This is a genomic window from Bacillus sp. V59.32b (genome assembly GCF_003429085.1).
Lineage (GTDB): Bacteria > Bacillota > Bacilli > Bacillales > DSM-1321 > Peribacillus.
On record NZ_QVTC01000034.1, the window covers coordinates 1 to 57,671 of the forward strand.

Consider the following 57,671-nt stretch of genomic DNA (forward strand, 5'->3'; position numbering starts at 1 on the left):
TTTCCGCGGACGAACTGGCAAGCCTCCTCACTCGTACCTCACTGCGGGGTCTTGCCAGCTCGTTTTTCCTCAGGAGTCTCGCAGATTCCCTTCCCAAAAACAACATTATCGTTTAACAGAGCCTTTTATTAAAAGGATTTTGAAACTTTTTAACCGTAAGTACGATTAGCTTTTTAAGATGAAGGTGACTTTATCAATGGCTTTTTGTAGTTTTTCACTATTTTTTTCATACATTTCCTTTGCTTTCTCATTATCAGTCGCAAGCGCAAACGACTCTAAATCCGCTTGGCATTGTTTCATAGTCGCAAGGATCAAAGGCCTTTCCTGAGGGGACGGTATCTGGATTTTATCATCATAAACATCGATCGTTAATTCACCATAGGAATTCACTTGGCCGAGAAAAACGTTTTCAAGGGTGACACCCATTTTCCCTACCTCGGTTAACAGCCATTTTCTGCTTCGGCCGATCGTAGAAAGCGGTTCATCCATAATTTTTCCATCCATTATAACGGTCTGCGGCTCTTTGACTGAAGCAATCCTCAGGTCCAAATCCTTTGCCGTTAAAGGTTGGTTCTCTTTCTTTAACATGACGGACAAATCTCCATTTGGCTCTAAAACCGCAAATTCCACATCAGAAAATTGATAAACATCCTTCCTTCTAAGTAATTCTAACAGTTCATCCGTTGTGTATCTTTCCTTCTTTAAATTATCTTCCATGATTTTTCCGTCTTTAATGAAGACAGATCCTTTCCCTTCTACAAAGTCGCGAAAGGGTTTGCTTTTTAATGATATGAAACCAACAATGAAAGGGGCTGCCGCAAAGGTTACAATCCCCAATATCCCATTGACAATACTTTTTTCAAGCCCCATTACCACTTCAGAAGCTATGCTGCCAATGGTAATTCCTGTGACATATTCAAAAAAGGAAAGCTGAGATATTTGTTTTTTTCCTAACCACTTTGTTATTAAAAAAAGGGCAACTAAAAATATAACTGACCGCATTACGATATGTAACCATTCAGGCATTGCTACCACCTCCTGTTATTTAAAAGCCTATGTACTGGAATTCTTCCCGTTTCAATTATCCTACCGGTGTTTTCAAGTCTGTCACTATTTCGCCCACTACCATCATTGTTTCATGTAATGTACGTTTCGAATCATCGTCTTGAGGCCGCCGTGCTTAAGCTGGAAAGGCTTGCTTCTATCCCTTTAAGATTCGCAAGGCACTGTTTTACTTTCGAAAAAACTGTCATATTTCTACTTCCTTATCCTTTTGGGTTAATAAACAAGGTTCCTATCCCCCGAAAATAATAGCAGCTTAAATTCCAGCCCTTGTTTCCTCGGACATCCCTGTAATGACTCCGATTAACCCAAGTTAGTAATAGGCACTGTATCTCCTGCTCCTGCAAAATCATCAATGGGTTATATAAACCGAACCCATCTAGACCACACCAACCACTACAAGGGTACTCAGTGTAAGTGCCGGTATAAGTTTAAACACACTAAACATTATTTGCCAAATCACACAAATTAAACCACCCATGACGAAAGTAAGCTGGCCTGCGCACTTTTTCAATCCTGCAAGAGTTGTCTTAACTTCATTTATTACTGTCCTAAGATTCCATCTTTAAAACTTTTCTGGACTATATTTTTTCTCTCCATTGCATTACATCTTACTTATACTTGTAAAGCCTTACCTTTGTTTCCACCTAAAAGCGATATCAGTTACCGAATGAATTATTGGATATTATACCTAATTCTTGTCATTATGAACTTTCGGAGAAAAATTAGTTGTCCGGCCTTAACTCACTCTTGGTGTAATTTTGAAAATTTAATGTGCTGGTTGACTTCGATATCTGTTTGCACGTTGGAAGATTTTTTAAAAACACAATAACAGAGAATTATTTCACAACTAGTGTTAATTCGTTTGAAGTAAGCTAAAACCATACGGCAAAATGCTGTTTACCAAAAGATGTCCTTAGGTCCAGAAACATTACCTTCAGACTGTTTTGTACCTGTGTTCATAATTATTATGGAAATGGTTCACTTACATATTATTAGTTCCTATATCAAAAATTAAAAGGGCATTAAACGTTAATATAAGGTGGTGAGTAATATTGCAACAACAACAACAGCAAATATGGTTTCCATTACTAGCATCTGCCGGTATCGGTGCGGCTGCGTTTTATAGTATGACCAGAGGGCAAGGTATGGGACAAACTCTTCAACAATTTTTACCATTAGCAACAGGAATGGGTGGCAAAGGTCAGATGCAACAACAGCAAAATACGCAAAACACTCAACAAAATTCAAATAACTAAGTATAATAAAAATTCTTTTAATTCTTATCCTTTTTTTAAACAAGGAAGATTTTATGCCATAGGAAAGAACTATCCATTGTTAAAAAAAAGCGACCAGTTTTCTTAAAAATTGGTCGTTTTATAATTGCTTATACTTATTTTATATAGTGACGATATTAATAAACAGGAAGCATTAACGTCCTGTTGCCATGTTCAAATACTTATTGCGGCAGGAAAGGCATAATTGGCATATACTCTGTTTTGCGTTTCCTATACAAGCGACGAGTATTTCCAGTATTGATGGAGCGCTTTCTCCGTACATCAGCCTTTGAGCGGATCCACTCGCCGTTACCCGATGGTAGGATGCCGGAACCAACTCCGAATGCATCTCCACATTTCCTTTTAAATTTTGCGTTTCCGGAATACGAAAATTCTCTGCCGTCTTAAAAAATCTTCCTCTCTGCTAAAATGCTCCCGCTTTGGCGTGCCTTCCCTCAAAGCTAAGATTGAAAAACCTGCCTTTGTCAGTGCTGTGAAGTATTGTTCAATAGTTCGATGGTACTTCACTACTACTTTATTAAACCAGGGTTCCTTTCGTTCCCCTTCAAGATAATAATCATCTACTATCCAGTTCCCTCGCCTATCCCCTGTTTGCTTACTCGCAAAAGAAGACGTCGTAAGTGGATGCTGGACACTGAAGATAAAGTTGCCATTTTCTTTTAATGATTTATACACGTTGAGAAACAGTTGATCGATATCTGAGACATAATGTATAGCAAAACGGGAGGTTACAATTTCAAATTTGTTCGTTGGGTAAGGTATACGACTCCATTGTATCGTTATGTATCGTCCCATTCTTTCCGAATAGATTAGTTTCTGCATTGACTGCCATTTGTTTAGAACCTTCAACCCCGGTGTGGTGCCTGGCACCTTGATTTAGTATTTCTTTCCCAAATGATACATCGCCGCAACCTAAGTCTAAAATATTTTTATCGTGAAAATCACCGATTAATTCATAAATAATCGGCGCTTCAATAGCATTGTTGGGACTATCTTGTCTGCTCCTTCTCTTTAGATAAAAAAACTGTTTGGTCGTAAGCGCTCGCTCCTCTAAATTCCATACAAAACATCTCCTAATGATATGCATTACTTGTCGCTTTACGTACTATGATCGATTATAAAAACAACTCTTTAATTCGTGACTATTATTTTAATAAATTAGTCCTTTGTAATCTAAATATCATGAGTTCTTAAATTTCGTAATTTACAAAATTAACAAACAGATTATTTTCTTAACAATTCCTGATTTTCTGTTTTTTCTCAAACCTAACGGGTACTTGCATTATGTGTCGTATTTTGACACAAATCTTACAACAAGGAGTGCTGAAAATGAAAGCAACGAAGCTTAAGAAGTTTACTGCAGGAATCGCCATGGCTACTTTGATTGGATCCTCTGTACCTACCTTGGCAGGTGCACATTGGGACTCTCCTAATGAAGAGGGTAAACACCACTCTCAACACAAATCTTGGAAACATGACGAGAGTGACAAACCACGTTATAACCATTGGAACAACAAGTACAGCTTTGTCAATCGGCTGGAACAAGGTGATAAACTGGGCCCATTAACAGTCGAAACTATAGAAAAAGGTGATAAATCAACTACTGTTTCCTTTTCAGGTGAGTTGAATACGAAAGGCTCCTATGATCTTGAATCGGGACAATTCTCCTTTAAACAATATGGCCAAAAACACTTTGGCAAGTCTATTCTCGTAAACAATCAAGCTGATGTTAACCAACTGCTGCAAGGGCAAGATCAATTCAGTAAGTTAACCGGTACTCTGTCTAACATTCAATTGGTAGTTTCAGGTAATGATTTCACGGTTAAAGCGGATTTAAATAACGTTCAACCAGCTACTCAGTAGGTGTAAAATTAGTACCCATTATGAAAGCCAGGAGATTTAATTCCTGGCTTTTTTTCGATTGCTCGATCAGCATACAATTAGACAAAAAAAGAGATCCCAACTTTGTTTCAGTTGATATACTCCATACAACCTGTCGCGTTAGTTAAGTAAGTAACCGCCCGTAAAACGGGCGGTTTTAATTTCGCCCTAGAAGGGCACTTTACCAACAAACCCCTAAAGGGGCCTCTGAATTGACCGTCAACCGTTTACTCTCTTACTTATCTTTAAATGGGTCTACGTATTCACGTTTACTCATGTTGTCTCGCAAGCGATCTTCTTCTTCTTGTTCTCGAATGTATTTGGCTACTGTTTTTTCGTTTAGCCCAACCGTACTTACGTAATAGCTTTTTGCCCAAAATGTACGATTGCCATGATTGTATTTCAAGTTTGCATCTCTATCGTGGATCATTAAAGAACTTTTCCCCTTTAACTATCCCATAAAATACGAGACTGACATCTTGGGTGGTATTTTGACTAACATATGAATATGATCCGGCGTGGCATGTGCTTCTATAATTTCTACATCTTTCATTTCACAAAGCCTTCTCAAAATGACTTCAATATCTCATCTTAACTTTCCATAAACGATCTTTCTTCTGTACTTTGGAATGAAGACGATGTGATACTTACAATTCCATCTGGTGTGTGACAAACTATTGTCACTCATGAGTACAATCTCCTTTCGTTATTTGAAGTTGGTTTGACGGCCATCTTCTATTATAACGAATGGAGTTTTTTTTCTGTTACAACTCTACAAGTTTCGTTTGCACACAGGCATAGCCTGTGGTTTAAAAACATTAATAAGGACATCAGAACACGCCCGGTAATATTCCAGGCGTGTTCTGATTCTACATTTCTTCTCTTACAACCTGCTTTAACTTGCCTTTTCTCATTAAAGGCACCAATGTCAATATCCCGATCAACATGAGAAAAGCAGCAGCCTCATAGATCGCCACAAGCGAAAATGTTTTCTTCAGCAAGCCGGTGATGGTCATCGTGATGACCATCGACCCCATAAAGAGAGGATTTAAAATGCCGTTTACCCTGCCTATAAATGCTTCCTCGGTATTTTGCAAAATCATCGTATTGATTCCGATATGAATGCACGGCATGAAAAGTCCAGAGAAAAATTGAGCCGCAAGTGTCACCCAGAACACGTTTGATAGTCCCATTCCCAGAAAGCCTACCACACTGGCTCCAAACCCGAGTGCGAGCAGCACCTGCGGCAGTGCTTTTTTCGCCAACGCCATCGTAAGCCCTCCACCGAGAATCATGCCGATTCCAAACGCAGCCATCAGCCATTGAAGGTTCTCTTTCGGTAATCCGAGCCTTTCCGTTATAATAAATACGCCAAGCGGCTGTGTGAGACCGATGGCAAGGCCGGCTGCTGTAAAACAACCTCCTAGCAGAGACAATGGCCTGCTATTCCACACATAACGAAAGCCATCCTTCATTTCCTTAACGAGTGTAGTATTAACTTTATCTGCAGCAATCTTCCGGTCTGGCGGGAGCAACAATAACACCGCCGCAGAACATAAGAATGCGATGCCCATCGTTCCGATCGCTGCATTGATTCCAAAATGCTGAAACACAAAGGTTCCAATGATCGGTCCAGCTATCATGAAAAGTGCGAACATCGTTTGATACATGGACATCCCGAGCTGAATCAGTTCTTCAGCAACATGCAGTTTAAACAGCTTCATGCCGGACGGCTGCGAGAACTGAGAAAGAATCGAAGAAACCAGTGTCGCAAAGAAAATGACCTTCCAGCTTCCAAACATGAGAGCCATCAGCACAACAAAAATCGACACGGCACTTAAGAGATCGCACCAAATCATCGTCCGCTTTGGTCGCCAACGATCCGCAAAGGTTCCTCCGATAAAAGAAAACAAGAAAATGGGTGCAAATTCCGCAACAGAAATTAAGGAAACAGCTAATGGATCGGCGTTGGTCTGTTCAATCACATACAATAGTATCGAATAGTTCCTCACCCATATGCCAATCTGGAGGAAAAACACAGAGAGCAGGATGGTCCGAATAACACGGTTTCGGAACAGCGCTCTCATTGATACGTTTGATTGTGTACCGCTATTTTCAGTCATAAAAAAGCCTCCTTATCCTACTTTCTGGACAGGAGGCTTGGTAATCACAAAAAGACAGGGCATACCTGAGGTGCCATCACACTTCTTTTCGTTTACCCAAAAGGCCACATTAATCCTATCCAGAAAAATATCGTACTTATACGAATGGTTTTCTAAGAAATAGGATTAATAAATCATCGCCTTTTGGTCACCCTTCCGCTAATTGATGCTTTCATATTAACCTATTATACAGATAAATATCAAGATTTATTCCATTTTTTCCCGGATAAGTGTCACGATTAATTTATACAACACGCTGTTGTGAAGGATTCCAATAAACATCGACTTTATTGGGAAGTTTAAAATGTCCCTAAAGCCGCTATATCATCAATATTTCCCGAATATCCTCTTCGGTTAAGCTAGAAGAAGCTTTCTCCTTAGAATCGATGATTTCTTCAATCAGATGCCGCTTTTTCTCTTGTAATTCATTTATTTTTTCTTCAATGGTGCCACGGGTAACAAGCTTGATGACCTGTACAGCATTTGTCTGGCCAATCCGATGGGCACGGTCGGCCGCTTGTTCCTCGACTGCAGGATTCCACCAGGTGTCATATAGGATGACGGTATCGGCACCCGTCAAATTGAGGCCTGTACCGCCTGCTTTTAAAGAAATCAGGAATAAATCGCGTTCACCTGCATTAAATCGATTGCAGATTTCCAAACGTTCCTCTGATGGAGTTTGTCCATCCAGGTAGAAAAAGGGCAGCCCTTTAACCGCCAGATCTTTGCCTATGAGCTGAAGCATTTTCGTGAACTGTGAGAAAATCAACACTCTTCTTCCTGAAAGCTTTGCTTCCTCTATAATCTGCATTAGCTGTTCAAATTTCGCTGAGCTTCCTTTATATCCATCCACAAACAAGGCCGGGTGACAACAAATCTGCCGCAAACGTGTCAAGCCGGCAAGGATTTTGATGCGATTTTTTCGTAATGTATCCTGGTCCAAATGCTTGAATGTATCGTGCCGCAGCTTCGCCAAATAGGCGGCGTACAGCTTCTTCTGATCAGGCAGCAACTCCACTGCTTCCATTGACTCTGTTTTTTCTGGTAGCTCTGAGAGTACATCCTCTTTTAACCTGCGAAGCAAAAATGGACGGATTCTTCTAGCTATCCTTTTCCTTGAGAGGTTACTATATTCCTCTAACCCGAGGAACAGCTCAGGAAAAACAACGTGAAAAATCGACCACAGCTCCAACAGTGAATTCTCTACCGGTGTACCGGTGAGGGCGAAGCGGTGATTTGCCTGAATCTTCTTCACCGCACGTGCAGTTAGAGTCGAAGGATTTTTGAAGGCTTGCGCTTCATCAAAAAATACTGAGTGAAAGGTTTGTTTCTCAAACCACTTTATATCCTTGCGTAACAGCGGATAAGAAGTAATGATAACATCCAAATCGGAAAGATTCTTCTGGATGTTAACCCGCTCTTCTTTTGTGCCATCATTCACAGCGGTTCGTATATCCGGAGCGAATTTGATCATTTCACTAAGCCAGTTATATGTCAAAGATGATGGGCAGACAATAAGGACCGGGAGCTTCTTTCTGCGGATATTAGGAAGCTCTGATAGAATGAACGCAATGCTTTGCAGCGTTTTGCCCAGTCCCATATCATCTGCAAGAATCCCTCCGAAGCCATAGTTTGCGAGTGTTTTCATCCAATGGTAACCGCGCTTTTGATAATCTCGCAATATCGGTTCTAATCTTTTCGGCACCTCGAACTCCAGTCTTTTAGGATTGCGGATGTTTTCCAGGAACTGACGGAACGATTCCTCTAACTTGAATGCATTATTATCATCAACAGAATCCAAAAGCTGAAGTCCCCGTACGATTGGAACGTTGAATCCGCTTTCCAAATCCTGATCCTGGATCGGAACTGTCTTCAGGAACCGATTGATTTCTTCCCATTCCCTCGTTTCGAGTGAAAATAACGATCCGTTTCGCAAACGATGATACTTCCGTTTCTCCTCAAGAGCCAATAGGATCTCACGAATATCCTTTTGCGGAATGCCATCCATTTCAAATTTGAAATCCAGCCAATTGGTTCGTTCCTTATTGACCTTCACCCTGATCATAGGGCGGGCATTCTCTCTGAAAATCCTGTTTCTCACGGCCGTAGTCGCATAGACTTGCACAAGCTTCTCGAGTTTTGGAACGACATGGTATAAAAACTCATATTCCAACTCTTCATTATGCAAAACATATCCGCCGTCCGTTCTGGCAAACAGGCTTTCCTCCATCAGCTGCAGGATCAAGTCCTCCTTCTCGACATCCCGGAACAGCATGGAACCTGACGGGAGTTCCCGGTTTTCCAAAGGATTGATCACTATATTTTCATAGTGGAACTCCAGCCCGGCAAGCAGCCGATTTTTCACACGATCCAAGTATAGCTTGGCAATCAAAGGCGTCTTTGAAAACTGGCCGGTGATTGCTCCGGATAGTTGGAGATCGCCTAACTTTTTTAAACCTGGAACCACTTTTTCTAGGAAAAAACCTACTTGTCCATGAGGAATCGGAATTTGATTTGTCCCTGAAACATCCAGCATCTGTTTTAAGTCTGCGAGGCGTTTGCAGTCCTCGCTTTTCAGCTGGGCCAGTTTACCGTCAATTAATACAGTTCTACATGAATCCATTACAATCAGATCACTCAACCCTTTGACCTTCAGTACAAACTTTTTTGCCTCAGTTTCTGAAAAATCAAACTGTAAAGGAAGTGGCCCGTCATATAAGTGAAGTCCGTCAAATATTTTCCCGTCATATGCAAGCTTTACAGATGGTGCTCTTGAAAGAACTGGTACAAGCTGTTCCCAAGAAGATGGTGGAATGAGCAATATATGATTGCTGATCGGATAGTCGGATTTGTCCGGCAATGCGTCGACATACATTTTTTCATCATAGGTCACTTGGATTAGCTGCTGAATAACAGGATCTGATTCTTTTTGAAAGCAATGAAGGCTGGGGTCGTATATGAATGAATTGGAAAGCCTACTTCGATTGCCATCCTTTACTTGCTCAAAAAAATCCCGGATATTTTGTACATTAGTCGGACCAATCTTAACTTCAATTCCGAAGATATGTCGTCCCTTACCTATGGTGAGAGGTTTACAGGTGAATTCTGCCTCAAGCACTTGCCTGTTTTCAAAATGAAGCTGTTGGCCGCTTGATCGTATCGGCTGCTCATTGAAAAGATTCAGCAAACCTTCTGTAAGCACCTGATTTACTGAAGATTCAATTTGAAATTCATTGGCAGCAAGAGGAGTTGTTCCTTGTCGCTGATGTTCATTGATCGCCAGTAAAACGGCTGCAATATGCTGGCAATCGCTTTGAAAGGAAGTAAGAGCAGGGCAACTGCATATCGAGCGAAAGCCTCCGCCTGCCTCCTTTTCAATGGTTACATGAAAATTTTCCGTGCCTGCAACTGTTGCTTCACAATGATTGGGATAATAATTTTCAAATGTTACTTTGTTAGCGCGATAAAAAGCTTCTCCTCTTTTGAAGGAGACTGTACCGCACTGTTCTTTAATGATTTTTTGAGTTAATTTTATATTCAATGTGCTAGCTCCTTCCTAAGGATAGTTCGTTTATGTTACGTAAGAATGGTTTATGTATGGAAATTGGTGATTACATAATGGTGGGGCTATATTAAGAATTTTGTGTGCGCCTTAAAAAAAATAATATCACTGAAACAGTATAGCAAAAGGTGTAAGTTTAATCTAAATTGATGTTCACAAAGAACCTCCTCTTTTCATTATAAGATTATTTAACGAGCCTAACCCTCTAGGTTATCTTCCTCAAGCGAGCCACAATACTCAGGCTAACCATTTACTGATGTTCATTGGCGAAAAAAGGAGCAAAAGTTCCCTACCTATAAGGAAACCAAATATTTATAAATAACCCATAAGTTTGTCCTTTCAAGCATCTATCTTGCATATAATGTAATGAATCTGCCACTGGGAGGACCAATATGTTTGTTTTACTTGAAAAAGCTGTCATTGGAATGGCTCTATTGCGAATTTTATCAGGCAGCATTGAAATTTTTGCTGCTTGCTTAATGATTCGTTTTAATGAAATTGAAAAAGCGCTTATCATCAATAGTTCTCTTGCGTTGATTGGACCAATTATTTTAATAGTGTCCACGGCAGTAGGTCTGTTTGGAATGGCTGACAGCATCTCCTTTGGTAAATTTATTTGGATTTTTATCGGGGTAGCATGCATCCTTTATGGGGTAAGAAGCGGCTGAATAATATAAAAAGCATGTAAAAGCCCTTAAAAGGGGAACTTAAAAGGCAGCCTGAAACTCAGGCTGCCTTTCCATCTATTTACTCTCATTTGATTTGTTCAAAGCTTCACGACTTGCACGAGCATTTTCTAAGCCAGCTATGCTAAATGCATTATCGGTATCGATATGATTGTTTATCTGACCGCCACTCGTATCCAGATCATCGGCCAGTCTTGGGCCATCTACTTGATTCGGAGTACGGATGGATTTTGTGTTGTTCCGCTCTGCCATGGACTTCCTCCTTAACCGACGATTCGTTTAGAAACTAAATATTCAACTCGCTACGCTGTTATGAACCGCTGCTTCCCGCTGGAGGATTTATCATCGGTCCCACAGGGCCGTTGGTCAGATTAGGGTTCGAATCCCCTGCAGTCTCATTTGGTCTGTCATCGGTATTGTGCAGCTGTGTCAACGAATGGAATGAATCATTCCAGCTTATTCCGACATTGCTGTTTGAATGTCTTTCAGGATTGATATTATCTCTTTCCGGCATGATACTTATCCCCCCTTTGATTATCAAGATCCTTTATAGTATCTGTTGTACCTTTCATTCCATTCAGCCATTAAAAGTCAATATGCCTGAACGATATTTGCATGAATGACCTAACAGAGGGAATAACTAATAATAATGACATGGGAGGCGATTGTATGGCGCGCAATAACATGGACCCTGATGGAATCACTGGTTTACCAAATAGCAATCCGATTAGAAATCAATTAAGAAGCCGTAGTACAACTGATTTTACAAGCTCCACACTAAGACGTCTTGCCTTGATGCATAGAGCGCGTCTTCGCTAAAGTTCTTAGAGACTCTTTCATCCATCTCTTTTTTAATTAACCGTATAAGTTTTCCAATCTTTCGCACCCTAATCGTAGTACATATTGGTTAGGGTGAATAGTTTGCAGAATGAATGGTTTTCCATTATCCCTTTTTTAATCGTTATTCCTATTGCTATCAGGACCAAGCAGGTGTTGCCTGGCTTATTTGCAGGACTGTTGGTTGGCTCCTACTTGCTGCAGCCCACTCTCGTTGGTGGCCTAGAAAAAATGGTGCAATTTCTAGTCAAAGGATTAATTGACGAAAACAATATAAAAATCCTCTTATTTCTATACGCTTTTTCCGGATTGGTCGGGATGATCAAAATTGCCGGCGGAATCCGCGGTTTCGTTGAAGAAGCTTCTTCAAGAATCCAAAATAAAAGAGAAGCTCTGATTCTTACATACCTTTCCACGATCGGAACATTTTCCGCACCAAGCTTTCGTTTTGTAACGATTGCCCCGATCATGCGCGCTCTTCTAAAGAAAGTGAAAATGTCTACGCAGGAATTGGGATTTGTCATAGAAACCACTGCAACGCCCATTATCGTGCTAATTCCGATTGCAACGGCGTTCGTTGGCTACATGACTTCGATCGTTGATATTGCCATTAAAAATGAACAAATAGACGGTGATCCGTACAATTTGTTTCTCCAGAGCATTCCGTTTAATTTTTTCTCGATTGTGATGATTTTGCTGGGCATCTACTTAAGCTTCTTTCATCATTCGAAGTCCACGGAAGACAGCGAACCTGAGAAAATTGGTGAACAGAGTAATGATGAAGATGACTGGCATAGCTGTGATCCTGCAGTAGGCAAGGATTTACCGAACAAGCCCTGGAATCTGCTTATTCCGTTGTTTTTAGTCGTCAGCTTAACACTCCTTCTGACATGGTGGGACGGATACAAAAAAGAAAAGGGATTTCTCTCGGCATTTATAAAAGCAGATGTGATGGATGCAATGCTCATTGCACTGCTTTTTACGTCGTTATTTACTTTCTTGTTCTTTAAGCTTCAGAAAATGAAAACGGCTGATTTGCTGAATAGCTTTATTTTCGGCGGCAATGAATTAATGTCTGTTATTGTATTGCTGGCCGTTGTTTGGGGGCTTTCCACAGTAACGGAGGAGCTCGGTTTTTCTGGCTTTGTCTCTGAGAATGCAGGTTGGATACCCACTTCCATTGTTGTGCCTCTCCTGTTTCTTTTTGGTGCGGTTGTCTCGTATTTTATTGGATCAGCGTGGGGAACATGGGGGATCCTGATGCCGCTCGGAGTATCGATGTCCGTTGCAGCGGATATTTCGCTCCCACTTGTGATCGGAGCGGTTTTTGCGAGCGGGACATTCGGGGCCTTTGCGTCACCACTAAGCGATGATACAAACACAATCGCGCGGATCTTGAACTTATCCGTTATGGAGTATGCCAGGTTTAAGTTGAAGCCGGCTTTGATTGCAGCGGCTATTACAGCCGTTTTATATGGAGTGACTGTTTTCTTTTTTTAATGGAATCTTGGTACAAAAAAGAAGGGGTTACGTCCCCCTTTTTCTTGATAATAATCTACTCTTACTCTTATTAACTCCGGTTGACACTTTTCAAATTTATCACCGTATACATTGGCTATGGTATACTATTTGAACCAGCCCTTACGCCACAACCATATTAGCATGCCTAAACCGACAACAAACATAACCCCCAGTACTCCAAAATATCCCCAATGCCATGTAAGCTCCGGCATATATTCAAAGTTCATCCCATAGATACTGGCAATGAAGGTTAATGGAATAAAAATCGATGTCATAACGGTCAGTGTCTTCATAATTGCATTCATCCGGTTTGAATTTATTGAAATGTAGCTATCTCGTATATCGGTGGTCATTTCCCGGTTTGACTCGATCATTTCGGAAAGTTTCAACAAATGGTCATAAATATCCATGAAGTACACCCGTTCTTCTTTCGGTATGATTACTCTTTCCGAATTAAGAATTCTATACACCAATTCGCGCATGGGGAAAATGGTTCGGCGCATTTTGAGTAGTTGGCTTCTAAGCTCAAAGACTCCTTCAATAAAGTTTTTATTTGCTTCTTTGGTTTCGAATTCATTTAAATCATCTTCAATTTTATAAATATTAGGGAAAAACTCGTCGACAATTTTATCCATGATTAAATAAAAAACGTATAATGTGCCTTTATCCAGCGAATTATCATCCTCCATTAATCTTTGATGAACCATCTGCATTTCAGGTGAAGCCGATAAATGGAAAGTGACAATGAAATTTTCACCAACAAATACATCCACTTCTTCGGGTGTAAGTGAGACTTGATTTAGAGTGTGCAGCACAAAAAAATCATATCCATCGTAATAATCGAGTTTTGGACGCTGCAAAAATTGCAAGCAATCTTCAATAGCTAACGGATGAAAGCTGAAATGAGTTTTAAGCAGCAAAGACTCTTCTTCAGTAGGTGCATCAAAATCGACCCAATACCATTTCACATCTGGATCGGATAATCGATTCAGCGGTAAATCATTTAAAACCTTCAAATCGTTCATCACCGCAAAAGTACGAATCAAGTACGATCAACTCCCTTAGTTTTCCTTGAAAACCTTCTATCTGTATGAATGAAACTACAACTCTCCAATCTGCGATTTTTATTTATCTTCAACCACTTCAACCAGCTTAAAAATAAATTGATAAATGGAACTATACGCTTCTCCAATCGACATTTCTTCTTTGAAGCCATCCGTATAGTCCAAGGCAAAGTTTAAATTCCATAAACCTTCATTCTGATCAAACAATAAAGAAAATTTTGCATCGCCAACATGTAATGCATTGTTGAGATGGGCTTTTAATATTAATTCGTACTTCTTCTGCAGCTTTAATCCCAACATGACGTTGTACGTTCCGAATACATCATCGCACTCGATTGAAACAGCGTCCACACACACCAGTTCCCACCAATCAGATTCCAGGTAAATAAATTCATTTTTATGTTTTTTTAAGTACTCTATAGGTTGGGTTAAAAACTGTGGTTCTTCTATAGTAATAACTTCTTCTGATTCTTTATCACATCGCTCGATATGGGCGTTTGAAAAGCGGGAAACAGGCTCTGCTAAAGTAATGTATCCTTTTATTTCTTCAGCTATCAACTGATGTTTCTCTGCATATTCTTTTTCCTCTTTATATATATGAACCATTATCGCATCGTCTTTCTGTGACGATTGCTGTTCTTCCACTGATTTCATTAGTTTCGATATGTATTTTTTTATTTGATTGTGTAGCATTATTCAAATCCTCCTATCAAGTAAACCCATCTTTAGTGTGAATCACTGCTATTAAGTAAAACTATTTTACAAAAAAAAAGGAGGGGTCCCCTCCCCCCTTTTTTGTTTCGAGATTATTCTTCATCTTCCATGATTTCTTCAAATGCGGCGGATACTTTTTCAAATTCTTCGTCGCTTTCAATGGCTGAAATATCACCATCACTGTCGATTTTTAAAAAGAAAACATCAATATCATCACTTTCTTCTTGAATGTCTTCTACAAAGCTGACTGCCGCATATTCTGTGTCTTCAATAACGATTGTACCCATTACCTCAACTTCATGCTCTTGTTCATCATCATCGCTGATTGTAAAAATTTCGCCTGCTTCAATACGATCCATGTGAATTTCTCCTCTCTAAAACAAAGTAGTACTCCTATTCTTAATCTTCCCTAATTCTTATCAAAATAACGCTCAAAAATCTTTAGGAAAGTGTAAAATACCGCGGCAAGTTCATTGATGATTATGGGAAATTGTATAAACTCCCATAACCTGAAAATGCGAAAATATTGTCTTATCCTGCGCTTTCCCAGGAAAAGTAGTCTATCGATCGTTTTAAGTTAATGAAAAACCCATCAGCTTCCATTATAATTTATGTACATGCTTTTAAAGGAGAAAATAAATGAATCAAAAAGAGATACAAGAAAAAATAATCCAAAACTATCAAAGTGAAGAAAAAATGATGATTCTCGTTTTTGCCCAATGGTGCGTTAATCATGAACTTGATCCAACAGAATTATATATAAAGGCTTATCCCAATCAGGCCTCTAATCTAGCTTTAAAGGAAGCACTTGATTTGACGGTTCCTAAAGAAGAAGCAGGTGAAGTTGCTGACGAAACATTGCTTGGCGTGTTAGATTTATTTGGCAACGATGACTTAGCTTTTGTCGTTACTGAAGAAATTAAGAACATGAAAAAATAGTTGTAAGATTTCAAAAGAAGGCTGCTTTGATATAGTTTTATCCCAGCAACTTCTATTTATCATGGGTTGTCTTCCCACTTTTAAATTTAAAAGATGCATCTGGATCTCGCAGAATCATATAACATGTTTAGCCTTTAATACTAATTCTGCGAGAACACTTTCACTAATTGCTCCGCCTCTTGTAGAAGTTCTTTTTGGCCACTGATGGAAATAAGGTCCTTGCACCAGAATATCGTTTTAAAATCTTCCTCATCAATATAATTATTAATTTCTCCTTCCATTTTAACATTTTCCCACTTTACTGACTCAAAAACAGCAGACTTCAACCACCAATACTGAACGTATCCTTTTACGTTTTTAACTGGTTCAGGGAATATGATTGCACTATTTATTAAGGTTGGTGGAAAATCTTCTAGGTCTCTATAAAAAAATTGTGTATTACAGAATAAAATCTTATTTACTTCTCCTGCTTTGATATCACTTTTCAAAGCATATGGTCTAGCTATGTATTGCGGTAAAAAGGTAGCAAATTGGTTCATGGATTGATTTATACTTTTACTAGACTCTGATCCTAAAGCATTCCCGTATATTGGTTGGAATCCATGTTTGGATAGAGCTGCATCTAAATCTCTTAACATGAGAATGGAATTGTTTATAAGATGCCTCACGTTATTTACTGACTTTTTAAGTGAACTGCTAAATTCAATATGTGACTCTTCCATATTCTCGTACTACCTCCGTAACATCCTGTATGTCATCCCAACTAGATAAGCGGGATGCGGTATCATATGTATAGCCATTGATTGAAACTGATTCAATGTGATGCCTATTCCTAAATCCATCAAAGCTTTGTAGTCCCTTCCTTTCTAGTAAACTTTTAAGATCCTTCAGGAGCTTAGCGTCCTGGGGTGTCAAAAAGTGCACCAGTTCATTAATAAAGTTATGGATTTTTCTCCACGGAAGCCAATAAAGCTGCTCCTGAGTAAAAGTAATGTCATTAATTAGGTGAATGCTATCAGCCATTTCCTTAGACGGCATGGATGTATGATTAGTCAGATAGATTAAGTATGTTTCCTCAATATTCTTTTTAATATTTAATAAACGAAGATTTTCAGAGTTATGTATATCTTCAATTTCACGGGCAAGCTGATCTCTTTGAGTATTTTTCCGTTCTTCAAAATCTACGCTGAGGTCCTCTTTGCTTGATTTATCCGACCAGTATTTTGCTTCAATACAAATTAGATACCCTCTATCCTTTTCATCCTGTATATGGATAAGCACATCTGGTTCTGATTTTTCAAGCCTCGGCCAAAAGAAGAATTTGCATTCTTTAAAAGATGAAGCAAATGTTAGTTGTGTTTCCATAATATTTACACAAGACTTTAATAACGATTGAATATATGTCGGGGAGGATAAATATTGAAAAGTGCCTACGACCGAAGAAGTCAGTACGTCTTCATGGTTCTGTAGAGATGTAGGAATCTTACCATTCAATTCGGCTGCAAACATTCTCCCTCTCCTTCCTATTGTTAACTTATAACTATTAACTTCTTAACTTTTCATGGATTTTGTAATTTCAAGACCTTCAATAAAGAGTGTGTATTGTAAGGCATGTTGCAGAGTACTAAAACATTTATAATTGCCTAAATCCATCCCGGACCTGACTATTCCGCTGCTTATGTCCGGTGAGATGCCAACGAGAAATGTTTCTGCTCCCAGCAGCTTAACCGAATTTGTAATGTTGTGGATGACGGACGGTGTAAATTCATCAAGCTCTTTAACAGCGGTCAAATCAAGAAGCAAATAGCTTGCTCCATATTGGACAACACCTTGTAGAATCTTTTCATTCAGTTCACTGGCATAGGGATCTTCAAATTTGCCAAACAAAGGGATTACGATCGTATTGTTTAATACTGGAATAACTGGTGAAGATAGCTCCCTTATTACATTCTTTAAATCTAAGCTTCTTTGTTCTACAATGTTTTCTAAATGTTGTATTTTCTCTTGTTCTTTTTGTTTTAAAAATGTTTTCAGGTCATTGATTACAACGTTTTCGGAAGGAGAAATCTTAATAAGCAAGCAATCTGCTCCTTCTTTCGTATGTTCATACCACATGTCTTCGCGAAAAAGTATACTAAATAACCCTGCAAGATAGCTAGAGATAAAGCACTTAGCGGGCGTAAGACCTTGATTGCTGTCATTTGCTTTTGTAAGCTTCAATAACACGATTTTGCTATCCCGTGCTAAGTCGGTTATTTCCGCTGTCCCCCACCCTCCCTTTAAATTTAAAGAGGAGAGCACTTTTATAAAATCTGACTTATTAGCATTCATATTTATTTTTTCAGCTTCCGATTTCCCAGTACGATAACCGAGTTTTTCAATAATAGCCGTTGACTCCGATGAATCGGCAATTTCTTCAATAATTTCAATGAAGCTTTTTACGAGAGTTTCATTTGAGAATATTGTGACATTCTGGTTAGATGAATCAGACATATTGCCAACTCCTTTTTTCAGTTAACGGGAAAACCCTACCCATAAATCTTTGTTGAATATTAAAAGTTTGGATTGTTGCTATTCCTTTAGTATAAATAATAAAGAGAGATATTTACATAATTTTCTTTCCATTTCGACAAATTTCTAGTGCTTGTAGCATATTATTAATTGGTCTACTTTAAGAAATCGGTCACGCCGTAAAATTGCAAAAAGACCACTAAGTGGGCCTTTGAAAATAATAAAGATAGGTTGTTTTGTGTTCTTAGTACATGGTAATTGCTGTGTGTTATTAACCACAAAAAACCATTAGAATTCAAACTTTCTTTTGGCCGCCCATGATCCTTGGAGCTTCCTAATTTGAATGATTTGCCCTGTATGGTAAGCGTCATGTCTGATTACACCCATAATTGCTTTTGCAAGCCTTTCAAAATCGTCTTCTTGTAAACTAGTAATCGCCTGCTTTATACCTGCATGAATTTCATCTACTTTTTTTACTATTTGTTCCCATGCCTGATCATCCTCCGAATTTCCCTCTTTGAATGTGAGGTCGTTCTCACTCTCTTTATTAAAATCATTCATTCTGCACTCTAATTGGCAAAGAAGCCGTTCTTCAAAATAGAGCATATGATTTACCGTTTCCCAGATGCTATTGACCGATTCCCCTGCCGGTTTCCAAGTAGCCTCTTTGGCATTCAAGCCTTTAAGGGCAGTTTTTAGAGGTGGATACCAATCCTCCTCGTAATATGAGAAATTATGCTCGTTTGTTAAGAGCTGAATGTTTGACATATAGTCTCCTTTCATAATTAAAAAGATTCCATTTGAAGATTTTTCCCAAATTCTCCTGTGTGTTACGTCATAATTGAAGGGCCTATTGAAAAAATGTATTTCTGAATAAGCCCTGATATGCCCTGTTTTTATTTGTACCTGAGGGGAATTAATCTATTTAAAATTATAGCACCATGACACTTTTATATTTTTTTCTTATTCTAAAGATAAATCTATCAACTGTAAAACCCAGCAATAAAAAAGAGCCCATTTAGGCTCTGTATAAATAGAATGTTACAAAAACAAGATTGCTTCATTCTACATTTTTTACGTAAATGGCCTGCGAGGAATTTGTGATGATACAATCTTCTAAATCCTTAGTATTCAATAATCCTAGATTTAAAGCGGATTTGATCTTTACCTCATCCGGCTTTTTTTGAATAAGCTCATTCATATTTAACTCTTCCAGCCTTTTCACTGTTAAATCTTGCTCGAATTTTTCAGTTGTTCTTATTTGTCTTTGCAATTTATAATCACTGATGGTAATTTCTCCTTTAACATTCTGGCCAACTGACACGTCAAAGTAATTATTAAACACTTTCTTCAGTTGATCCAATTGAGCTTCAATTTCTTTTTTCTTGCGATTCAATTCTACGTATTGAGCTAGCATCTCTTTTGTAATCAAGAATTCAATATCTTTTTTCACCATACCGCCTCATTCCCCCCAATAGATATTTAATCATATTGTGAAGACGGCTTAGATATTACTCTAACTTAATAAGTCCTTAAACTTTTTTCTTTTATCATTTAGCAAATCCCCAGTTTTCCTTTAAATTAATATCATGAATTATCTACCATGCACTAGGAAAAAATACAATAGGAGGTGATTTTCACTGCGACACTTACGAACGATAATGGTTAAGTTTGTTTCTACTCTGGCTCTATTATATATTGTCCTGGGCCTTGCATTTGGAATGTCATTGACAAGTGTTGTTCTCATTGCTGTTACTTTGAATGTAGTCGAATATATTATTGGGGACTTGATCATCTTGCCAAGAACTAATAATTATATAGCTACGCTAGCTGATTTTAGTATATCGCTGATAATCATATGGTCATTGGTTTCGGGTATGACTACAGTCGGAAATCCGATTTATATCACCTTTATTGCCGCTACAGTGATAGCGATGTTTGAGTATTTGTATCACAGATATGTTGCAAGGAACACTTTTCCGAGACGGTTTAGGCCGCGATGGCTGCAGGGAGTCCAGTATCAAACGGAAACAGCAGAAGAGATTTATCCCTTTACTCCCCAAGAAGAAAATAAAGATAAAGAAAACTCGTAGATTAACGAGCCCTAAGGCGGAGATTAGACGTAGTTCACTATGCAGAAAGGAAAGTTTATACGGTTCCTTTCTGCTAAAAAACAAACCTATTTTTGGGGTTTGTTTTTTTAAGGTTAATGGTGATAACGCTCGGCAACCTGCAACCAATCTTGTTTAAATAATGGCCATAAATTAGGGCGACGTCTAACCGCCAAGGGATGGTAAGCTACGGCTGTCTGGAATCCCTGAACATCATACCAGGAACCGCGTAAGGATTTTACATCGGCGCTCTCGTCTTTAAAGAAGGATTGAACCGCTACGTTGCCCAAGCAGAGAATGAGCTTGGGGGTTTTTTCTTTGAGCTGTTCGGTCAGATGCATCATGCAGGTTTCTCGTACGCTCTTTTTGTCGTAAGCTTTTACCGGCCTTCTCTTCAATATATATGTAACATACAAATCATTCACGTCTAAACCGACTTCATTGGCAGCTTGTTGTAACGTTTGTCTCGTGCCGCAAACAATCGGGCTTCCTTCTCGGTCCTCACGGGCTCCAGGGTTATCAAGAATAATCATGATCGGTGCATCCGGATTTCCTTCGCCCCAGATCATCCGTGATCCCTGCTCGTAAAGACCACATTCGCGGCAGGATAAATGCTTCACTGGAGTTGGTTCTTCCGGCCATATGACCGGACAAAAATCTGTCATTGTTTTCACCTTTATCGGTTATTGTTAGGAACCTGCTATTTATTGTATCCGCTTATGCTTTATTAATGTTAAGATTTTGGATTTCACTGAAGTTATCTATAATTTCATTAGCAATAAGCAAATGAATAGAAGAACCGCCCAAAATTTTGGACGGCTTTTTGAAAAACTCATTGAATATTCATTTCACTCATTGAATCCATATGGCTGGCGATCATCGCTATAATCGTGCTCGCTTCTTCTTTACTAAAAATGAAGTTGGTTTCGTCTTTTATCAAGTCTTCATCATCCGTCCAAATCCGGTTGATACGCTTGAGCACGCCATCACCAGTTTCCTGAATGACCCCGAATTGATACGTAACCTCTACTTCATTTTCTTCTAAATAAGCTGTTACTTCAGGGGTTTCCCATTCTACCTCGATCTCTTCTAGAAGCTGAATATCTCCGCTCTCATCCAGATCATGTAAATCCTCTTCATCCACATATACCTCTTCGTTCAGTCCATCACCGTTTACATAGTCATGTAAGTTTTCATGGACTGCATCAACGATATCCTCTATATCAGATAGGACTATCTTGCTAACGTGACCAAGATCGGGTTCAAAAGATTCCATATAGAATTCTTCATTATGCGGGTCAAAAAATAAGGTGGTAAAATACTCTCGTTCATCCTCTTCCCCTTCTGTGAAGAATTCGATTCTCGGATGTTTAGCGCCCCGTTCGATCAACATTCCACCGGTTTGGTCGTATTTTTCACAGATGGATTCAAGGCTATCCTGTAATTCCCCGCTTACTCTGTCAAACCATTCTAAAGACATGCACGCATCTCATCCTTTCAAGGTTATCGCCTTTATTATTACCCTTCAGGAGGCATACGTCCCGTTCCATTTGGTGGTAACTTTGTTACTATAGAAAAATAAAGCAACGCCTAAGAATGAAAAAGGTGATTGGCCATTTAAAAAAATGTCTTTATTATTTCTTCATGATGATCACATGTCATGCAGCGATATTCGATCTCTAACGCGTCTTCTCTCGCAAAATGAATCGTCTCTTTCTTACATTTTTCACAAAACTTATTTACCTGTGCTTCGACCATTAACAGCGACTCCTTTAATTCAGGTTTTTCATATTTTACCCATATGAAATAGAAACTCATGAATCCAGCCCATTTATTTATTTAATTTTCGTTTAAAGATAAATTCCTGCGTCTGTTCGTCGTCATGGTGCTTTATTAAATAGGTCGCTACCAGTTCCCAGCCGTAAGCACCTATTTTATTCAATTCATGTTCGGATGGGTCAATAGCTTTGATATACTCCCATTGAATTTCGCTTATTTTAAGGTTTCTCAGTCTGATTAGTTCATTTTTGTTCCGTGTCTCTTGTTCCTTTTTACTTTGTGTCTTTCTCTCCTTCATTTGCTTTTCAAACAGCAATTTTTTTGGCTTAGCACATTTTGGGCAAGTATTATCGATAAAAGTCACTAATCTTTTGCAATGAAAACAAACATTCGTCTCATTATCCATTTCCATCACCTCTTATGAAAAAGATATTCCAGAGGCTTATACAATAAGTCCTTTACCATTATGTTTTTAATGTTTCTTTATAAATAAAAGGATTTCATCAAAGGTTTGAGGTGTCTTATTTGTAGTGATTACAGAAAACAGATCGCCTTTTTCGCGGATTCGTTCGCTTATATTTAATATCGAGAAGTCAGTCGGGCGGAAGCCTACTTGCACCTCCTCCCATGTGACAGGTGTGGTAACTGTGGCCTGTGGTTTTCCTCTTGGCGAATATACGGCTGGCATTGTTCTGCCTTTCCACAGTTGTAAGTAGTCAAAATAAACCTTGTTTTCCCTTTTTTTAACAGCTCTTTCTAACGTTAAAGCACTAGGCATCTTCTCAACTAGATATTCAGCGATAAATTTATTTATTATTCTTGTTTCTTCAAATGAATACAGCGGGGCAATAGGAACGAAAATTTGCATACCGGTTGAACCTGACGTCCTGGGAACAGAAGTGAGACCCAGGGATGCTAGTACATCCTTCAGTTTCAGTGCGATCTCTAATACAAGATCGAAATGTTCATCATCAGGAGGATCTAAATCGAACACCATTTCCAATGGATAATTTTGTTTTTTATAGGTATCAAACGGAACATGAAATTCTAATGCACCATAGTTTGCTGCCCATACCAATGTCGCTTTATCATTTAATAACATCCGCTGCTTTTCTTTATAAAACGTATGGCTAACCCAATCTGGCGCACTGCTTGGAAGGGAGCGTTTTTCAATTCTCTTCCCATCGATGCCATGGGGATAGATCCAGATCATTGATAGCCTGTTTTTTGCATGCTCGAGCAGAAAAGGAGCAACATTCAGCAAATATTGTATGTAGTCGATTTTATTAATACCTGCTTCTTCCCAAATCATTATGTCTGGCTTGTTTATCCTTATCTTTTTTCCTTCAATGATTAATTCTTCCATCTTGCAGGGGCCCCTTCCTTCCTCTAGTTTCAGTTGAATGCGCTAAAAATATGTAGCATAGGAACTTTGTAACTGCCAGTATATAGAGAATCATTCCAAAGAAAAAAAGCATGTATTTCTGCATGCTTTCTCCCTTCAATTCTTACTTAGTTTCCAGCAGTGCTGCCGGTTTTTAGTGAGTTGCTTACCCTTATGTTTTCAAGTGTAATCTCAGAAAACTACACAAGTTAAGAGGCTCTTCGCGTCTTATGGTCGAATATGTTAAATAAACTATTTCTAATGTGGGTTCGCGATTCAATTATACGGGAGGATTCCCGTATTATTGGCTCCTCTTAACTGGTCTGATGCATAATAATAGCGCTACTTGTAGAATTAGAAATGACGCTACTATATCAATTCAATTCTAAGGTTTACTCTAATGGCTCTAAATACCTGTCACTTTGGCAGGTTTCACAAATATGCAAATGAGAGATGCCGACTAATTCGTCACTACTTTCCATTTCTTCTTCACTGCCGCATACTTCACATTTTCTCATAAATCAACCTCCTCGTTTCAAATCAAAGCGCTTCATTAAAATGTGCAGACGGTGATGTTCTCTTTGATAAGACCGCTTATTGTTCGATTGAACTGGTAATGACTTCATAGCCTGTATCAAGAAGTGCACGCTCAAAATCTTGTAACGAGGCCATTCGATTATCATAAGTAAAGGTTGCTTGATTACGCTTTAGGTCCACTTCTGCCCTTCCAATCCCCCACACATCCTGCAGGGCATTCAGCACTTTATCAGCGTCATCCTGGTGTTGCATACTTTTAACGACAACAACCGCTTCTTCCAATACCATTCATCCTTTCTGTTTCTCTCTGTTCTCTAAGAATACTTCACCCATTCCTTCGAGAAAATCAACCATGGTTGTCATAGCAGCTCTGATTTCCGGACTTCGCAGCCGCCTTCTCATTGTCCAAATCGTTTGTTTCTTCCCTTTTTCCCCCGTTTTGGAGAGACGTTTTAAACCATTTCCGAGTCCGTCTAGAATCGTATTCAGCTGGTCGGGCTGAAGGGTTCCGAGAAACCCGACAGCGCCCATTCCGTTTTTAATGACATTGTGCATGCCAGGCTGGTTAATTTGTTGAATGGCAATTGCTGCAACCTCTGTGCGTTGGTCTAAAAGAGCATGGGCCGTTTCCAGTACTCTCATGTCATTAAGCCCTTTTAAAATGGCAAGGCTTTTCATAATCGCTTCCCGGTTTTCCGCTAATTCCTTTAAAATATCTGCTACTGCTTCAGCCTGTTCTTCCTGTTGATTAGGTACTTCTTTATTAATTCGCCTGATCGCTTTCGCCATACTCATCCCCCCTTATCTCAAACAGTTCATCGATCTGTTTAAAATCTTCCCGTTTCCATTTTTCTTCGACTCTGACACTGATTTGCGGAATCCGGTTTCCAAAGCGGTGATTCTCCTTTGGAAGCGGCCGCTCCCCTTCACTTTCGATCACTTCCAGCTTCACGCTCATCTCTTTATAGCTTGGTGTATGGGTAATCAGATCGTGGTAGCTGCTTGTCAGGCTGTTTACTGCCTCAATATCCCTTCTCGAATTCATTGGGAGGTAAAGCTCGTTGCCTTTGACTCGGTCTGTCACAAGCACGCGCACCTCAACGTAACCATATGGGGACGTCAACCCGACGAGCGCCCCATCTTCGAGATTCCGTTCTTTCGCTAGCTGTAATGAAACCTCAAGCCACGGATTAGGCACCTTATGTGTAAGCCCTTCTGATTTGTATGTCATATTTCCTTCATGGAAATGCTCAAGCAGGCGTCCATTGTTCAAATGCAAGTCGTATTCTTCTCCGACTTCTACCGGAGGGGTCCAGTCAACCGGGACAAGCTTTGCTTTACCATCTGCAAAAGCGAATTTTTCCGTATAAAGCAGGGGCGTATCCTGGCCATCTGGTTCAACCGGCCAGACAAGACTGTTCCAGCCGTCCAAACGATCGTAGCTGACACCGGCGAAAAGCGGGGCAAGGCTCGCCGCTTCATCCATAATTTCAGAGGGATGCTGATAATTCCAATTCGCTCCAAGGCGGTTGGCGATAAGCTGAAAGATTTCCCAATCTGGTTTTGAATCGCCCAGCGGTTCAAACACTTTATGGAATCGTTGGATTCTGCGTTCGGTATTTACGAATGTTCCATCTTTTTCAAGGCTCGGCGCCGCCGGCAATACCACGTCGGCAAACTGGGCGGTCCTGCTGAAGAAAATATCCTGGACCACAAAGAAATCGAGCTTTTCGAAGGCATCATGAACATGATTGATATTGGAGTCGACGATCGCCATTTCTTCGCCGAATAAGTACATTGCTTTTATATTTCCTTTATGGATGCCTTCGACCATCTGATGGTTGTTATAGCCGGGTTCTTCTGGAAGGGATACGCCCCAAGCTTTTTCATAGCGCTCCCGCACGCGCGGATCCTGTACGGCTTCATAACCTGGGAACCAGGCAGGCATTGTCCCAAAATCACAGGCGCCCTGGACATTATTATGGCCTCTTAGCGGATAGGCGCCGGTACCTGTCCGGCCATAATTTCCGGTAATCAGCAAAAGGTTGGAGATGGCAGTACTCGTATCTGTCGCGCCTGAATGCTGGGTAACACCCATTGCCCACAAAATACACGTACCCTTTGAATCATGAATCATCGTCGCTATCGTAATTAATTCTTCGCTCGTGAGCCCGGTTTTCTCCTCAGCATATTCGAGGGTGAACTTTTCAAGGTTTTTGGAGAATTCCGCAAACCCGTTGACGCGGCTCTCTATAAACTGCTGATCCTGCCAGCCCTGGTCCAGGATATATTTTGTGATTGCATTGAGCCAAATAAGGTCGGTGCTTGGCTTCGGATGAATCAATACATCCGCACGCTGGGCCAGTTCATGCTCCCTTATGTCCGCAACAATAAGCTTTTGTCCATGTAATTTATGGGCCCTCTTTACACGGGTGGCCAAGACGGGATGAGACTCCGCAGGATTTGCGCCGACAACGATCACGAGGTCTGCTGCCATAATATCCTCCATCGTCCCTGAATCTCCTCCGAGCCCAACCGTTCTTAAAAGCGCTGCTGTAGCAGGGGATTGGCAATACCGGGAGCAATTGTCTACATTGTTTGATTCCATAATGCTTCTGGCGAACTTCTGGAATAAAAAGTTCTCTTCATTCGAGCACTTGGACGAGGCAATGTAGCCGATGGACTGCGGCCCGTGTTCTTCTTTAACTTTGCCAAGCTTGCTTGCAATTAAATCAAGCGCTTCGTCCCAGGTCGCTTCGACAAATTCATCGCCCTGACGAATTAACGGCTTCGTCAACCGCTCCTCACTGTTCACAAAATCCCAGCCCCATTTTCCTTTTACACAGGTGGAAATTCCATTGACCGGAGCTTCATGTGTCGGCTGAATTCTCAAGATATCACGGTCTTTTGTCCACACTTCAAAGCTGCAACCGACTCCGCAATAGGTACAAACCGTTTTGGTACGTTTAATTTTTGCCTTTCTCATGGAAGCCTCTACCTCGGAGATGGCGAAAATTTCCTTGTAACCAGGTTCCACTTCCTTCGTTAAATCGATCATCGGAGCGAGTATCTTTGGAGGAATGCCTGTTAGAAAACCAGCTTCGCCAAGCATCGATTTTTCCATTAATGCATTACAGGGGCATACATTCACACAATGTCCGCAAGAAACACAGGATGACTCATCAATCGGAACATCATTATCCCAAATAACCCGCGGTACCTCTCGATTCCAGTCAATCGTAAGTGTTTCATTGACCTGCAAATCCTGGCATGCTTCGACACATCTACCGCAAAGGATGCACTGATCCGGTTCGTAGCGGTAAAAAGGATGGGAATTATCCGGCGGATATGGCTTTGCTTCAAACGGATAGGCCTGATGTTCAAGTTCCATGTATTCTACAGTGTTATGTACCGTACAATTTCCATTATTGTTATCACAGACGGTACAATACAGCTCATGGTTTTTCAGTATGCGCGACATCGCTTCGTATTGTGCGTCCTTTACAGTCTCGGAAGCAATGTCAACCATCATCCCTTCCTCAACCTTTGTGGCACAGGCACGCACCATCTGGCCATTCGCATTGACAAAACAAGTATCACAGGTTTGGATTGTCCCGAGATCGGGGTGGTAACAAATACTTGGGACGAACAAATCCTCCGATTTGGCCACATCCAGAATGGTCTGGCCATGCTCTGCCTGATATTTTTTTCCGTTGATTTCAATCGAAAACATTACTGTGCTGCCTCCTTTTACATATAAAGTATGAAAGGTAATTTCCCGCCATCTTTCTAGCATTGCCCATAATAAAAACAACAATAATAAAAAATCCAGAAAATGCTTCCTTTTTACATAGGTATAACTTTTACTATTAAGAGAGAAATTATTAGACATAGATTACTTTTTTGCGGAGAAGTGAATGTTAATGGATAAAAAAATGGAGGGAGCTGAAATGTTGGATAAAGAAGTATTGTTTCAAAGAATAGCAACCATGATTATGTCTTCATCAAAGTCGCCTAAATATATGTCTATTTCAACAGTAAAAGTCGCTGATATTTTTGGAGTTCGACCAAGCGAAATTAAAGAAGGCTTAGAGGAATTGGTGGATACTGGTCGTTTGTTAAAAATGAAAATGCAGGAGCCTCCCGAGAACGAAATATATCAACTGCCTGGAGTAACTACAAATCGCATCTAAAGAAAACTCGCCGATTGGCGAGCCTGAAAGGCGAAGTCAGAGGCGTAGTTAGGCCCACACTGTGGGTCACACAGGCGAAGAGATAAGATGTGGCGCAGTTAGTACGTGTTCTCCTTTATGTAGATAAGAAAGTTTATACTTTCCTATCTGCCATTAAAAAAACATATGCAGATCGCATATGTTCACTCTTTCAAGTCACTTTTGATGTCATAACTTAATGATAAATTCCTGGTCGTTCACACCTTGCTTCCTGTAGACTCGTTCCATATAGAAAATTTCTTCGTCTGTCATCATTGAAACAGTCGAGCTGCGCGTACCATAGCCTTTACTTTTGATGAACAAGGGTGAAAGAATCCTCTCCCACTCCATGGAAACTCCTGTGTTTGGGAGGATTTCGTCCGGGGCTGTATCATTGTGTTGGAGAAGTGCAAAAAGCTGCTCATCCATCGCCTCGCTATCTTGGCTAATGATGGTCGCTAAGCCTTCTTTGCCAAGTTTCACCTTTGGCCAGTCGGTATTTAATAAATGATTGCTGACCCCATAGATTCCTGGCTCTAACTTATGAAGTGTATCCTCAACATTTGAATAGTGATAAAGCTCATTAGCATCCCCCGCTAACATGTTATAGCCTGGGTACGCATCTCGGTGCGCTGCTATTTTTTGCATATAATCTAAGGTTTGAGTAGATCCTTTCAGGAAATCTGCTACTAACTCTCCGCGTGAACGTTTTCCTTCTGTAATCTCCTTTGGATCCCGATAATTCGTCAACGCCGCAAAACGGCCGCTTGTTGACACTCCCATCCATGTTCCCATTTTTTCTAAATCCCGGCCTGCGAGTATATGGGGCTGATCCTCCCAGAAATGAGCCGGAGCAGTCGCCCGCCCGTAGAATTCATCCCGATTGGCGGCAACGATTAGCTTATACGTTGGATGTGTTTTATAAGCAAATAGGATTAAACACACGGTTTATCACAACTTTTCATTTAAATTTATTCTAGTATTATTCTACCTCAATTATTGAAGTTATGTATCATGCACAGGCTTTTCCTCTTAACGAAGTGAAGATAAACTGGTAAGATGTTTAAATAAGATTTGCTATAAATTTAGGAGTGACAATATGAGCGTACATAAAGACCTTGCCATGCATGCGAAGAAACAGAATGAGATTTACAATCAATTTTCGGCTTTAGATCAGGAACGTGAATCCTATATTGAGGAAGCGGTGTCCTTGTGTAAACAAGGCCGTCCTTTTACGATCGAAAAAATAAATAAAGTGACGGACATGATCAACCGTCTGCCAAGACTAAGGGTTATCCCCGATCGTAAAAATGTAACAGATGAAATGATCGAGGACTATGTAAAGACATTATAAATACTGATGGAAGCTGTGAAGCCTTTTAGATCACAGCTTTTCTTGATTTTGCATCCTTTAATAACTGGCTCGGAAGCCAAACCTATGACATACCAAGACTTCCGGATAGAAGATTTTTTAGTATCAATCGCCGGGCTGCCTTACAATACAAACCTAACTAAACAACAGCTGCTGTCAAAACAATTTTTGATCGAACAGCACGGGGATTTGGCGATGTATTTTTCGCCACATAATGAGTATGTGAACCGGGAGGCCAGGATCGTAATCGTCGGAATCACACCAGGATGGACGCAAATGAAAACGGCTTTTAAACAGGTCATTGAAAGTATGCGCAGAGGAGAATCTCCGGAAACGCTATTTAAAGAAGCGAAAACAGCGGCGAGCTTTTCGGGTGCGATGAGAACCCACTTAATTTCCATGTTAAATGAAAGCGGGGTGGCAAGAGCGTTACAGCTTGTAAACGCTGAAGCCTTGTTTCATGAAGAAAGAGATCTATTGCATACTACATCGATTATGAAATATCCCGTCTTTTATCATGATAAAAATTATACCGGCCACCGGCCTAAAATAGACCAATCCTCACTCTTGCGCCATTATGCCTATGAGGTTTTTCCAAAAGAAATCGAAGAGCTTCATCACAGCCCGCTCATCATTCCATTAGGAAAATCGGTTGAACAAGTTATCCGTAAGCTAATGGATGATAAAAAGCTCTCAGGGCTAACTTGCCTGTTTGGTTTCCCCCATCCTTCCGGTGCGAATGGTCATCGGAAACAGCAATTTTCAAACCAATTAGGCTCTTTGAAATCAATCATTGATAAATGGGCACAAACTACTTCTCTTCCATAAAGAAAACACCTGCAATGAATTCGTTGGTTTTACGAATCAATACAGGTGTTTTTCTTCGCCATCGATAACTATTCCTTAATAATTGCCAGTTTAATATCCTTTGTATTTTTGCTAATGGCACCGCCGTCATTTTTGAAGATCGTCGTTTTATTTTCTTCGGAAGGTTCGATATGAATGTTTAATTCATTATTACCATTTTTCAATGGTATGGCATGCGTGAAGGACATATCTTCATTCACCTTTACACTCTCTCCGTTAATGGTTAGTACTCCTTCTTTAATCGCATTTCCTTTTAATAAAATCGTATCTGTTGTAACGGTTTGCCCGTCATTATGAGAGGTAATCATGATAGGCTGATCCATCCAGCGGAGGATGTTATCCTGAATGACCATTTTATTGCCGCCCTGATTGGATACGACGATACTCATATCGGTACCCTGTGCACCATACCCGTAATAGCTGATATCATCATCAATCGGGTTGCTTGGTGTATGGTCAGCCAGCCCTTCTTTATCCCAAGAACCGTCTTTTACATATTTGTAGGTTAGCACTTCACCTTCCTGGGCCTCGATCGTATATTCATAATCATTGGTGACGGCACCGTTTCTTGTCATTTCCCAGGCTCCGGTATTCCAGCCGTTTTTGCTGCCTGGTATGGTGATCTTTGCACCCTGAGGCGTATAGTCTGGTGCATGTACCTTGAATGTTACTTCAACCGTTACCAAATCAGGCATAATACTTACCTTGTTGGAAGGAACGTAATTGCCAAATTGATCATAAACGAGCACTTCATAAACATATGTCTGTCCGTTTGTAACATTCATATCCTTGTAGCTTGATTGTGTGCTGGTAAACAATCTTTCAATCATTTTTCCATCTCGAACAATCGCGATCATGTATGGATCGGTTGCTTCTTGCATCTTCCAGGTAAGGTTGACCTGGCCGGATTCCTGAGATGGCTGTTTTAGCGTTACACTTTCTGCAGGCGGGCTTGTGTCCTCGCCTTTTGAATAAGTAACGGTCTGCGTGTCACTTACTGCCCAATTCCGTCCAAGATCAGTAGAAAACACATATTTATATTGATAGTCGCCCGCTGTTAACGGCAAGAAAGCTGATGTAAAAACATTATACTTCCCATTTTGGTCTGTATATTGCGCAGGATAAACGGACCAATCTGTTTCCCCTGGCGATTTAACATGAAGCTGTGCAATAAGACCTTCCGCCAAGCTGCTATCAGTTTCTCCATCGATAAAGATTTCTCCATTTACGTTTTGTTGTTGGGACAAGTCTATTGCTCCGTTTATAAGCGTGGAGACGTTTTGAATATCATAGTTGCCGTTTATGAGTTTAACATGGGGAATCGCCGCTTTTTCGATTTCTGTTATTGTCGATTCATTATTGCTTTTATCTACTGCGGTTACCGCAAAATAGTATTTGCGGCCATTGTCTAACTTATCGATCGTCACATTGTTTTTCGTAGTGGTTCCTACTTGTTTATACAATGCACCGCTTATCGTCGTTTGATAGACATTATATGATTTGGCATCGCCTTTCCATTGCAGCTTGACGGTATGGGTTCCTTCTTGGGCTGAAAGTTGTTTCACCGCTGAAGGTCGTTTCAGATTTTGCCCTTTTTCGGAAACGAGCATCCGCCCGCTCATTGCCGGGACTGTGATTTTTAATTTGCCGTTTTCTGTTTTGACTTTGTATTTTTTGTTAAGCTGATCCTTAAAGTTAACGTCATTCACTAAAAGATCTTTCGTATCCAGCTCAATCGTTTGGTCGTTGTTTCCGCGGTTGGTTGCTATAATGGCAGCGTTCTTTTTATCGGTGCGTGCATAGATCATTACATCCTCTTTGCTATAAAGGGTTTTTAGATCTCCGTAGGCAAATAGATTACTGTGCTCCTTTCTGACCTTTCCTACGATTTGATAGTGTTTGATTAAAGCTTGATTTTCCTTACCCCAAGGGTATGTGCGACGATCATCCGGGTCTTTAGAGCCCGTTGCCCCGGCTTCATCTCCATAGTAGATAGTTGGCGCACCTGGGTAACCCATTTGAAGAATGGCTGCTAGCTTCAAACGTTTAATACCCAATTCGTGGTCGTATTTGCTGTCATGCTCTGCCCGTTCATAGGAATCGGTTCCGTTACCTAATATGAATGTGGCACGCGGTGTATCATGCGAACCCATTAAGTTCATGAGGGCGTGGAACGATTCTGCCGGGTAGTCTTCCTGCACGGAATGAAGTGCATCAGAGGCTCCTTGGACATTGCCGTTTTTTAAATAATCGATCATCGCTCCGCGGAATCGGTAGTTCATCACCGAGTCATAAAGGTCACCAAGAAAATACTCAGAAGCATCATCCCAAATTTCACCAAGAATCAACGGGTCATCCTTTTTGCCTTTCTTCAGCTCTTTACGGAACTCTCGCCAAAATTCAGGATCGACTTCATTGGCTACATCCAATCTCCAGCCGGATGCACCACGCTTTAACCAGCTTTTTGCTGCCGAATCGTCCTCATACATAATATAATCCGCGAAAGGTCGGTTATTTAACTCGGAATCATAATCTACTGCTTTACCAGGGATGGACTTGATCTCCGGCAGGGAATCATATCCCCACCAGGCTTGATATTTATATACACCATTCACCTTTTCGTTTTCGATATTGAACCAGGTGTGGAATCCATATGGACTAAATTGCTGTCCCAGGTTCTTGAGATCTTCCTCTACTTGCAGTTTGGCTTCTTTCTCGGACGTTCCTTGGTTTACGAGGTCATAAACGCGTGACCAATATTCGTAAGCTCCGACCGTTTTATATTTACCGTAGCGGTCGAAATAAATCGAATCGTCCCCTACATGATTGAATACTCCATCCAATATTAAGTGCATGCCGCGTTTCTTTAATTCTTGAGTAAATTCTTTAAACTCCCCCGGCGAACCGAACATCGGATCCATCGCCTTATAATCGGACGCATCATATTTATGATTAGAAGCGGCATGGCTGATAGGGTTCAGATAGAGCGTATTGACACCAAGGGATTCAATATAATCCAGCTTATTCTGAATACCGGCAATATCTCCACCATAAAAATCGTTGCTCCAAATGCCATCTCCATCATATTCCTCTCTATCTATTAGGCGGGGGTTATCAGGCAGCTCATTCCAGTCTTGGTACTCGATCGGTTCAGGTCCTCGGGCCGTATTTTTTGCTTTGTCGTTGTTTTTGTTTCCATTAAAAAATCTATCGGGGAAGATTTGATAGACGACGGCTTCTTTCATCCAGTCCGGTGTTTTATATCGTGGATCGTAAACGGTCATCTGGAAGAGACCGGCGTTTGAATCAACCGCTGTTCCTGTGTTTCCTTCCTGGGTATCTTCGCCATATTCTTTCATATGGTCTCCGTCACGAGCAATGAATTTATATCCATAAACCCCTTTTTCCTCAGGCGTTACACTAGCTTCCCAAAACTCAACATCGGAACCATCAAGATTAGTCCAGCCGCTGTAATCCATATCAATCGATTGCGTGTTCCCTGTGTTATAGTTTTTAAGCTGAACTTTAGCGGCTGACAAGTCTCCCTTTTTCGCTCGAAGCCGCAGTTTTACTTTGTCTCCTGACTTTACCGCACCGAATGGAGAGCGATAGAGCTTGTCCCATGTGTTGTGATAGAGTTTATCTCCTTGCACCGAACCATCAGGCAATCCGGCATCATAATCAGTGGATACCGCTTTTGTGCCATGATGATAAAAAAAGGTGATTTCCGTATTTTTTAAGACATTTAATATAAAGTTTTCTTGAGGATAAGCCGGCTTTTCCCAGCTGTTTCCGAGCACAATTTTAAATTCGTGTTTTCCTTTTGGCACTTCCACCTTGTAAGTATAGATATTATCGTCATCATCATCGCTCAAAATTGCAGTAGATTCTTCAGGAGACCATTCCTGACCGGCCTGGATGTCCGGCTGGATATCACCGACAATACGCGGCAAATCATCTTTAGGAAGCGGCAGAAGTACTGTTACAATATGGGTTGAATCGTCATACATAAAGGTCAAGTTCGTCTCCTTTTCAATGGTTAGTTTATAATTCGCTCCGTTTCTTTCACCATCAGCTCCATAGTTTTCATCCCATGAACCGTTGATGTCAATTTTATATTCGTATGTTCCTGCAGGCAAAGTCCCTGACAATTTATACTTGCCATTTTCCTGCTTCACCATATGTGTGCCAGGGTCTGATGGATCCCAGTCCTTTGCGGCACCAAGCTCGGTTTGCAGGTCACCTACCAATGTGACTGTTTTTTCTTCTGCCTGAACCTTTACTAAACTGGAATTCCCTAGCAACGAAGCTGGTACAAACGCTTGCAAGAACAACAAAACAATTAAAAAGAGTTTTAAAGCTTTGCTATTTTTTCCGCTCATCGTCCCTCTCCCCTTTGAAGTTAGTAGTCAAACCGATTGCACATATTAAAGCGCTTACATTTCTATTATTATTTCATAGCACTTGGGGATCAAAAATAGGTAAAAGGGGGTGATTTTCCAGCAAATTATTATAGTCATACGGATTCGCTTTGATGCTCGCCATGATTTGTACCGACGTCTGAGATGTCAAGATACCGTAAATCAGTTGTAGAGGCAGCTTTCTTATGGTCCTAAAATTTGATTGGAGTCTTCCCTGCTATGTTGGCAAGCAATTCTATTCACAGAGTGCAAAACAACCTGAGTCAAGGGGACCCAGGTTGTTTGGTTTATGTTATTTATATTTAGGAATTTCAAGTGTCATACTGTATGAATTCAAGAGGCTGTATAAATTATAGATCTGTTTCACTTGCTTCGATGCCCAACCGATGTCAGTCGCGTATTGATGGGTAGCATACCCATTTTTAGCGGCTCCGGCGGGATTCCATCTCATTTTGTATAACGTATCTTGTCCAGCATTAATATATCCTTGGGCAATGAATTTCGCCCCGCCAATGATGGCGGCTTCCGGGGTGAACCATCCTGCATTAAAAGCGTATTGCGCTCCACTGCTCACTGCGGAGCCATCATAAGCACCGATTCCGTACATATTATATACGGTCTTGCCGTTTACTTTGACTCCTGTTGCAAGCGTCGAACTGCCATTTCCCGTCTCCAGCAGGGCATGGGAGATGAGGTACATCTCATTGACGCCGTATTTGTCTCCGCCATCCATAAAGGCTGCAGCTTTTCCCTGCAAGATGCCCTTGCCTGCAAGAATTCTTCCATTTACTTCAGAGACGTCCAGATTCGTAGTTTGCGATAATTTCAGAAACTGGAATGAATCGGTTGGTTTATTTACAAAATTATTGGGATTTACATGGTATGTTACATCTTCAGGACTGGCGTTTACCCATGACTTGTTGTAGCTTACTTCGTACCAGAAGTATCCATCCGATCCTTTGACCTTTGATTTGATCGTTAAGGTTTGGTTTTTATTTACCGTGCCTACCGTCCAATAATTTGGTCCGGCACCGCCCCTTACGCGCCAATTGCTGCCTTTTACAGTTCCTTTAGACGAACTGGTCAGAGTTAATGCGTCTTCCCTTATATACGTTCGATAATCATTATCCGTCTGCGCGTTGGCAGCCATCTGAATCGCGGTCATCTCATCTAAAGTCAAGCCATAGCTCTGATAAATTTTGTCAATGCTACCAATCGAATTACCCGGACTTTGCGGTGCTTTTACGGTTAAATAACTGCTGGTTACATACCCGGTTTTTCCATTTGCTGTCACCCTTGCCCAGCCACCTGCTTCTGAGTGGACGGTGACTGCGGAATCTTTCGCAAGCTTGGTCAGAATCGAAGCGGCGGTGCTGGCGGCAGAACGCATGTTTAAACTTGAACCGCTGCTTACGTTGACAAATTTCAAAGTTGTTTGAGGAGCATCATTGCTCGATCCGGTATTTTGTTTGGACGCTTCTGTTCCAGGTTTTGTAGAGGATAGATATTTTGAGCTTACATATCCTTCTTCGCCATAAACTTTAATTTTGGCCCATCCGTTGGACTCAGAATACACGGTGACCTGGACTCCTTTTGCCAGTTTGACCATGATCGACGCATTGGCATCCGGTTTATTCCGCATATTCAAAGAGCCCGAGCTAACATTGACATATTTAGCGACCGTGCTTGGTACAGGTGCTGGTTTGGCAGCAACTGGTTTGGGCGCAGAAAGATACTTTGAGCTGACATACCCGTCCCTGCCATTCGCTTTAACTCTAGCCCAGCCATTAGATTCGGAATAAACGGTGACTTGTGTGCCTTTTGCTAGCTTCGTAATGATGGACTCTCCTGATGATGCACTCTTACGCATATTCAAAGAGCCGGAGCTAACATTGACATATTTAGCTATCGTGCTTGGAATAGGTGCGGGTTTGGCAGCAACGGGTTTAGGTGCAGGTTTTACGACACCAGGTTTAGTTGCAGCAATGTACTTAGAACTGACATACCCTTCTTTACCATTGGCTTTAATTCTCGCCCAGCCGCCCGCTTCAGAATAAACGGAAACTTGTGCTCCTTTTGCTAGTCTTGTGACTATGTTCGAGCTGGTAGAAGCGCTCTTGCGCACATTTAATGTGCCAGAGTTTATATGTATGTATTTCGTTGTGATTTTTGTGTTTGCTGCTGTCCTGCCAGATCCGGGCCTGGTGGCAGAAAGATACTTTGAACTTACATAGCCATTTTTGCCGTTCGCTTTAATTTTGGCCCATCCATTCGATTCAGAATAAACCGTAACTGGTGTACCCTTAGACAGTTTTGCCATGACAGATGCGCGCGTCGACGCACTTTTACGTAAGTTCAAAGAGCCGGAACTTACATTAATATATTTGGTGGAAACTTGAGTTTTGGTTGATGTTGAACCTGGAGGCTTAGCAGAAGTTAGACATTTCGAACTCACATATCCTACTTTGCCGTTCGCTTTAATCCTGGACCAGCCATCGGACCCGGAATATACGGTAACTTGAGTACCTTTCGCTAGCCTTGTAACAAGAGAGGATCTGGTGGATGCGCTCTTTCGTAAATTCAGGCTTGACCCGGCAGTTACATTGACATATTTAGTAGTCGTTTGAGTTTTTGGCGAAATGCCAGAAGGTTTTGTGGGTGTTAGATACTTAGAGCTGACGTACCCATCCTTCCCATTTACTTTAATCCTGGACCAGCCGTTGGACTGTGAGTAGACGGTGACTTGAGTACCTTTTGATAATTTGGCCATGACCGTGGCGCTGGAGGATGCACTTTTACGTAAGTTCAAAGAACCGGAACCTACGTTCACATATTTGATGCTGTCATTCACTTGCTGTCCGGGCAATGGTGCTGCATAGACAGTCTGGTCAAAAGCAGCCGTTGACAATACGGCAAAACACAAACTGGGTATAATTACTTTTTTCATTTCAATCTCCCTTTGAATCTATTTTACTACTAAAAAAAAATATCAAGCTTCAAAAGTAGTAATTTAAAGTTATCCTAACATAACTGTCTTAGCAATTCAAAGGGAGATTGTCATATTTTGTTGAAATTTGTAATAAAATCTTCCGTTACCAGATGTTACTGAACCGATGCAAAAGGCTTCGTGTCTTCTTTTTCCTTCACCTTATCAATTTTATCAACGAACATCTGAAAAACTTTTTTCTTTTCCTCCAGATCTCGAATTTCTTCTTTTAGTTGATTGAATTTTTGTTCGAAGGGCTTATGGTATAGTTCACGGATGTTTCGGATGATTTCATCATTTACGGTTGACTGGACGACCTGTTTCGTAATGCTGAATTTATAGGAATAAACTTGAAGTTCACTTTTTATTTCCTCGTATTCTTTATCTATCTCTTTTAATAAGTCACAAATTTCGTCTTTCCACTCTTCTAAAGACTTTCTAACATGTGCCTCCATGATTCATCTCCCTTTTTCATCTCGATATGTGCCACCAATAAAAAGTTTTTCTCATCATTCTATCAAGCCGTTTTTTCAATTTCTTTTCTTTAAAGTTACATATCAGATACGTTTTATTAAATAGTCATAACAGACGGAATTTCATTCTATTCATTAGGCATATTTACGACTTTTCCTCCGTATACATGTAACAGGGAAACGTAAGTCTTTACTTTCTTGGAGAAGCCGGGGGAATGAACTTCACTAACGTATTGGAGGCGAATGAGAATTAGCCCAGAAGTTATGATTCAGTTCCTCATACTCATAGTGATGATCATCACACTGGCTGCAAAAGAGAAGTAAGACTTGAGTAAGCGAGTGCCTCCTATAAAGGAAGTGCTCGTTTTTTTATCTTCTATCCTCCGTTATGAGAAGTAATGAGGAATAAGGACTTGCTTTGGGCCTTGCTATTAAATACGGTTCGGAGAGGTATTTTTCCTTTGTTTTTACAGATTATTTTTTTAGTGAGTGAATCAATTTCATAATTCCTTTTTATAAAGAAACACAGACCAACAGAATATTAGGTACTCAAAAATTTTCTTAAGTTTGTACCTGTTGAATGGGGCTGTTGATTTCCGCTACAGGCGGACGCTTTCCGCGGGCGGTCCGTGCCCTCCTCGTCGCTTCGCTCCTGCGGGGTCTCACCTGGCCACGCTTTTCCCGCAGGACGTTGAGTGATCATCCTTGAATAGACACCGCACGAGAAAATGCGTAGCATTTGCGAGGAGTCGCCGCCTGCAGTGAAAAGCAACCGGTTTGGAAATCATAGTGAGTACTAACACAGCCTATATTTTGGGGAGGTACTCCTTTTTTTTACGTCTCAGCACCATTGTGGCTCTAAGGGTGAAATTTATGAAATTGATTCGAGTACCTGCTATATATGAATAAAAAAGAGAAACCCATCAAATGCATGAGTTTCTCTAAAAAGATTTTATCCAATCTACAAGTTTCGTTTGCACACAGGCATAGCCTGTGGTTTAAAAACATTAATAATAAAAAAACAGGGCGCCATGCGGCACCCCTTTTTCTAGTCAGTACTATCTTTTGCAACCGAGACAGGTGAACCGGTGGATGTATGTTCAATCATCCATTCGCGGGTAGTATCAGAAACATCCGGCCAGTTTGGGATTTTATCACGATTATCCTGCAGCCAATTCATACAAAATTGCGGATCGATGTTTTCCTGCTCGCATCGTGACAGAAAGGATTGAACGTTCGTTTGATTACAGTTTTGCCAAGTACCGCAGGTTGCCCGCAAAATATCTTCCATTTTATTCACTACAGAAGAATCGGTTGAAAAATCGTTAAATTCATTTTGATTACGCATATGATTTCCCTCCAGATTTGAATTTTGCATCGTTATAAAAGATACATATTCAGTATGTCCAGAGTGATTGAAACCATGTAGCTTATTTCCAATTAGAGGGAGTTCTCTGTCCGTTACCTAAATTAAGAACTAACAGTAGTTTTAATATTCGTATGTTTATCGAACGGGAGACGAGTAACAAAATGGGGAAAAACAAAAAGGCTAAGACAAAATGAAAAGTCTTAGCCCTGCATATTATTCATTTTCAGAAACAACGGTAAAGCGTTCATTTACATGCTGCGGATTTTCGATTTCATCCAGGACTGCAATCGCAAAATCGGCATAGCTTACATAACTTTCCCCTTTGGAGTTCACGAGTAAGTGATCGTTCCCTTTTTGATAAGAACCCGTTCTTTTCCCATCCGGGTCAAGAACGGCAGAGGGGCTTATAAAAGTCCATTTGATGGAGTCCGTCGCCTGTAATATCTCTAGATTTTTTGCCTGGTTTTCAGACGTAGGGATCACGAAATCAGGGAAATCCGGTGTTTCAAATAAACGTGTAGTTTTCGCTTCATCCACATACAGACTGCCTGCGCCGCCTACCACGATCAATCTCGTATCAGGCGCATCCTTTAAAGCGTTAATTAATATATTTCCGGCATCCACATGAAGATGTTCTTCCCCCATGGGAGCGCCGAATGCATTCACGACGACATCAAAATCTGTTAAATCACTGGAGCTAAGATCAAATACGTCCGATTCCAAAACCGATACATTTTGCTCAGTAATCTTAGATGCATTTCGCACAACGGCGGTAACTTCATGTCCTCTCTTCAATGCTTCCTGCATAATTAGGGTTCCTGCTTTACCGCTTGCGCCAATTACACCAATTTTCATGATTTCTCCTCCAGTACTAATTAAATTTATTTATCTCCATAAACCAATAATTGAATATGGTTTCCAGAAGGGTCTTTTGTAAGCGCTGTACCATTTTCTTGCGTCACCCATTCCCCCATTTGCTGAAGCTGTTGAACAGCATTTTGTCTTTCCTCTTCTGTAGGGAGAACTAACGTATACAATTTAAGGCCAACCGTGTTTTGTGTGGGCGCAGGTGCTCCCGCACTATGCCATGTATTCAAGCCGATATGGTGATGATAGCCGCCCGATGATACAAAGCGGGCACTTTGGCCGTATTTACTGTTTACAAGGTCAAAACCTAGTCCTTCACAATAAAATTTCTCCGCTTTATCTAAATCCGATACCTGCAAATGGATATGCCCCATTACCGTACCGCTCGGAAGACCGGTCCAGCTTTCTCCTTTTGCCTCTGCTAGTAAGCCTTCACCGTCTAGTGCTTCTGTTGTCATAACAATTTCCTTATCTTCCCATGTCCATGATTCAGATGGCCGGTCCATGTAAATTTCAATTCCATGACCGTCAGGGTCGGCTAAATAGATCGCTTCGCTGACAAGATGGTCGGAAGCTCCTTGCAGAGGATAGCCTGTTTGCAGTAAGTGAAGAAGCACTTTTGCTAAATCAGAGCGCTCTGGTACTAAAATCGCAAAGTGGTATAAGCCAGTTCTATTGCGTTCTTTAGCCGCAACGTTCTCAGGCTGCTCAATTGTGAGTAATGGCGTTTGGCCATCCGTGGTGAGCACGGCTTTTCCCTCGCTCTGGTGAAGAACTTTCATTCCGATCGTTTCTTGATAGAACGAAAGAGACCGTTTTAAATCTTGAACGATAAGATGAACCGAGCCGACATAAGTAACCGGCTTTTGATGGAATTTCATAACAATACCTCTCTTCTAGTTACTTTATGTAAGTAAGTATATAATTATAAGTTTCGGTCGTCAAGTTATTCATTCTTTATTGTATTTTCATTCTCCTAATTCAAATGGAAAAAGGTTCTAATTCAAGATGGCATTTTACTTTTATTTTAATGTTTTTCCAGTCATTTAACCATTCATCCTTACTCAGTGGTGCTGCAAACGGATGAATGGCTTCTGTACCAATTTCAAGCGGATCTACTTTCAGACGTTGCATTTTCTGTACTAAATCGACAATATGTTTATTTAAATACTCTTCAATTCTATGATCCATTTTGTTGTATTCATTTTGGTCCATTAGGTTTAGATCACCGCGGTACTCATCAACCCTTGCACGTATATGGACAGTAATTGTCAGGGTTGAATGGTCTTGATTCAATTCCTTTTGGACGGTTGAACGCACTTGACCTAAAGAAAGGAATAATGAAGGGATAGGCAGGTTTCTTAAATAATAATCATTTGCAATCAATTGGAAAATTTGATCTTCCATCTTATTTGTCTTTCCCTTTAATTCATCATCCTGGAAAAGACCTGTTCCAGTGTATGCAAAATTCTTTTTGTCTGCCTTGAAGACAGGCAACACCGGATCAGAGTAGGGCGAGTAATACCTTTCCATGAATTGATGCAGATTGACAATGGTCATTTCACCCTGGTTTCTTCGCTCATAGTGTCTAAGCATCCGGTATAGATTATAATCGAGATTTTTTTCTTTTTTTGCTTGATTTGTCAAATAATCCTCAAAATCACCTTCCACTACTACAAGATAAAGTCGCGGCGAAACATCCGGATCAGAGATGATCGTACTGATTAACGATACTACCTCCTCTTCTGCCAGTCTTTCATTGAGAAATATCATGCGGAGCTGTCCGAGTTTCAATTCCCTGAAATATCTTAAATTAAAGTTCTTTCTTCCCTGTTTTAACAAATCAACTTCAAAACTGAATAAGCTTTTTTTCTCCTCGGTTACGGGAGGCACAAGTGTACTCATCTTTATTTTTCCATCATTTCCTTTATTGAATGACCAGAATGTTATAGGAGCGATCTCTTCAACGGTATTATCTTCAACAAACGGAGAACATCCGGCATTTAATAAGAGCGTGCTGATTGAAATAGCTAATGCTGCTTTTCTATATAAATGCATATCATGCATTCCTTCCTTTAAGTTTAGTAACCGTCAATAAAAAAGCAGGGATTATTAAGTAGGTAAATGCCCCCAGCAACACCTGAAGGCCAGGCCAAGCATTCCACTCTTTTTCTTCATGCCAAAACCAGGAATTAATGACGACCATAAATGCAAAGATGACGGCATAACTGCTGATCAGACCAACCCGTGAGGTCTGTTCACCCGCTCTGCCTGCAACAATCCGAACACCTCCGTAAAAAAGTAACAACAAAAGCGATATGCTAAAAACAAAGTGAAACATATGCATAGAAATCAAGATGATATCGATTCGTTCAAAAGCGGCCGTTTGCAAATACCGAGTCATATTCAAGACAGGAAAATGAATCTTATTTAAGTAAGATGGCCCAAAAAATAATAAAGTGGCAATAAACAAAATCAAATATTCAACGACTGATAATACATTTGCAATCATCAAAGGTTTTAACATTTTCTGTTTCTGGCCAAGCCACGGAAGCAAACCTATCAAATATTCAGGTCCTGCCAATGAAGACCAAACCATCAAAAGCCCTTTCCAGGAAATCATCGATCCTGATGTCGGAATAATAGGATATAAATGATGAAGTGAAGCATGAGGCGGAAAATAAAAAGGAATGTAACAGATAATGATCCAGATGGTAGCGAAAAAAGCAATAATCCCAAAACGGATCGTCTTCTCCATTCCCTGTGAAGAAATGTAAAAGCAGACCAATAAAATAACAAGGATCAACAATCCGGTGTTCATTGAAGGAAATATTAAGTGATGAACGATTTCGACATATCCGAGAGTAATAGTAGTGACTTTGATCAAAATGAAGAAAAGGCCTACAAAAGCCAAAATGCGGACCAGCCTTTTGCCTAAAATTTCTATAAAACCTTCGTATCCTTTTTCGGCCATGGGTGAAGCGAGCCATTTAGCTAAAATGAAGAGGTTAATTTGCGAGAAGAGTCCGATAACAACAATGCCAATTATCATCGAAGGATGCACCAAATGCTTAGGGATAAGTAAGATAAAATACAGCATTTGCATCCGGTTGATCATCGACAGAACATAGCCGCTACCGAAGCTAGCCGTTCTGTCAAATAAAGATATGGCTGCCATGCTATTTCCTCCTTTGGCTAAATCGCCATTTCTGGACAGGACGCAGAAATTCCGGCCTGGTTTTTAACCATGGTAATGGAGCTCGTATCACAAAGTCTTTCCAATCTCTGATATGCAAGGGAGCGAGCGGCGCAAAAAAAGGCTGTTTTAAGGATGTTAATCCATTCAAATGAGCGATCAATAAAATTTCCCCGAACACAATTCCTACTATTCCTAGTAAAGAAGCCAACACGAGAAAGATAAATTGAATAATCGTGTTTGTTTTACTAATTAAATAATTGGGAACTAAAAATGTGGAAATGGCAGAAATGCCTACTAATACAATTAATATCTTGCTTGCAAACCCCGCTTCAACGGCTGCCTGTCCAATCACAATGCCTCCAATGACTCCAAGGGTCTGACTTGTTTTGGTTGGCATTCGCAAGCTTGCCTCTTTCATAACCTCCAGAGTGAGTAACATGAGAAAGCCTTCCCAAAATGGAGAAAACGGCAATTTACTTCTGGATTCCATCAACACAAAAAGAAGCTGTAAGGGAATCATTTGATAATGATGAGTCGTCAATGCAACATAGAAAGGGATCAGCGTGATGGAGACCCAAAAACCTGCCATCCGCAGCGAACGCAGAAAACTGGCAACTACCCATTTATGAATATAATCCTCGGGCGATTGAAAAAAGTGAAAAAAAGTAACAGGAGCAATTAACACGAAGGGCGTATTATTAACCATGATTACAATCTTCCCCAAACCCAAATTATAGGCTGTTTGATCAGGCCGGTCCGTTTGCTGAAACTGAGGAAAAACACTATGAATATGATCTTCCAAGAACGCTCCAAGATTAGATGATTCAAGAATAAGATCATAATTGACTTTGGCTATTTTTTTTCTGGCAATCGAAATAATCTCAGGATTGGCTATTCCCTCTATATACATAAGAATCACCTTTGTTTTCGTCAGAGAGCCAACTGTAAATGTCTCGGTTTTGAGTTCTGTTATCGGCAGTCTCCTTCGCAGCATGTTGATATTTCTTTCTATTTGTTCAGTGAAACTATCTTTTGGTCCATATAGGATCGTTTCTGTTTCGGAACTTTCAATTGATCGGCCTAACGGGTTTTCGAGTGGCACTGACAACCATTTATTTTGTAAAGAGTCGTATATAAGACAAGAGCCTGTTAGAAGACCGTTTTTTGCTTCCTCTAAAGTAGTGATTTTCGTTATTTTGGATGAAATAATACATGTCAGAACATTGCCATCGGAACAGTGTGTCAGCGGTTCAATAATCATTTCATTTAAACGTTCTAGATCTGTTAAGGTTTTTATGTAGATAAGTGTTACTTGTAAATTATTTATCGATTGAAAATCAACGATTTCTGCATCTGTCATATTCGCTGTTAGCCGTTTAAACATATCTACTGATAAATCCAATTGTTCCGGTTCAAGGGGATTAATTCTTCTCGGTTTCTTTTTCCAAAACACAAGTCTCCGCCACCTAAAGTAATATTTGAAAGTAGTGTTAGATATCGATTCTGTTTTTATTCTGCTCAAGTTGACCTTTATTTAATTAAAGTAATGAACAAACAGGCCATCCTAAGGCAACCTGCTTGTTCTAGTTTCTAAATCATTGATTTAATTTTGTTCATGATTTTGATTGGCGGATGTTTTCAAGCACTTTTTGAATGGGTAAGCTCTATTCGGATAGGTTCCTTTAAGATTATCCGTATTTCGTTTTATAATGACTGAGGCAAAGCAAGGGATAGATATACTCATAACTATGGTAATGAATATAGAAAAACCCCGCCATCCCCTGTCCTGCCGGGTAAGAAGACGTCCAATCCGATTGTTCAGATCGTTTCTTAAGATATGAAATCCCTTTCTCAAGCTCAGGAGTGGGTTTAGAAGAAATGGTGATCAGGGCATCGACTGCCCAGGCAGTATGGGTTAAGGTGCTTGTGCCCAATGGTACATATGTTTTTTTAATATCGCTGTAGCAGGATTCTCCCCAGCCCCCATCTTGGTTCTGGATGCTTTTCAGCCATCCTGAAGCTTTTTGTACAGCATCTTCGTTGGCAGGAAAACCAGCTGCCATCAGTCCGGTCAAGGCTGACCATGTCCCGTATAGATAACAGATCCCCCATCTCCCATACCAGGAACCGTTTTGTTCCTGCTTACCAAGGAGCTGCTTCACAGCTCCTTTTATTCTCTTATCCGGTAGTTTAAGATTGGCGTAATTTCCTAGAAACTCCATGGTTCTTCCGGTCAGATCAGGGGTTGATGGGTCAGTGAGGATGAATTCCGCTCGCTCGACAGGGAGCAGATGCAGCAGCTTGTTATCGACATTCCTCTCAAAAGCAGGATAACCCCCATCATCATTTTGCATGGAGAGCGTATACGAAAGCCCTCTGTTCCAGACATTTTGTTTCTCAGGAGTTGTTTGTATATACCGAGATAAAGCACGTAATGATACAGTAGTGTCATCGACATCCGGATTGATGGTGTTTTTATCTGAGAAGCCCCATCCGCCTGGAAGTGTATGAGGGTTATGGATGATCCAGTCCCCGTATTTATAGTGCTGGCGCGATAGCAAATAATGGTTGGCCCTCAACACAGTCTCATCATTCAATTGAATGCCAGACTCTTGAAGGGCGTAGCTGATTAAGGACGTATTCCAAACATGGGCTGTCGTGTATTGAATATGTGTGTGCCCATTTATCCGGCAAGACATTTCCGTAAGTCCTTCTACAGCCTTTGTAATGGTCGCATCTCTTTTTGAATAGCCAAGTGACAACAATGCAAAAATCATATAAAAGGTGGAACTGAAATAATTGTACATAGTGCCGTCCGCTTCCAATCTATCAAACATATACCGTCTTACCGCGTCTGTAGCCATCGAGCGCAAGTACCAGGGAAAACCAAGTAAAGATTTGACCGCTTTTTCGACTGTTGAAGCCAGTGAGCGGTATTCTTCACTTCGTAATTCCTCCCAGGGCTGATCTTCGTTTCTATTGTATTTCGAAGAATATAAGTCTTCAATATCAGGAGTAGAAGCAACTTTGATTTGGAATTTTTTATTACCGAGCAATAGAATCGGGAGCAGATTTGCCCGGCCGAATACAGATAAATCATAGATGCTGATGATGGAGGAGGGCGGCAGCAAGACCACTTCAAGAGGAATAGGGAAAATAACAGGCCATGGATAGCGACCGGTCATCGCAAGCATAAATTTCGTATACATGCTTGCTTTTTTTATCCCTCCTTTTGCTAGGATGAATGCACGTGCTTTGCTTAGATTTTCATCGTGTTTGTTTCTCAGTCCGGAAAAAAGGATTGTGTAATAAGCCTCAATGGTCAACGATAAATTCCCGTCCTTTTCATCCGCAAATAGCTTCCATGCTCCATTCGCTTCCTGTCTGCTTTCTAGTCTTTTGACCAGGGAAGCAATCAGTGCTTCATTCTCTATTTCCAAAACTTTAAGCAAAATGATCATATAGGCATCGGTAATAACGCCTGTTTCGAACGGATAATTCCAAGAACCGTCCGGAGACTGCTCTTTTTTCAATATGCCGACAATCCGGTCAATCTCCTGCTGCACCTCAAGCATATAACCCACTCCCTTAATAAACTGCTTTCTGATATATTTATTCGTCAGACAATTTTGGCATTCAAAAAGGTTAGGATTTTACAGTAAAAAAGCAGCTTACCTATGATAGTAAGCTGCTTGATTATCGATGGTATGTCGTTCAAATCGTGAAACACTTTCAACCGGTTGCTATCTGAGCTTCGCTTAAATGCTGATACTTTCCGCTTAAATCACTCATGATTTCGCGCGAATGAAAATGGTTGCCCAACTAAATAAGTTCATCCGCAATTAATTGATAGGAACGTATACGGTCTTCATAGGATGGCGTGATTGTTACGATCATGATCTCATCTGCCTGATATTGGTTCTGTAATTCAATCAACTGTTGTTTCACTTCGACCGGATTGCCGACTACCACTTTCTTTCTCGACTCGTTCAGCATGTCTCGCTCTTCATCGCTAAATGAGTATTGTCTTGCCTCCTCCAAAGAAGGGATTCGTTTATTGCCTTCCGGCTTCTCCAGCTGTATTTTCCATAAATGGTTGGTTAAGGCTAGCTCCTCCGCTCGTTCAGTTGTTCCGGCACAAATAACCGATGCGGTAATGATCGTTTTTGGTTCGGTTAACGATTCCGTCGGCTGGAAATCATGTTTATATCTTTCAACAATCTTTCTTCCATCTTTGTCACTCATAAATTCCCCAAAGGCGTAGGCTACTCCATTACCAGCCGCCAGAATCGCACTTTTCTCACTTGTTCCGAGAAGCCACGGTTCGGGAGCAACCGGAGGACGGGGGGCAGCGGAGACTTTTGAAAACATATGGTCTGCCGGGAAATCGTTATGTAAAAAATGCAGCAGTTCCTTGAAGGTTTCCGGCATTTTTCGGATACCTTCCAAAAAGTTATCGGAAAGAGCCATCGTGGCCTCTGCTGATCCTCCCGGTGCCCGGCCAATGCCCAGATCGATTCGGCCGGGAAACAAGGTTGCAAGCATATTAAAGGTTTCGGCTACCTTGTATGGCTTATAGTGCGGAAGTAAAACCGCACCTGAGCCGATCCGGATCTTTTCTGTGTTCGCTCCAATATACCCGAGCATGACCTCAGGGGTTGAACAGGCAAGCCCCGACAGGTCATGGTGTTCCGCGATCCAATAGCGGGTGTAGCCTAATTTCTCCCCGATTTGCGCAAGCTTTAACGATTCCTGTAATGCCTGCCCTGCGGTAGCACTTGATAGGATGGGAGACTGATCTAAAATACTTAATTTCAAAATGGGTTCCTACTTTCTTTAGGCACACTTAATATCTTGAATTATAACGTTCGGGGAAAAGGGTTTCAATCGATGGGATTTTCCTAATAAAAAAAGCCTGCTAATGGCATTTTACCAATTAACAGGACTTTGATTTTCATTGAAAGATTAGTATACGTAAGCAGCTCCAACAATGATCAATAAGATGAATAAGATCACGAGCAACACAAAGCCAACATTATCGTTTTTTTCGTAACCCATATAAGTCACTCTCCTTTTAAACTGTCGGTGAATTCCCTTATCACAGAGAACACTGTATATCCTATGTGCGACATGTTTGAAAGGACAGCCTATTTTAAAACCGTTTTCGTCCGAATTTGCCCCTGTCCATAGATGAAAAATTTGCTTGAGGTTAATGCATGAAGCCCCATTGGTCCGCGGGCATGAAGCTTCTGCGTGCTAATCCCGATTTCAGCCCCATATCCAAACTCGAACCCATCCGTAAAACGGGTTGAGGCGTTATGATAGACGGCAGCGGCATCGACATTGGTTAAGAACATTTCCGCATGGCTCTTGTTATTCGTGATGATTGCTTCGGAATGCTTGGTACCGTATTGATTAATATGATCAATTGCTTGCTGTACACTTTGGACGATTTTTATGCTAACGGTTAAATCCAAGTATTCTGTATGCCAGTCTTCCTCTGTCGCTTGTTTTGCCTGTGGGAAAGTCCGGCACACGATATCATCGCCATACAATTCAACATGGTGTTCATGAAGGGAAGTTAACAAATCTGTCCCGTGAAGGTCAAACCATTTTTCGTCTACAAGGATAGTTTCTATCGCATTGCAAACGCTTGGTCGCTGCGTCTTGCCATTGATCACGATACGTTCGGCCATATTTGGTTCTGCTGATTCATCGATGTAGATATGGCAGTTCCCCGCCCCTGTTTCCAATACCGGGACCGTCGATTCCCTCACGACTGTATCAATCAGGGTTTTTCCGCCTCTTGGAATCAGGACGTCCAGATACTGGTTTAAGGTAAACAGCTCTTTAGCCGTTTCCCTGCTTGTATCCTCGATTAGCTGTACGGCTCCCACCGGGATTGAGGTGTTTTCTAGCGCACGATGAATCGATTGGACAAGGGCCTGGTTAGAATATTTGGCTGAAGAGCTTCCCCTTAATAAAACAGCGTTCCCTGTTTTCAGAGCTAGTGTGGCTGCATCGGTCGTGACGTTCGGCCTTGCTTCGTAAATCATGCCGATGACCCCAATAGGGACTCTTTTCTTTTCGATCAACAACCCGTTCTCTTTTTGAATCGTTTCGAGAATTTCCCCAATCGGATCATGGAGGTTGACCAAAAGCCGGACTGCATCGGCCATATCATTTATTCGTTTATCAGTTAAGAGGATTCGGTCTAATATGGAGTCTGAAAGCCCGGCCTGTCTCCCCGTTTCGAGATCCTTCATATTTTCCTCAAGTATCCTATTTTTGTCGATTGACAGTTGCTCAGCAATCTTAAGCAGTGCTTCATTTTTGTCTTCTGTCGTTTTTCCGATCATGGAATAGCTGGCCAACTTCGCTTCATGGCCTTTTCTCATAACCTCGCTCATTGCTTATTCCCCCTCTACTCAGCTCTTACCCATTGATCACGATGAATGACTTCAATGGACAAAATCGTTTCGTGTTCTATGTCACCCGTGCGCTTACCCATGATTTTTTTTAGACTTTCTGAAGAATAAAGAACCTCTCCCTTGCCAACTAAACCGGTTGGACCGATAACTTCGACGACCTCTCCCCTAACAAATGTACCTGAAATCTTATGAATTCCCGCCGGGAGCAAGCTTTTCCCATGAAAAAGCAGTGCTTTCTCGGCTCCTTTGTCTATATAGATTTGCCCCATCACTGATGAATGGTGGGCAATCCATTGCTTCCTGCCGGTAACTTGGGAGAGCTGGTCCTCCCCAATATATGTGCCATCTCCATTTCCCTCTAATATTTCAAGCAATTTTCGGGGGCCAATACCATTGCCAATGAAAATTCGAACCCCGAGTGATAGTGCTGTTTTTGCGGCCAATAGCTTTGAAAGCATTCCACCAGTTCCAACCTTCGAACCTGCCCCTTCTGCTCCTTGGAGTACTTCCTCTGTTACTTCTTTTAAATAATCGATTCTTTTGGCAGACAGATTTTTCCTTGGATCCGAATCGTAAATGCCATTAATATCGGTCAGAATAATTAGCTGTTCCGCATGGACCATTCCGCTTACCAAAGCCGATAACATATCATTATCGCCGAAGGTCAACTCCTCGACTGAAACCGTATCATTTTCATTTATGATCGGCAAAATCCCCCGCTCCAAAAGCTCCATGAGCGTTGCGTAGGCATTACTATACCTTCCCTTTTTGGAAAAATCATTTCTTGTTAGGAGAATTTGAGCGGGAATGATCCCAAACTGGCCGAGCTTTTCCATATACGATTGAATTAACAGACTTTGTCCTACCGCAGCCGCTGCTTGTTTTCCCTTTAAAGTAACTGGCCTTGACGGATAGCCTAAACGAATAAAGCCGGCCGCAACAGCCCCGGATGATACCAAAAGTACTTCATGGCCTGTTTCCTTGAGGGTGGCGATCGCTTCAATATGGTCCGAAAATTTTTCCTGGTCTATTTCACCCTTTGCGTTTGTTAAGGAACTGCTTCCAATTTTCACAACAATCCGTTTTTTCTCCATGCATACTTCCTCCAATGAAGTTCTTCCAACAAGAAAGCTTTTTACTATTTTAACCACGTAAAAACCCTTTTCGTCCTTATAAAAAAGGACGGAAAGGGTTTAAGTTTCCGCGGTACCACCTTACTTGAATGCATAACACATCCCGCTCTGCTTGATAACGCTCAAGGTAGCGCCCGTGTTTTGCACAGGACTCAGGAGGCAGGTTCTACGGCTTTGCTGGGCGAAGTCTTTCAGCTATAAACTCGCTCTCTGACACAGAAAGATACCCGTATACTAACCCTCCATTAACGTTCATGGATTCATTTTGTTTATTATGCAAGAGTTTTAGGTCTATGTCAATTTAAACTATTTAAAGATTTCGAAAATTATTCTTCATTGGCGGCAGTCAGTTCTTTGTCAAAGACGAGTTGTTCGTATAACTTTTTATATTGATCAGCCGATGCATCCCAGCTATAATTCGTCTTCATTGCTCTGTTGACCAACTTGCGCCATTTGTTGGACTGAAAGCGGTACAGCCAAACAGCTCTTTCGATCGTATATAGCATGTCGTGTGCATTATAATTCGCAAAACTGAACCCATAGCCTTCGCCAGTGAATTCATTATAAGCGACTACGGAATCCTTAAGTCCTCCCGTTTCTCTAACGATAGGCAATGTACCGTATCTGAGGGCGAGCAGCTGGCCAATCCCGCACGGTTCAAATTCGGATGGCATCAGAAACATATCAGAGCCGGCGTAAATCTTGCGTGCGAGCGTTTCATCAAAGTAATTTTCGAATCTGACCCGGTCAGGGTACTGTGCGGCTAAATCCCTCAAGGCCTGCTCATAGTGATGATCCCCAGTTCCAAGAACGACAAGCTGAACATTCAGGTTCATGATTTCATGAAAAACACGTAAAATCAGGTCGATTCCTTTCTGTTCAACAAGCCTTGTCACCAATGATACGACCGGTACATCTCCGTGCAGTTGGAGATTTAAAGACTCCTGGAGCATCCGTTTGTTTTCCGGTTTCCCTTCATCATCCTGAAATGGGAAGTATATCGCTTCATCTGATGCGGGGTTATATTCCTCATGGTCAATTCCATTTAGAATGCCAACCAATTTCGGCGTTCGCTTTCGCAAAAAACCATCGAGGTTCTCTCCATAATGCGGCATTTGAATTTCCGTTGCATATGTCGGACTCACGGTCGTCAAGTAATCCGAGAAGGAAAGGCCGGCCTTCAAATAGCTTACGTTCCCATGGAACTCCAGGGCATCCATGTTGAAATATAGATCGCTTAAATCCAGTAACTCCGCTAACACCGGTTTCGGATATATTCCTTGATAGCGAAGATTATGGATGGTGAAAACGGTCTTGATATCCTGATAAAAAGGATGGTTATGATAATGCGCCTTCAGCAAGACACTAACAGGTCCCGTCTGCCAGTCATGGCAATGGAGGACATCCGGTTTATCATCCAGGTGGGGCAATGCTTCCAACACCGCCCTTGAGAAAAACGCAAAGCGCTCTCCGTCATCAAAAAAGCCATAGCTGCCATGCCTTTTAAAATAATATTCATTATCTAAAAAATAATAGGTCACTTCCTGATGAATCAATTTTTCAATTCCGCAATACTGTTTTCTCCAGCCAACCGGTACTTCCACATTGGTTACAAAAGACATTTGCTCTTTAAAATGAAACGGCAGGTCCCCGTACTTCGGCAAGATTACACTTGCATTGATATCTTGTTTTTTTAATGCTTTGGGCAGAGTGCCAATAACGTCTCCGAGACCGCCTGTTTTAATAAACGGCACGCACTCGGATGCAGCAAACAATACATTCATCACAAGTCCTCCGTCACATGATTTCCGCTTTTTTAATTACTTTTGGATGGGATTCCGCCCCAACCACGACTGTTTCTTTTGTAATGATGGCTTGTTTATCCATAATTACATTTTCTATGTAAGCCCCTGCACCGATTTCCCCTTTTTGCATAATGATGCTGTTTTTGACAACGGCACCGGGATGGATTTTGACTCCGCGAAAAATAATGCTGTCTTCGACGATTCCTTCTATTTCACAGCCGTTTGCGATAAGTGAGTTGCTCGTCTTTGATAAAAGGCCATAGTTTACCGGAGCCTCGTGCTTTACTTTCGTATATAAATCCCATGAATCATAAAAGAATGAACGGACAATCTTCGGATCGAGAAACGACATATTGCCTGAATAAAAACTGTCGACTGAATGGATAAAGGGCATTTCACCTGTGAAATGATAGGCTTTTACACGCAATGTATGAAGATTTGCCTTCACTGCATCTTTAATCAGATCATATTCATCATTTTCGACACATTTTATAATTAAGTCGATTAATAGGTTTTTATTGATAACAAAAGTTTCTAAGCATACATGTTCGCCGTGCACGGGAGAGGTATAAAGCTCGATGTCTGTGACAGTACCTTCTGTATCACATGTACAGGTATGATAAATCGGCTTTTCGACCGGTTTTCCATGATAATTTTTACAAACGACCGTGATATCCGCTCGCTCTGTCTTATGTTTGGCCACAACATCATTAAAATCAATCTTATTCACATGATGGCCAGGGGAAATGATGACCGTGTCCTCATCTGAACGCTGGAAAAACTCAAGATGGTCATAAAAATGCTGGAGGTCCCCTTGCAATTTTTCATCAGGATGGACGGGCGGCAATATGAATAACCCTCCATTTCTCCGGTCAAGATCCCATTCCTTTCCCGACCCTAAATGATCCATGATGGAACGATATTTGTCTTTCGTTGCCACACCGACCTTTGTGATGGAGGCATGAATGAAATTCGACAAAGTAAAGTCGATAAGCCGATAGCGTCCGGCGAAGGGCACGGATGCCATGCTGCGATGCTGTGTTAATTCTTTTAGAAATGGTTTTTCATTAATAGTATTAATAATTCCTAATACGTTGCCCATATCGATCACCCCTAAGATTGTCTTTGATATTCGTCTTAAATATGTGTGAAAATCTTCTGTTTATCACCAATCAGGATCACCTCGTCTAATCCATCTGTAGGCTTGATGACCATTCCGTCTTCAATGACTGCGTTATTGGCGATAATCGCTTTCTCAATCGTTACATTTTTGCCAATGATCACATTCGGCATGATGACGGAATCATGAATCCTTGAACCAGAACCGACCTCAACGTTATAAGAAAGGATTGAGCGATGTATATGCCCATATATCATGCTGCCTTCATTCACAAGCGATTGTTTGACTTCGGCCTCGGGTGCAATGTATTGCGGCGGGTGATTCGCATTTCCAGCGAAAATCTGCCAATTTTGATCATTGAGAGAGAAGGACGAATGTTCGTTCAACAAATCCATATGCGCTTCCCAAAGGCTTTGAATCGTCCCGACGTCCTTCCAATATCCATCGAAACGGTAAGCATACATCGAGTTTCCGTCGTTAAGCATTTTCGGAATGATATCTTTTCCGAAATCGTTCGAAGAAGCCCGGTTTTGTTCATCCTGCATTAGATACTCCTTCAGGATCTTCCAGTTAAAAAGATATACTCCCATCGATGCGAGGTTGCTTTTTGGATCCTTCGGTTTTTCCTCAAATTCAATGATTTGGTCTGTGGCATCGGTGTTCATGATCCCAAAGCGGCTTGCCTCGTGCCAGGGTACGGGAATGACGGCTATGGTTGCATTAGCACCATGCTCGATATGGAATTCAAGCAGCTTGTTATAATCCATTTTGTAAATATGATCACCAGAGATTATGACCACATATTCGGGATCATATTGATCCACAAAATGAATGTTCTGATAAACGGCATTCGCTGTTCCTTCATACCATTGCCCGCCATTTTTCCCCTGATAAGGCGGGAGGACCGAGACACCGCCGTGATTGCGATCCAGGTCCCATGCGCTGCCTTTTCCCACATAAGAGTTTAGTAGATGTGGCTGATACTGTGTTAACACCCCGACTGTATCAATGTGAGAATGGGTGCAATTGCTTAGCGCAAAATCAATAATTCGATATTTCCCGCCAAAAGATACGGCCGGTTTTGCTAATTCATGTGTCAATTCTCCAAGTCTTGATCCTTGCCCGCCTGCCAATAACATTGCGATCCACTTTTTATCTGCCATTATGGTCGACTCTCCCCCGCCGTTTTTTTGTTTGCTTCATAAAGATTGCTATACCTAATGGAGGAACGGTGATTTCCATGCTGAACCTTTGGTTGTGATAGGGCACTTTTTCAGCTTCGATGGCATCACTGTTAACTCTTCCTGAGCCCCCGAAGTGATTGGCATCACTATTAAAAACTTCGATGAAACTACCATTCGCTGGAATTCCGATGCGATACTTATCGTAAACATGCGTGGAAAAATTACAAACGACGATGCTGTAATCTCCTTTGCGTTTTCCCTTTCTCATGAATGTCAGGACATTTTCATGATGGCTATGATCAATCCATCCGAACCCGTCCGGTTCATGATCAAGCCGCCATAAACTAGATGTATCTTTATAAAAATGGTTCAGAGATTTGAGATAATGGTTAAGCTCTTGATGTGCCGGGTAATCAAGAAGATGCCAATCCAGTTCCTCCTTGTCTTTCCACTCTGCAAACTGTCCAAGCTCGCTCCCCATGAACAATAGCTTTTTCCCTGGGTGCGTCATGAAGTAGCCGTATAGTAAACGTAAATTGGCGAATTTTTGCCAGTAATCTCCGGGCATTTTATCCAATAAGGAACGTTTCCCGTGCACGACATCATCATGTGAAAATGGAAGCACGAAATTCTCTGAAAAAGCATAGAAAAATGAAAAGGTTAAAAGATTGGGATGGTGTACCCGTTCCGAAGGTTCGAGTTTCATATATTTTAATACATCATTCACCCAGCCCATATTCCACTTGTAGTTAAATCCTAAGCCCCCCTTATCGATGGGTGTTGTTACTAGCGGCCAGTCTGTTGCTTCCTCAGCCATCATCAGCGCCCCGGGATATTTCTTGAATACTGTTTCATTTAGCTTTTTCAGGAACCGGATGGCGGCTTCGTTTTCTTCTCCGCCAAATTCATTTTGAAGCCTTTCCGGCAAAGGATTGTCATGATTCAACAAAACCATCGAGGAAACGGCATCAACGCGAAAACCGTCAACATGGTAGACATCCATCCAAAACAGGACGTTTGAAATGAGGAAGCTGACCACTTCCGGTTTCTCAAAATCAAAGCTGTACGTTCCCCATAAGGGGCGCTCAGCCCGTCTAGGGTCGATCGGCTCATAAAGGGGCGTGCCATCAAAACGACCCAGCCCGTGGATATCTTTGCAGAAATGGGCCGGAACCCAATCCAATATCACACCTATCCCTCTTTGGTGGCAGCGATCAATGAAGTACATGAGATCTTCTGGTTTCCCATACCTGCTGGTTGCGGAAAAGAATCCAGTAATTTGATAGCCCCACGAACCGTCAAATGGATGTTCCATCACCGGCATGAGTTCAATGTGGGTAAATCCGTTTGTGATCACGTGTTCAATCAGCTCGTCTGCAAGCTCACGATAGGTATAAGCCTGGCCATTTTTCTTTCTTTTCCACGATAAAAGGTTTACTTCGTAAATAAGCATCTGATTATGGTAGGAATCCGATTTTCCCCTGGCAGCCATCCATTTTCGGTCATTCCACTCATATTGATCTACGGAGTGGATAATCGAAGCCGTATTCGGCCGTTCTTCGGAAAAGAATGCATAAGGGTCCGCTTTGAGAACGACATGATTCTCAGCGGTATGAATCTCATATTTATATAAACTCCCCTCCTTCAGTCCCGGGATAAAGATGACCCAAGTACCGGTGCTTCGGATACGGCTCATTCTATGATTGGAGCCCTGCCAATGATTAAAATCACCTACGACAGAAACCTTTCTCGCATTTGGAGCCCATACGACAAACCGGACGCCTTCGACACCTTGTAATGTGGTCAGATGGGCACCAAACGTTTTGTAACTTTCGTACAGAGTTCCTTCATGAAAAAGATATAAATCGTGTTCACTCGGAGTAATATTCTCCTTCATTTCGAGTGCAATATCCAAGTTAGCATCACCCCTTCTTATTATGTAGTCGCTAATAAACAAAGATATGAATACATTCGATGCGAAAATTGCGAACCCTTTGACGAGGGCTGTCTATTATTGTCGGAATCCAATAAACTACAAAGAACAGTACTTTAGTCCCTGAAGCCGAACACGAAAAAAGGACTTCCTATTACCAGGAAGCCCCCTTTTTCACTATGCAGAAGGAAAGTTTCATTCCCTTTCTGCATAAGTGAGACCACGCTTAATCTCCGCCTATAAGGCGAACCG

The 57,671-nt window shown here is 41.1% G+C and carries 53 protein-coding genes and 2 pseudogenes; 10 read left to right on the forward strand and 45 right to left on the reverse strand.

All coding sequences use genetic code 11. The annotated features are described in order from the left end of the window. Nucleotides 1–165 precede the first annotated feature (165 nt). Together D0463_RS08975 and D0463_RS08985 are read right to left on the reverse strand one after the other, a co-directional pair. The gene (locus D0463_RS08975) at nucleotides 166–1,026 is read right to left on the reverse strand and encodes a DUF421 domain-containing protein (protein ID WP_117307070.1); all 861 of its coding nucleotides are present in this window, start codon (nucleotides 1,024–1,026) and stop codon (nucleotides 166–168) included. A 292-nt stretch (nucleotides 1,027–1,318) separates the two neighbouring features. After that, nucleotides 1,319–1,543: pseudogene (locus D0463_RS08985) on the reverse strand (SpoVA/SpoVAEb family sporulation membrane protein). A gap of 574 nt (nucleotides 1,544–2,117) precedes the next feature. On the opposite strand from D0463_RS08985, the gene D0463_RS08990 reads away from it, so the two are divergent. Next, on the forward strand, nucleotides 2,118–2,321 hold the full coding sequence (locus D0463_RS08990; protein ID WP_254052752.1) for a hypothetical protein: 204 nt from the start codon (nucleotides 2,118–2,120) through the stop codon (nucleotides 2,319–2,321). Nucleotides 2,322–2,702: 381 nt separating this feature from the next. Here the strand turns inward: D0463_RS08990 and D0463_RS09000 are convergent, their stop codons facing one another. Further along, nucleotides 2,703–3,182 carry a methyltransferase domain-containing protein gene (locus D0463_RS09000; protein ID WP_367946578.1) on the reverse strand — a complete coding sequence of 160 codons (480 nt, stop codon included), beginning with the start codon at nucleotides 3,180–3,182 and terminating at the stop codon, nucleotides 2,703–2,705. Then, complete coding sequence (locus tag D0463_RS20240) at nucleotides 3,097–3,447, reverse strand: class I SAM-dependent methyltransferase (RefSeq protein ID WP_367946579.1); 351 nt, start codon at nucleotides 3,445–3,447, stop codon at nucleotides 3,097–3,099. Before D0463_RS20240 ends, D0463_RS09000 begins: the two co-directional genes overlap by 86 nt. 242 nt (nucleotides 3,448–3,689) lie before the next feature. On the opposite strand from D0463_RS20240, the gene D0463_RS09005 reads away from it, so the two are divergent. Continuing rightward, a complete protein-coding gene (locus D0463_RS09005) occupies nucleotides 3,690–4,223 on the forward strand; it encodes a hypothetical protein (RefSeq protein ID WP_117307072.1) in 534 nt (177 codons plus the stop codon). A 253-nt stretch (nucleotides 4,224–4,476) separates the two neighbouring features. Here the strand turns inward: D0463_RS09005 and tnpA are convergent. From tnpA to D0463_RS09020, 3 genes and pseudogenes are all read right to left on the reverse strand, one after another. Beyond that, nucleotides 4,477–4,929, reverse strand: a pseudogene (gene tnpA / locus D0463_RS09010) (IS200/IS605 family transposase). Nucleotides 4,930–5,110: 181 nt separating this feature from the next. Then, nucleotides 5,111–6,364 (reverse strand): MFS transporter, encoded by a 1,254-nt coding sequence (locus tag D0463_RS09015; protein WP_117307073.1) that lies wholly within the window; start codon nucleotides 6,362–6,364, stop codon nucleotides 5,111–5,113. Nucleotides 6,365–6,722: 358 nt separating this feature from the next. Beyond that, on the reverse strand, nucleotides 6,723–9,944 hold the full coding sequence (locus D0463_RS09020; RefSeq protein ID WP_117307074.1) for a DEAD/DEAH box helicase: 3,222 nt from the start codon (nucleotides 9,942–9,944) through the stop codon (nucleotides 6,723–6,725). A gap of 413 nt (nucleotides 9,945–10,357) precedes the next feature. Here D0463_RS09020 and D0463_RS09025 point away from each other — a divergent pair, with 413 nt between their 5' ends. Continuing rightward, the gene (locus D0463_RS09025) at nucleotides 10,358–10,633 is read left to right on the forward strand and encodes a YqhV family protein (RefSeq protein ID WP_117307075.1); all 276 of its coding nucleotides are present in this window, start codon (nucleotides 10,358–10,360) and stop codon (nucleotides 10,631–10,633) included. Nucleotides 10,634–10,708: 75 nt separating this feature from the next. Here the strand turns inward: D0463_RS09025 and D0463_RS09030 are convergent, their stop codons facing one another. Together D0463_RS09030 and D0463_RS09035 are read right to left on the reverse strand one after the other, a co-directional pair. Continuing rightward, a complete protein-coding gene (locus D0463_RS09030) occupies nucleotides 10,709–10,903 on the reverse strand; it encodes a hypothetical protein (protein ID WP_117307076.1) in 195 nt (64 codons plus the stop codon). A 58-nt stretch (nucleotides 10,904–10,961) separates the two neighbouring features. Next, nucleotides 10,962–11,165, reverse strand: coding sequence for a hypothetical protein (locus tag D0463_RS09035; RefSeq protein ID WP_117307077.1), 204 nt, complete (start codon nucleotides 11,163–11,165; stop codon nucleotides 10,962–10,964). 155 nt (nucleotides 11,166–11,320) lie between these two features. On the opposite strand from D0463_RS09035, the gene D0463_RS19345 reads away from it, so the two are divergent. Further along, complete coding sequence (locus D0463_RS19345) at nucleotides 11,321–11,470, forward strand: hypothetical protein (protein ID WP_160118388.1); 150 nt, start codon at nucleotides 11,321–11,323, stop codon at nucleotides 11,468–11,470. A gap of 102 nt (nucleotides 11,471–11,572) precedes the next feature. After that, nucleotides 11,573–12,988, forward strand: coding sequence for a Na+/H+ antiporter NhaC family protein (locus D0463_RS09040; protein WP_117307078.1), 1,416 nt, complete (start codon nucleotides 11,573–11,575; stop codon nucleotides 12,986–12,988). Nucleotides 12,989–13,113: 125 nt separating this feature from the next. Here the strand turns inward: D0463_RS09040 and corA are convergent, their stop codons facing one another. From corA to D0463_RS09055, 3 genes are all read right to left on the reverse strand, one after another. Then, nucleotides 13,114–14,055 carry a magnesium/cobalt transporter CorA gene (gene corA / locus D0463_RS09045; RefSeq protein ID WP_117307079.1) on the reverse strand — a complete coding sequence of 314 codons (942 nt, stop codon included), beginning with the start codon at nucleotides 14,053–14,055 and terminating at the stop codon, nucleotides 13,114–13,116. 78 nt (nucleotides 14,056–14,133) lie between these two features. Continuing rightward, a complete protein-coding gene (locus D0463_RS09050) occupies nucleotides 14,134–14,766 on the reverse strand; it encodes a branched-chain amino acid aminotransferase (RefSeq protein ID WP_174234305.1) in 633 nt (210 codons plus the stop codon). Between the two features lie 113 nt (nucleotides 14,767–14,879). After that, complete coding sequence (locus D0463_RS09055; RefSeq protein WP_117307080.1) at nucleotides 14,880–15,146, reverse strand: DUF1292 domain-containing protein; 267 nt, start codon at nucleotides 15,144–15,146, stop codon at nucleotides 14,880–14,882. A gap of 280 nt (nucleotides 15,147–15,426) precedes the next feature. Between D0463_RS09055 and D0463_RS09060 the strand changes: the two genes are divergently transcribed. Continuing rightward, nucleotides 15,427–15,726, forward strand: coding sequence for a hypothetical protein (locus D0463_RS09060; RefSeq protein WP_117307081.1), 300 nt, complete (start codon nucleotides 15,427–15,429; stop codon nucleotides 15,724–15,726). Between the two features lie 140 nt (nucleotides 15,727–15,866). Here the strand turns inward: D0463_RS09060 and D0463_RS09065 are convergent, their stop codons facing one another. From D0463_RS09065 to D0463_RS09085, 5 genes are all read right to left on the reverse strand, one after another. Beyond that, nucleotides 15,867–16,448 (reverse strand): hypothetical protein, encoded by a 582-nt coding sequence (locus D0463_RS09065; RefSeq protein WP_117307082.1) that lies wholly within the window; start codon nucleotides 16,446–16,448, stop codon nucleotides 15,867–15,869. Continuing rightward, the gene (locus D0463_RS09070; protein ID WP_117307083.1) at nucleotides 16,429–17,235 is read right to left on the reverse strand and encodes a hypothetical protein; all 807 of its coding nucleotides are present in this window, start codon (nucleotides 17,233–17,235) and stop codon (nucleotides 16,429–16,431) included. Before D0463_RS09070 ends, D0463_RS09065 begins: the two co-directional genes overlap by 20 nt. A 42-nt stretch (nucleotides 17,236–17,277) precedes the next feature. After that, nucleotides 17,278–18,219, reverse strand: coding sequence for an STAS domain-containing protein (locus D0463_RS09075; RefSeq protein WP_117307084.1), 942 nt, complete (start codon nucleotides 18,217–18,219; stop codon nucleotides 17,278–17,280). A 306-nt stretch (nucleotides 18,220–18,525) separates the two neighbouring features. Then, the gene (locus tag D0463_RS09080) at nucleotides 18,526–19,005 is read right to left on the reverse strand and encodes a DinB family protein (RefSeq protein WP_117307085.1); all 480 of its coding nucleotides are present in this window, start codon (nucleotides 19,003–19,005) and stop codon (nucleotides 18,526–18,528) included. A 292-nt stretch (nucleotides 19,006–19,297) separates the two neighbouring features. Next, nucleotides 19,298–19,693 (reverse strand): hypothetical protein, encoded by a 396-nt coding sequence (locus D0463_RS09085; protein WP_174234306.1) that lies wholly within the window; start codon nucleotides 19,691–19,693, stop codon nucleotides 19,298–19,300. A 184-nt stretch (nucleotides 19,694–19,877) separates the two neighbouring features. Here D0463_RS09085 and D0463_RS09090 point away from each other — a divergent pair, with 184 nt between their 5' ends. After that, entirely contained in the window at nucleotides 19,878–20,330 is a 453-nt protein-coding gene (locus tag D0463_RS09090) for a YndM family protein (protein ID WP_301950637.1), read from the forward strand. Nucleotides 20,331–20,443: 113 nt separating this feature from the next. On the opposite strand, the gene D0463_RS09095 is transcribed toward D0463_RS09090, so the two are convergent. The 9 genes from D0463_RS09095 to fdhF form a co-directional block, all read right to left on the reverse strand. Further along, a complete protein-coding gene (locus D0463_RS09095) occupies nucleotides 20,444–21,013 on the reverse strand; it encodes a uracil-DNA glycosylase (RefSeq protein WP_117307087.1) in 570 nt (189 codons plus the stop codon). Between the two features lie 167 nt (nucleotides 21,014–21,180). Next, nucleotides 21,181–21,828, reverse strand: a complete 648-nt coding sequence (locus tag D0463_RS09100) for a hypothetical protein (RefSeq protein WP_117307088.1) — start codon at nucleotides 21,826–21,828, stop codon at nucleotides 21,181–21,183. A gap of 137 nt (nucleotides 21,829–21,965) precedes the next feature. After that, nucleotides 21,966–22,106, reverse strand: a complete 141-nt coding sequence (locus D0463_RS19590) for a hypothetical protein (protein ID WP_174234307.1) — start codon at nucleotides 22,104–22,106, stop codon at nucleotides 21,966–21,968. A gap of 73 nt (nucleotides 22,107–22,179) precedes the next feature. Next, nucleotides 22,180–22,533 carry a hypothetical protein gene (locus D0463_RS09105; protein ID WP_117307089.1) on the reverse strand — a complete coding sequence of 118 codons (354 nt, stop codon included), beginning with the start codon at nucleotides 22,531–22,533 and terminating at the stop codon, nucleotides 22,180–22,182. A gap of 66 nt (nucleotides 22,534–22,599) precedes the next feature. Then, nucleotides 22,600–23,493, reverse strand: coding sequence for a non-homologous end-joining DNA ligase (gene ligD, locus D0463_RS09110; protein ID WP_117307090.1), 894 nt, complete (start codon nucleotides 23,491–23,493; stop codon nucleotides 22,600–22,602). Nucleotides 23,494–23,903: 410 nt separating this feature from the next. Further along, nucleotides 23,904–24,029 (reverse strand): hypothetical protein, encoded by a 126-nt coding sequence (locus D0463_RS20100; protein WP_301950635.1) that lies wholly within the window; start codon nucleotides 24,027–24,029, stop codon nucleotides 23,904–23,906. A gap of 76 nt (nucleotides 24,030–24,105) precedes the next feature. Then, nucleotides 24,106–24,330, reverse strand: a complete 225-nt coding sequence (locus D0463_RS09115; RefSeq protein ID WP_160118389.1) for a heavy-metal-associated domain-containing protein — start codon at nucleotides 24,328–24,330, stop codon at nucleotides 24,106–24,108. 6 nt (nucleotides 24,331–24,336) lie between these two features. Then, a complete protein-coding gene (locus D0463_RS09120; RefSeq protein WP_117307092.1) occupies nucleotides 24,337–24,837 on the reverse strand; it encodes a helical membrane plugin domain-containing protein in 501 nt (166 codons plus the stop codon). Beyond that, complete coding sequence (gene fdhF, locus D0463_RS09125; RefSeq protein WP_117307093.1) at nucleotides 24,812–27,781, reverse strand: formate dehydrogenase subunit alpha; 2,970 nt, start codon at nucleotides 27,779–27,781, stop codon at nucleotides 24,812–24,814. The genes D0463_RS09120 and fdhF overlap by 26 nt, the downstream gene beginning before the upstream one ends. Nucleotides 27,782–27,971: 190 nt before the next feature. On the opposite strand from fdhF, the gene D0463_RS09130 reads away from it, so the two are divergent. Further along, nucleotides 27,972–28,241 carry a hypothetical protein gene (locus D0463_RS09130; RefSeq protein ID WP_254052754.1) on the forward strand — a complete coding sequence of 90 codons (270 nt, stop codon included), beginning with the start codon at nucleotides 27,972–27,974 and terminating at the stop codon, nucleotides 28,239–28,241. Between the two features lie 207 nt (nucleotides 28,242–28,448). Here D0463_RS09130 and D0463_RS09135 read toward each other — a convergent pair whose 3' ends face one another. Next, a complete protein-coding gene (locus D0463_RS09135) occupies nucleotides 28,449–29,204 on the reverse strand; it encodes an NRDE family protein (RefSeq protein WP_117307094.1) in 756 nt (251 codons plus the stop codon). 154 nt (nucleotides 29,205–29,358) lie between these two features. Between D0463_RS09135 and D0463_RS09140 the strand changes: the two genes are divergently transcribed. Together D0463_RS09140 and D0463_RS09145 are read left to right on the forward strand one after the other, a co-directional pair. Next, on the forward strand, nucleotides 29,359–29,613 hold the full coding sequence (locus tag D0463_RS09140; protein ID WP_117307095.1) for a DUF2533 family protein: 255 nt from the start codon (nucleotides 29,359–29,361) through the stop codon (nucleotides 29,611–29,613). 84 nt (nucleotides 29,614–29,697) lie between these two features. Further along, on the forward strand, nucleotides 29,698–30,459 hold the full coding sequence (locus D0463_RS09145) for a hypothetical protein (RefSeq protein WP_117307096.1): 762 nt from the start codon (nucleotides 29,698–29,700) through the stop codon (nucleotides 30,457–30,459). 68 nt (nucleotides 30,460–30,527) lie between these two features. Here D0463_RS09145 and D0463_RS09150 read toward each other — a convergent pair whose 3' ends face one another. The 18 genes from D0463_RS09150 to glgB form a co-directional block, all read right to left on the reverse strand. After that, complete coding sequence (locus D0463_RS09150; protein ID WP_117307097.1) at nucleotides 30,528–34,880, reverse strand: alpha-amylase family glycosyl hydrolase; 4,353 nt, start codon at nucleotides 34,878–34,880, stop codon at nucleotides 30,528–30,530. A gap of 331 nt (nucleotides 34,881–35,211) precedes the next feature. Next, on the reverse strand, nucleotides 35,212–37,866 hold the full coding sequence (locus D0463_RS09155; protein WP_117307098.1) for an SH3 domain-containing protein: 2,655 nt from the start codon (nucleotides 37,864–37,866) through the stop codon (nucleotides 35,212–35,214). A gap of 155 nt (nucleotides 37,867–38,021) precedes the next feature. Further along, nucleotides 38,022–38,360: a hypothetical protein gene (locus tag D0463_RS09160; RefSeq protein ID WP_117307099.1), complete on the reverse strand. Its 339-nt coding sequence runs from the start codon at nucleotides 38,358–38,360 to the stop codon at nucleotides 38,022–38,024. A 1,066-nt stretch (nucleotides 38,361–39,426) separates the two neighbouring features. Next, entirely contained in the window at nucleotides 39,427–39,726 is a 300-nt protein-coding gene (locus D0463_RS09165) for a hypothetical protein (protein WP_117307100.1), read from the reverse strand. Nucleotides 39,727–39,960: 234 nt separating this feature from the next. Beyond that, a complete protein-coding gene (locus D0463_RS09170; RefSeq protein ID WP_117307101.1) occupies nucleotides 39,961–40,602 on the reverse strand; it encodes an NAD(P)-dependent oxidoreductase in 642 nt (213 codons plus the stop codon). 26 nt (nucleotides 40,603–40,628) lie between these two features. Continuing rightward, nucleotides 40,629–41,495 (reverse strand): VOC family protein, encoded by an 867-nt coding sequence (locus D0463_RS09175; protein ID WP_117307102.1) that lies wholly within the window; start codon nucleotides 41,493–41,495, stop codon nucleotides 40,629–40,631. A 100-nt stretch (nucleotides 41,496–41,595) separates the two neighbouring features. Then, nucleotides 41,596–42,672 (reverse strand): Ger(x)C family spore germination protein, encoded by a 1,077-nt coding sequence (locus D0463_RS09180; protein WP_117307103.1) that lies wholly within the window; start codon nucleotides 42,670–42,672, stop codon nucleotides 41,596–41,598. Nucleotide 42,673: 1 nt separating this feature from the next. Beyond that, nucleotides 42,674–43,792, reverse strand: a complete 1,119-nt coding sequence (locus tag D0463_RS09185; protein ID WP_117307104.1) for a GerAB/ArcD/ProY family transporter — start codon at nucleotides 43,790–43,792, stop codon at nucleotides 42,674–42,676. A 1-nt stretch (nucleotide 43,793) separates the two neighbouring features. Continuing rightward, nucleotides 43,794–45,266, reverse strand: coding sequence for a spore germination protein (locus tag D0463_RS09190; protein WP_254052755.1), 1,473 nt, complete (start codon nucleotides 45,264–45,266; stop codon nucleotides 43,794–43,796). 235 nt (nucleotides 45,267–45,501) lie between these two features. After that, nucleotides 45,502–47,388: a terpene cyclase/mutase family protein gene (locus D0463_RS09195; protein WP_117307105.1), complete on the reverse strand. Its 1,887-nt coding sequence runs from the start codon at nucleotides 47,386–47,388 to the stop codon at nucleotides 45,502–45,504. Between the two features lie 247 nt (nucleotides 47,389–47,635). Next, a complete protein-coding gene (locus tag D0463_RS09200; RefSeq protein WP_117307106.1) occupies nucleotides 47,636–48,631 on the reverse strand; it encodes an LLM class flavin-dependent oxidoreductase in 996 nt (331 codons plus the stop codon). Between the two features lie 147 nt (nucleotides 48,632–48,778). Then, on the reverse strand, nucleotides 48,779–48,871 hold the full coding sequence (locus D0463_RS09205; protein WP_117307107.1) for a YjcZ family sporulation protein: 93 nt from the start codon (nucleotides 48,869–48,871) through the stop codon (nucleotides 48,779–48,781). Nucleotides 48,872–48,960: 89 nt separating this feature from the next. Next, a complete protein-coding gene (locus D0463_RS09210) occupies nucleotides 48,961–50,223 on the reverse strand; it encodes a glutamate-5-semialdehyde dehydrogenase (RefSeq protein ID WP_117307108.1) in 1,263 nt (420 codons plus the stop codon). 14 nt (nucleotides 50,224–50,237) lie between these two features. Then, a complete protein-coding gene (gene proB / locus D0463_RS09215) occupies nucleotides 50,238–51,338 on the reverse strand; it encodes a glutamate 5-kinase (protein ID WP_117307109.1) in 1,101 nt (366 codons plus the stop codon). 365 nt (nucleotides 51,339–51,703) lie between these two features. After that, on the reverse strand, nucleotides 51,704–53,161 hold the full coding sequence (gene glgA / locus D0463_RS09220; protein WP_117307110.1) for a glycogen synthase GlgA: 1,458 nt from the start codon (nucleotides 53,159–53,161) through the stop codon (nucleotides 51,704–51,706). 13 nt (nucleotides 53,162–53,174) lie between these two features. Next, the gene (glgD, locus tag D0463_RS09225) at nucleotides 53,175–54,284 is read right to left on the reverse strand and encodes a glucose-1-phosphate adenylyltransferase subunit GlgD (RefSeq protein ID WP_117307111.1); all 1,110 of its coding nucleotides are present in this window, start codon (nucleotides 54,282–54,284) and stop codon (nucleotides 53,175–53,177) included. Between the two features lie 35 nt (nucleotides 54,285–54,319). Beyond that, nucleotides 54,320–55,465, reverse strand: a complete 1,146-nt coding sequence (locus tag D0463_RS09230; RefSeq protein ID WP_117307112.1) for a glucose-1-phosphate adenylyltransferase — start codon at nucleotides 55,463–55,465, stop codon at nucleotides 54,320–54,322. Beyond that, the gene (gene glgB / locus D0463_RS09235) at nucleotides 55,455–57,383 is read right to left on the reverse strand and encodes a 1,4-alpha-glucan branching protein GlgB (protein ID WP_117307132.1); all 1,929 of its coding nucleotides are present in this window, start codon (nucleotides 57,381–57,383) and stop codon (nucleotides 55,455–55,457) included. Before glgB ends, D0463_RS09230 begins: the two co-directional genes overlap by 11 nt. Nucleotides 57,384–57,671 lie beyond the last annotated feature (288 nt).

Bases quoted from the DNA above. Each gene is read 5' to 3' on its own strand.
- D0463_RS09150 (WP_117307097.1), bottom strand. From the start codon at position 34,880: ATGAGCGGAAAAAATAGCAAAGCTTTAAAACTCTTTTTAATTGTTTTG.
- D0463_RS09000 (WP_367946578.1), bottom strand. From the start codon at position 3,182: ATGCAGAAACTAATCTATTCGGAAAGAATGGGACGATACATAACGATA.
- D0463_RS09230 (WP_117307112.1), bottom strand. From the start codon at position 55,465: ATGGCAGATAAAAAGTGGATCGCAATGTTATTGGCAGGCGGGCAAGGA.
- D0463_RS09175 (WP_117307102.1), bottom strand. From the start codon at position 41,495: ATGAAATTCCATCAAAAGCCGGTTACTTATGTCGGCTCGGTTCATCTT.
- D0463_RS09120 (WP_117307092.1), bottom strand. From the start codon at position 24,837: ATGGCGAAAGCGATCAGGCGAATTAATAAAGAAGTACCTAATCAACAG.
- D0463_RS09185 (WP_117307104.1), bottom strand. From the start codon at position 43,792: ATGGCAGCCATATCTTTATTTGACAGAACGGCTAGCTTCGGTAGCGGC.
- D0463_RS09100 (WP_117307088.1), bottom strand. From the start codon at position 21,828: ATGTCTTTAGAATGGTTTGACAGAGTAAGCGGGGAATTACAGGATAGC.
- D0463_RS09105 (WP_117307089.1), bottom strand. From the start codon at position 22,533: ATGGATAATGAGACGAATGTTTGTTTTCATTGCAAAAGATTAGTGACT.
- D0463_RS09085 (WP_174234306.1), bottom strand. From the start codon at position 19,693: ATGGTGAAAAAAGATATTGAATTCTTGATTACAAAAGAGATGCTAGCT.
- glgB (WP_117307132.1), bottom strand. From the start codon at position 57,383: ATGAAGGAGAATATTACTCCGAGTGAACACGATTTATATCTTTTTCAT.
- D0463_RS20240 (WP_367946579.1), bottom strand. From the start codon at position 3,447: ATGCATATCATTAGGAGATGTTTTGTATGGAATTTAGAGGAGCGAGCG.
- D0463_RS20100 (WP_301950635.1), bottom strand. From the start codon at position 24,029: ATGAGAAAATGTGAAGTATGCGGCAGTGAAGAAGAAATGGAAAGTAGT.
- D0463_RS09030 (WP_117307076.1), bottom strand. From the start codon at position 10,903: ATGGCAGAGCGGAACAACACAAAATCCATCCGTACTCCGAATCAAGTA.
- D0463_RS09195 (WP_117307105.1), bottom strand. From the start codon at position 47,388: ATGCTTGAGGTGCAGCAGGAGATTGACCGGATTGTCGGCATATTGAAA.
- D0463_RS09170 (WP_117307101.1), bottom strand. From the start codon at position 40,602: ATGAAAATTGGTGTAATTGGCGCAAGCGGTAAAGCAGGAACCCTAATT.
- D0463_RS08975 (WP_117307070.1), bottom strand. From the start codon at position 1,026: ATGCCTGAATGGTTACATATCGTAATGCGGTCAGTTATATTTTTAGTT.
- D0463_RS09130 (WP_254052754.1), top strand. From the start codon at position 27,972: ATGGATAAAAAAATGGAGGGAGCTGAAATGTTGGATAAAGAAGTATTG.
- D0463_RS09155 (WP_117307098.1), bottom strand. From the start codon at position 37,866: ATGAAAAAAGTAATTATACCCAGTTTGTGTTTTGCCGTATTGTCAACG.
- D0463_RS09160 (WP_117307099.1), bottom strand. From the start codon at position 38,360: ATGGAGGCACATGTTAGAAAGTCTTTAGAAGAGTGGAAAGACGAAATT.
- fdhF (WP_117307093.1), bottom strand. From the start codon at position 27,781: ATGTTTTCGATTGAAATCAACGGAAAAAAATATCAGGCAGAGCATGGC.
- ligD (WP_117307090.1), bottom strand. From the start codon at position 23,493: ATGGAAGAATTAATCATTGAAGGAAAAAAGATAAGGATAAACAAGCCA.
- glgA (WP_117307110.1), bottom strand. From the start codon at position 53,161: ATGAATGTATTGTTTGCTGCATCCGAGTGCGTGCCGTTTATTAAAACA.
- D0463_RS09055 (WP_117307080.1), bottom strand. From the start codon at position 15,146: ATGGATCGTATTGAAGCAGGCGAAATTTTTACAATCAGCGATGATGAT.
- D0463_RS09035 (WP_117307077.1), bottom strand. From the start codon at position 11,165: ATGCCGGAAAGAGATAATATCAATCCTGAAAGACATTCAAACAGCAAT.
- D0463_RS09140 (WP_117307095.1), top strand. From the start codon at position 29,359: ATGAGCGTACATAAAGACCTTGCCATGCATGCGAAGAAACAGAATGAG.
- D0463_RS09005 (WP_117307072.1), top strand. From the start codon at position 3,690: ATGAAAGCAACGAAGCTTAAGAAGTTTACTGCAGGAATCGCCATGGCT.
- D0463_RS09205 (WP_117307107.1), bottom strand. From the start codon at position 48,871: ATGGGTTACGAAAAAAACGATAATGTTGGCTTTGTGTTGCTCGTGATC.
- D0463_RS09050 (WP_174234305.1), bottom strand. From the start codon at position 14,766: ATGCTACACAATCAAATAAAAAAATACATATCGAAACTAATGAAATCA.
- D0463_RS19345 (WP_160118388.1), top strand. From the start codon at position 11,321: ATGGCGCGCAATAACATGGACCCTGATGGAATCACTGGTTTACCAAAT.
- D0463_RS09075 (WP_117307084.1), bottom strand. From the start codon at position 18,219: ATGTCTGATTCATCTAACCAGAATGTCACAATATTCTCAAATGAAACT.
- D0463_RS09095 (WP_117307087.1), bottom strand. From the start codon at position 21,013: ATGACAGATTTTTGTCCGGTCATATGGCCGGAAGAACCAACTCCAGTG.
- D0463_RS09080 (WP_117307085.1), bottom strand. From the start codon at position 19,005: ATGTCAAACATTCAGCTCTTAACAAACGAGCATAATTTCTCATATTAC.
- D0463_RS09070 (WP_117307083.1), bottom strand. From the start codon at position 17,235: ATGTTTGCAGCCGAATTGAATGGTAAGATTCCTACATCTCTACAGAAC.
- D0463_RS09025 (WP_117307075.1), top strand. From the start codon at position 10,358: ATGTTTGTTTTACTTGAAAAAGCTGTCATTGGAATGGCTCTATTGCGA.
- D0463_RS09165 (WP_117307100.1), bottom strand. From the start codon at position 39,726: ATGCGTAATCAAAATGAATTTAACGATTTTTCAACCGATTCTTCTGTA.
- D0463_RS09015 (WP_117307073.1), bottom strand. From the start codon at position 6,364: ATGACTGAAAATAGCGGTACACAATCAAACGTATCAATGAGAGCGCTG.
- D0463_RS09145 (WP_117307096.1), top strand. From the start codon at position 29,698: ATGACATACCAAGACTTCCGGATAGAAGATTTTTTAGTATCAATCGCC.
- D0463_RS19590 (WP_174234307.1), bottom strand. From the start codon at position 22,106: ATGGTCGAAGCACAGGTAAATAAGTTTTGTGAAAAATGTAAGAAAGAG.
- D0463_RS09060 (WP_117307081.1), top strand. From the start codon at position 15,427: ATGAATCAAAAAGAGATACAAGAAAAAATAATCCAAAACTATCAAAGT.
- proB (WP_117307109.1), bottom strand. From the start codon at position 51,338: ATGGAGAAAAAACGGATTGTTGTGAAAATTGGAAGCAGTTCCTTAACA.
- D0463_RS09180 (WP_117307103.1), bottom strand. From the start codon at position 42,672: ATGCATTTATATAGAAAAGCAGCATTAGCTATTTCAATCAGCACGCTC.
- D0463_RS09210 (WP_117307108.1), bottom strand. From the start codon at position 50,223: ATGAGCGAGGTTATGAGAAAAGGCCATGAAGCGAAGTTGGCCAGCTAT.
- D0463_RS09065 (WP_117307082.1), bottom strand. From the start codon at position 16,448: ATGGAAGAGTCACATATTGAATTTAGCAGTTCACTTAAAAAGTCAGTA.
- glgD (WP_117307111.1), bottom strand. From the start codon at position 54,284: ATGGGCAACGTATTAGGAATTATTAATACTATTAATGAAAAACCATTT.